The 57,671-nt window shown below is 73.0% G+C and carries 41 protein-coding genes and 3 pseudogenes (1 of these 44 running past the window's edge); 18 read left to right on the top strand and 26 right to left on the bottom strand.

Features of this window, described 5'->3' with window-relative positions; all coding sequences use genetic code 11:
- The 4 genes and pseudogenes from ACWDYJ_RS03550 to ACWDYJ_RS03535 all read left to right on the top strand — a co-directional run.
- A protein-coding gene (locus ACWDYJ_RS03550) for a heavy metal translocating P-type ATPase (protein WP_451563792.1) crosses the window boundary here: on the top strand, window positions 1–657 show its 3' portion. Its footprint begins 1,530 nt before the window's first position; 657 of the gene's 2,187 nt are visible here — the last part of the coding sequence; its start codon lies off the left edge, out of view; its stop codon occupies window positions 655–657.
- A gap of 74 nt (window positions 658–731) precedes the next feature.
- Window positions 732–1,173, top strand: a pseudogene (locus tag ACWDYJ_RS03545) (transposase).
- 432 nt (window positions 1,174–1,605) lie between these two features.
- On the top strand, window positions 1,606–2,112 hold the full coding sequence (locus ACWDYJ_RS03540) for an allene oxide cyclase barrel-like domain-containing protein (protein WP_451563791.1): 507 nt from the start codon (window positions 1,606–1,608) through the stop codon (window positions 2,110–2,112).
- Between the two features lie 117 nt (window positions 2,113–2,229).
- Window positions 2,230–2,619: pseudogene (locus tag ACWDYJ_RS03535) on the top strand (transposase).
- Between the two features lie 35 nt (window positions 2,620–2,654).
- Here ACWDYJ_RS03535 and ACWDYJ_RS03530 read toward each other — a convergent pair.
- A pseudogene (locus tag ACWDYJ_RS03530) lies at window positions 2,655–2,837 on the bottom strand (hypothetical protein); the annotation flags it as partial.
- Window positions 2,838–3,179: 342 nt separating this feature from the next.
- A complete protein-coding gene (locus ACWDYJ_RS03525) occupies window positions 3,180–3,557 on the bottom strand; it encodes a hypothetical protein (protein WP_451563790.1) in 378 nt (125 codons plus the stop codon).
- A gap of 657 nt (window positions 3,558–4,214) precedes the next feature.
- Here ACWDYJ_RS03525 and ACWDYJ_RS03520 point away from each other — a divergent pair.
- Window positions 4,215–5,678, top strand: a complete 1,464-nt coding sequence (locus tag ACWDYJ_RS03520) for an aminopeptidase P family protein (RefSeq protein WP_451563789.1) — start codon at window positions 4,215–4,217, stop codon at window positions 5,676–5,678.
- A gap of 73 nt (window positions 5,679–5,751) precedes the next feature.
- Here the strand turns inward: ACWDYJ_RS03520 and polX are convergent, their stop codons facing one another.
- On the bottom strand, window positions 5,752–7,488 hold the full coding sequence (gene polX, locus ACWDYJ_RS03515) for a DNA polymerase/3'-5' exonuclease PolX (protein WP_451563788.1): 1,737 nt from the start codon (window positions 7,486–7,488) through the stop codon (window positions 5,752–5,754).
- 115 nt (window positions 7,489–7,603) lie between these two features.
- Between polX and ACWDYJ_RS03510 the strand changes: the two genes are divergently transcribed.
- Complete coding sequence (locus ACWDYJ_RS03510) at window positions 7,604–7,870, top strand: UBP-type zinc finger domain-containing protein (protein WP_451563787.1); 267 nt, start codon at window positions 7,604–7,606, stop codon at window positions 7,868–7,870.
- Here ACWDYJ_RS03510 and ACWDYJ_RS03505 read toward each other — a convergent pair.
- Complete coding sequence (locus tag ACWDYJ_RS03505; RefSeq protein ID WP_451563786.1) at window positions 7,867–8,268, bottom strand: hypothetical protein; 402 nt, start codon at window positions 8,266–8,268, stop codon at window positions 7,867–7,869. The two genes, ACWDYJ_RS03510 and ACWDYJ_RS03505, sit on opposite strands and share 4 nt — an antisense overlap.
- Window positions 8,268–9,179 (bottom strand): LysR family transcriptional regulator, encoded by a 912-nt coding sequence (locus tag ACWDYJ_RS03500; protein ID WP_451563785.1) that lies wholly within the window; start codon window positions 9,177–9,179, stop codon window positions 8,268–8,270. Before ACWDYJ_RS03500 ends, ACWDYJ_RS03505 begins: the two co-directional genes overlap by 1 nt.
- Before the next feature lie 107 nt (window positions 9,180–9,286).
- On the opposite strand from ACWDYJ_RS03500, the gene ACWDYJ_RS03495 reads away from it, so the two are divergent.
- From ACWDYJ_RS03495 to ACWDYJ_RS03480, 4 genes are all read left to right on the top strand, one after another.
- On the top strand, window positions 9,287–9,637 hold the full coding sequence (locus tag ACWDYJ_RS03495; RefSeq protein WP_451563784.1) for a DoxX family protein: 351 nt from the start codon (window positions 9,287–9,289) through the stop codon (window positions 9,635–9,637).
- 213 nt (window positions 9,638–9,850) lie between these two features.
- Window positions 9,851–9,997, top strand: coding sequence for a hypothetical protein (locus ACWDYJ_RS03490; RefSeq protein ID WP_451563783.1), 147 nt, complete (start codon window positions 9,851–9,853; stop codon window positions 9,995–9,997).
- Window positions 9,998–10,254: 257 nt separating this feature from the next.
- A complete protein-coding gene (locus ACWDYJ_RS03485) occupies window positions 10,255–12,120 on the top strand; it encodes a serine/threonine-protein kinase (protein WP_451563782.1) in 1,866 nt (621 codons plus the stop codon).
- Between the two features lie 48 nt (window positions 12,121–12,168).
- On the top strand, window positions 12,169–12,630 hold the full coding sequence (locus ACWDYJ_RS03480; RefSeq protein ID WP_451563781.1) for an Orn/Lys/Arg family decarboxylase: 462 nt from the start codon (window positions 12,169–12,171) through the stop codon (window positions 12,628–12,630).
- 3 nt (window positions 12,631–12,633) lie between these two features.
- Here ACWDYJ_RS03480 and ACWDYJ_RS03475 read toward each other — a convergent pair whose 3' ends face one another.
- The 4 genes from ACWDYJ_RS03475 to ACWDYJ_RS03460 form a co-directional block, all read right to left on the bottom strand.
- Window positions 12,634–13,098, bottom strand: coding sequence for a hypothetical protein (locus ACWDYJ_RS03475; protein ID WP_451563780.1), 465 nt, complete (start codon window positions 13,096–13,098; stop codon window positions 12,634–12,636).
- Between the two features lie 37 nt (window positions 13,099–13,135).
- A complete protein-coding gene (locus ACWDYJ_RS03470; protein WP_451563779.1) occupies window positions 13,136–14,167 on the bottom strand; it encodes an SCO0930 family lipoprotein in 1,032 nt (343 codons plus the stop codon).
- Window positions 14,168–14,312: 145 nt separating this feature from the next.
- On the bottom strand, window positions 14,313–15,773 hold the full coding sequence (locus ACWDYJ_RS03465; protein ID WP_451563778.1) for an NADH-ubiquinone oxidoreductase-F iron-sulfur binding region domain-containing protein: 1,461 nt from the start codon (window positions 15,771–15,773) through the stop codon (window positions 14,313–14,315).
- Window positions 15,770–16,696 (bottom strand): hypothetical protein, encoded by a 927-nt coding sequence (locus ACWDYJ_RS03460; protein WP_451563777.1) that lies wholly within the window; start codon window positions 16,694–16,696, stop codon window positions 15,770–15,772. Before ACWDYJ_RS03460 ends, ACWDYJ_RS03465 begins: the two co-directional genes overlap by 4 nt.
- Window positions 16,697–17,151: 455 nt before the next feature.
- On the opposite strand from ACWDYJ_RS03460, the gene ACWDYJ_RS03455 reads away from it, so the two are divergent.
- Window positions 17,152–18,429, top strand: a complete 1,278-nt coding sequence (locus ACWDYJ_RS03455; RefSeq protein WP_451563776.1) for a PucR family transcriptional regulator — start codon at window positions 17,152–17,154, stop codon at window positions 18,427–18,429.
- Between the two features lie 264 nt (window positions 18,430–18,693).
- Here ACWDYJ_RS03455 and ACWDYJ_RS03450 read toward each other — a convergent pair whose 3' ends face one another.
- The 3 genes from ACWDYJ_RS03450 to ACWDYJ_RS03440 all read right to left on the bottom strand — a co-directional run bounded on the left by ACWDYJ_RS03450 (window position 18,694) and on the right by ACWDYJ_RS03440 (window position 21,689).
- A complete protein-coding gene (locus ACWDYJ_RS03450; protein ID WP_451563775.1) occupies window positions 18,694–20,115 on the bottom strand; it encodes a DUF1996 domain-containing protein in 1,422 nt (473 codons plus the stop codon).
- A gap of 9 nt (window positions 20,116–20,124) precedes the next feature.
- Window positions 20,125–20,763, bottom strand: coding sequence for a DUF4142 domain-containing protein (locus ACWDYJ_RS03445; protein WP_451563774.1), 639 nt, complete (start codon window positions 20,761–20,763; stop codon window positions 20,125–20,127).
- 293 nt (window positions 20,764–21,056) lie between these two features.
- Complete coding sequence (locus ACWDYJ_RS03440; RefSeq protein ID WP_451563773.1) at window positions 21,057–21,689, bottom strand: TetR/AcrR family transcriptional regulator; 633 nt, start codon at window positions 21,687–21,689, stop codon at window positions 21,057–21,059.
- 156 nt (window positions 21,690–21,845) lie between these two features.
- On the opposite strand from ACWDYJ_RS03440, the gene ACWDYJ_RS03435 reads away from it, so the two are divergent.
- The 4 genes from ACWDYJ_RS03435 to ACWDYJ_RS03420 all read left to right on the top strand — a co-directional run bounded on the left by ACWDYJ_RS03435 (window position 21,846) and on the right by ACWDYJ_RS03420 (window position 29,044).
- Complete coding sequence (locus tag ACWDYJ_RS03435) at window positions 21,846–23,402, top strand: APC family permease (RefSeq protein WP_451563772.1); 1,557 nt, start codon at window positions 21,846–21,848, stop codon at window positions 23,400–23,402.
- 128 nt (window positions 23,403–23,530) lie between these two features.
- Window positions 23,531–24,628 (top strand): agmatine deiminase family protein, encoded by a 1,098-nt coding sequence (locus tag ACWDYJ_RS03430; protein WP_451563771.1) that lies wholly within the window; start codon window positions 23,531–23,533, stop codon window positions 24,626–24,628.
- Window positions 24,629–24,722: 94 nt separating this feature from the next.
- Window positions 24,723–25,664 carry an NAD-dependent epimerase/dehydratase family protein gene (locus ACWDYJ_RS03425; protein WP_451563770.1) on the top strand — a complete coding sequence of 314 codons (942 nt, stop codon included), beginning with the start codon at window positions 24,723–24,725 and terminating at the stop codon, window positions 25,662–25,664.
- 14 nt (window positions 25,665–25,678) lie between these two features.
- On the top strand, window positions 25,679–29,044 hold the full coding sequence (locus ACWDYJ_RS03420) for an aminotransferase class I/II-fold pyridoxal phosphate-dependent enzyme (protein WP_451563895.1): 3,366 nt from the start codon (window positions 25,679–25,681) through the stop codon (window positions 29,042–29,044).
- A gap of 10 nt (window positions 29,045–29,054) precedes the next feature.
- On the opposite strand, the gene ACWDYJ_RS03415 is transcribed toward ACWDYJ_RS03420, so the two are convergent.
- From ACWDYJ_RS03415 to ACWDYJ_RS03400, 4 genes are all read right to left on the bottom strand, one after another.
- Complete coding sequence (locus tag ACWDYJ_RS03415; protein WP_451563769.1) at window positions 29,055–29,633, bottom strand: ImmA/IrrE family metallo-endopeptidase; 579 nt, start codon at window positions 29,631–29,633, stop codon at window positions 29,055–29,057.
- Window positions 29,630–30,082 (bottom strand): helix-turn-helix domain-containing protein, encoded by a 453-nt coding sequence (locus ACWDYJ_RS03410; RefSeq protein ID WP_451563768.1) that lies wholly within the window; start codon window positions 30,080–30,082, stop codon window positions 29,630–29,632. The genes ACWDYJ_RS03415 and ACWDYJ_RS03410 overlap by 4 nt, the downstream gene beginning before the upstream one ends.
- Window positions 30,083–30,382: 300 nt before the next feature.
- Entirely contained in the window at window positions 30,383–31,537 is a 1,155-nt protein-coding gene (locus ACWDYJ_RS03405; protein ID WP_451563767.1) for an MAB_1171c family putative transporter, read from the bottom strand.
- A gap of 40 nt (window positions 31,538–31,577) precedes the next feature.
- On the bottom strand, window positions 31,578–32,306 hold the full coding sequence (locus ACWDYJ_RS03400; RefSeq protein WP_451563766.1) for a TetR/AcrR family transcriptional regulator: 729 nt from the start codon (window positions 32,304–32,306) through the stop codon (window positions 31,578–31,580).
- A 135-nt stretch (window positions 32,307–32,441) separates the two neighbouring features.
- On the opposite strand from ACWDYJ_RS03400, the gene recQ reads away from it, so the two are divergent.
- Window positions 32,442–34,424 carry a DNA helicase RecQ gene (gene recQ, locus ACWDYJ_RS03395; protein ID WP_451563765.1) on the top strand — a complete coding sequence of 661 codons (1,983 nt, stop codon included), beginning with the start codon at window positions 32,442–32,444 and terminating at the stop codon, window positions 34,422–34,424.
- Window positions 34,425–34,460: 36 nt separating this feature from the next.
- On the opposite strand, the gene ACWDYJ_RS03390 is transcribed toward recQ, so the two are convergent.
- Genes ACWDYJ_RS03390 through ACWDYJ_RS03345 form a run of 10 tightly spaced genes read right to left on the bottom strand, consistent with a single transcriptional unit; the run spans window position 34,461 to window position 54,737 of the window.
- Entirely contained in the window at window positions 34,461–35,513 is a 1,053-nt protein-coding gene (locus tag ACWDYJ_RS03390; RefSeq protein WP_451563764.1) for a TolB family protein, read from the bottom strand.
- A complete protein-coding gene (locus ACWDYJ_RS03385; RefSeq protein WP_451563763.1) occupies window positions 35,510–36,766 on the bottom strand; it encodes an MFS transporter in 1,257 nt (418 codons plus the stop codon). Before ACWDYJ_RS03385 ends, ACWDYJ_RS03390 begins: the two co-directional genes overlap by 4 nt.
- Window positions 36,767–36,799: 33 nt before the next feature.
- The gene (locus ACWDYJ_RS03380) at window positions 36,800–38,023 is read right to left on the bottom strand and encodes an alkaline phosphatase family protein (RefSeq protein ID WP_451563762.1); all 1,224 of its coding nucleotides are present in this window, start codon (window positions 38,021–38,023) and stop codon (window positions 36,800–36,802) included.
- A 25-nt stretch (window positions 38,024–38,048) separates the two neighbouring features.
- The gene (locus tag ACWDYJ_RS03375; RefSeq protein ID WP_451563761.1) at window positions 38,049–38,963 is read right to left on the bottom strand and encodes a galactokinase; all 915 of its coding nucleotides are present in this window, start codon (window positions 38,961–38,963) and stop codon (window positions 38,049–38,051) included.
- Window positions 38,960–40,774: a methyltransferase domain-containing protein gene (locus ACWDYJ_RS03370; RefSeq protein WP_451563760.1), complete on the bottom strand. Its 1,815-nt coding sequence runs from the start codon at window positions 40,772–40,774 to the stop codon at window positions 38,960–38,962. The genes ACWDYJ_RS03375 and ACWDYJ_RS03370 overlap by 4 nt, the downstream gene beginning before the upstream one ends.
- A complete protein-coding gene (locus ACWDYJ_RS03365) occupies window positions 40,771–41,943 on the bottom strand; it encodes a glycosyltransferase (RefSeq protein ID WP_451563759.1) in 1,173 nt (390 codons plus the stop codon). Before ACWDYJ_RS03365 ends, ACWDYJ_RS03370 begins: the two co-directional genes overlap by 4 nt.
- Window positions 41,940–42,773 (bottom strand): alpha/beta fold hydrolase, encoded by an 834-nt coding sequence (locus ACWDYJ_RS03360; protein WP_451563758.1) that lies wholly within the window; start codon window positions 42,771–42,773, stop codon window positions 41,940–41,942. Before ACWDYJ_RS03360 ends, ACWDYJ_RS03365 begins: the two co-directional genes overlap by 4 nt.
- Before the next feature lie 7 nt (window positions 42,774–42,780).
- A complete protein-coding gene (locus ACWDYJ_RS03355) occupies window positions 42,781–43,095 on the bottom strand; it encodes an acyl carrier protein (protein ID WP_451563757.1) in 315 nt (104 codons plus the stop codon).
- A complete protein-coding gene (locus tag ACWDYJ_RS03350) occupies window positions 43,085–47,833 on the bottom strand; it encodes a beta-ketoacyl synthase N-terminal-like domain-containing protein (protein WP_451563756.1) in 4,749 nt (1,582 codons plus the stop codon). The genes ACWDYJ_RS03355 and ACWDYJ_RS03350 overlap by 11 nt, the downstream gene beginning before the upstream one ends.
- Complete coding sequence (locus ACWDYJ_RS03345; protein ID WP_451563755.1) at window positions 47,826–54,737, bottom strand: SDR family NAD(P)-dependent oxidoreductase; 6,912 nt, start codon at window positions 54,735–54,737, stop codon at window positions 47,826–47,828. The genes ACWDYJ_RS03350 and ACWDYJ_RS03345 overlap by 8 nt, the downstream gene beginning before the upstream one ends.
- Before the next feature lie 543 nt (window positions 54,738–55,280).
- On the opposite strand from ACWDYJ_RS03345, the gene ACWDYJ_RS03340 reads away from it, so the two are divergent.
- Entirely contained in the window at window positions 55,281–56,174 is an 894-nt protein-coding gene (locus ACWDYJ_RS03340; protein WP_451563754.1) for a LysR family transcriptional regulator, read from the top strand.
- 120 nt (window positions 56,175–56,294) lie between these two features.
- Complete coding sequence (locus ACWDYJ_RS03335) at window positions 56,295–57,527, top strand: putative Ig domain-containing protein (RefSeq protein WP_451563753.1); 1,233 nt, start codon at window positions 56,295–56,297, stop codon at window positions 57,525–57,527.
- Window positions 57,528–57,671: the final 144 nt, after the last annotated feature.

The following is a 57,671-nucleotide window of genomic DNA, read 5'->3' as shown; positions in this document are numbered from 1 at the left end:
ACCGTCATCTGCCTGGCCCACGACGAGGACCTGATCGGCATGCTCGGTGTGTCCGACGCCGTGCGGGCGGGAGCCGACACCGTCATCCGGCAACTGCGCGACCTCGGGGTGTCCCGCGTGCTGCTGCTCACCGGCGACGCACCCGAGACCGCGCAGGTCGTCGCCGACGCGCTCGGCATCACCGAGGTGCACGCGCACGCGCTGCCCGAGGCCAAGCTCCAGCTCATCCGCGACCTCCAGGCCGAAGGGCACACCGTGGCGATGGTCGGCGACGGCACCAACGACGCCCCCGCCCTCGCACTGGCCGACGTGGGCATCACCATGGGCGAGCACTCCTCGCACGTGGCCCTGGAAACCGCCGACATCGCCCTCGCCGGCAACGACCTGAGGCAGGTCCCCGCCGTCGTCGAACTCAGCCGCCACACCTTGCGCGTCGTCCGGCAGAACTACGGCCTCGCCATCGGCGTCAACCTGCTCGGCCTGCTCGCCGGAGCCGGAGGCTCGATGAACCCCGTCCTGGCGGCCCTGCTGCACAACACCAGCAGCATCGCCGTCGTCGGCAACTCGGCACGCCTGGTCAGCCACACCCCGCATCTGCCGCTCGTGGCCGACGACGTACTGAAGGCGGCCCCGCTGGAGGACCGCCGCGTGCACTAGGGCCGGTGTGATGTCGTGATCAGTTGCTGGGTTCCGCCGCCTTCGTGGGGGTGGAATCCGGTAGAACATTGGTCGTGACGCGCAGGCAACTCACCGATGGTCAGTGGGAGTTCATCGGGCCGTACCTTCCGGTCGGAAGGTACGGCCCGTACCCGGAGCGGCTGCGGGAACAGTTCGAGGGGGTGATCTGGCGGTCCGTCCGGTCCAGCGGCCAGTGGCGGGAGATCCCTGCCGAGTTCGGTCCCTGGGGCCACCGTCTACGGGCGCTTCCGGGTCTGGCGGAACGCCGGCGTCTTCTCCGCCTGCTGGAAGGCCTGCGCGCGAGGCGGTCGGCCCGTCACCCACGACGCCGACCTCTACAAGGAACGGAACACCGTCGAACGCTTGATCAACAAACTGAAGGCCTGGCGAGGAATCGCCACCCGCTACGACAAGTCGCCCGAGAGCTACCTCGCAGGCCTCCACCTCCGCGCCGCAATGATCTGGATCGACGACCTCTTGAAGGTCGCCGGCTGATCACAACATCACACAGGCCCCAGCAGCAGCCCAGTAGTGGGGCGAACAAGCCGGTCAGCAGAGGCTGGGCTGGACGAGGCTGCGCGCGGAGCCCGCAGGCAGCGGACCGGTGGACATGTCTGGTGATCGCCGCCCACGCCCAGCTCCGGCTCGCCCAGCCCTCGTCGAACTACCGCAAACGGACAAACGACAAGGTGAGTGCCTGCTTCCGACCTCAGGGGCGGCACTCGTCCGAGTCAGGAGCCATGCGCTGCACCAGCGTCAACCCGCCCGCGCGACTCGTCCGGTCGGGCGGGCCGTCTCTCGTCCCGGGTTGGTCCGATGGGTTGGATCTGCCGGTGGGTCGCGCCGGGACGTTCCTGGCGGCGGCAGAGCCGGGGTTATGAATGCGTCATCTGACCATCCATGAGCATCAACCTCAGGAGCCACACGATGCGCCCCATCAGAGCAGCCTGTCTCGGCACGGCCACCGCGCTGGTCACCCTTCTCGCCTGCGTCCCTGTCGCGGCCGCCTCGACGGACAACGATTCCGCCGACGCCAAGGGCAAACACCGGGTCATCACACTCATCGGCCGGCTCGCGCAGCAGTCGTTCTTCCCTGTCAACCCCGGCGGCGGCCCCGCCCAGGGCGATCGGACCGTCTTCCGCTCGGTCCTCTTCGACGAGGACGGCAACCAGGTCGGCGACACCGGCGGCACCTGCACCACCACCCGGGTCGACAACGGCGGAGCGGAGGCGTGCTACGTGACCTACACCCTTCCGGGCGGCCAGCTCTCCGTGCAGGGGATGGTCTTCGGCCATCTCAACCCGGGCCCTCCCCCTTCGTTCGACAACGGGATCACCGGCGGCACCGGGGAATTCGACCGGGCTCGCGGCTCGGTCCACGTCGACACGGTCGTTCAGGGCACGAGGCGCTTCACGATCGACCTCTACAGCTGACTGACCCTGGCACCCACCCGGTGAGAAGGCTGGCCCGTCCACGGCACCGCCCACCGGCTCGATTGGTCCCATTGGCGGCGCCGCCACCAGGCTCGATCCCAGGGTAGATCGTCTTCTGTGGCGCAGATGCAACTGACTGACGCAGAACGGGAATTCATCGAGCCGTATTTGCCGATAGGCAGATACGGCTCGTACCCAGAGCGGCTGCGGCACCAGTTCGAGGGAGCGATCTGGCGAATCAGGACAGGCGGGCGGTGGCGGGAGATGCCGCAGGAGTTCGGCCCTTGGCCCGACCGGGCCGTCAACCAGAAGAAGAAGGGCCGCCAAGGCGGCCGGCCACTCAGTCACGACGCCGAGCTCTGCAAGGCAAGGAACACCGTCGAGCGCCTGATCAACAAGCTGAAAGCCTGACGCGGCATCGCCATCCGCTACGACAGGACCCCGAAAGCTGGACTCCACCTCCGCGCCTCCGTGATCCGGATCAGGGACCTCACGCGAGCCACGTGATCACGACTCGATACGCGCCCTAGGGCAGCGCCTACCTAGACGGCCACCACGCAGTCGTCGGAGCTGCGGGTGCCCAGGATGCTGACGATTCCGGCGGTGCCGTCGCCGAAGAACCGGGAGAACAGGCCGGCCGGGCGGCCGCCGAACAACAGCGGGCCGAAGACCGGGGCGACGTCCACGTCGTGCGGTGCGTCCGCGCCGTCGGCGACCAGGTCGACGCCCGGATGAGGGCTTGCGGCCCGAAGGCCGTGAACTCGTCGAAGGAGATACGGGGAAACCGGCAGGCCCCCGAGGCCGTCCCGCTCGGACGCGGGTCGCTCAGCGCTCACAGCCCTGGCCCCTTGTCATGTGTCATTTTTCCAGTGCCGCCATTTCCGGAGCCGGGTCCGCAGCCGCCCTCTTCCCGCGCAGCGCAGGCTGTCCCGCGAGGCTGAGCCCCAGGGCCACCACTCCGCCGCCGACGCCCGCCCACGCCGCCAGCCCGCGGAATTGTCCAGGTCGGCCAGCAGCCCGCCCACGGCCGTGCCCGAGGCGATCCCGAGGGCCCCGCAGCTGGTGAGTCACGAGAACGCCTCCGAGAGGGAGCCCTTCGGGGCCAGGGACTCCAGCAGCGTGCTGCCCGCGATCAGCGCCGGGGAGATCGCGATGCCCGCGACGACGGCGCAGAAGGCCATCACGAGGGAGGAGCCGGCGAAGGCGAGGGGGACCGCGCCGAGCGCGAGCAGACAGGTGGTGATCGAGAGCAACCGGGCTTGCGACAGCCGCCAGTTCACGGCGCCGTAGGTCACTCCGGCGATCAGACTGCCCACGGCTGTCAGCGAGATCAGCACGCCGGCGAGCCCGGGCGTCGACCGTTCCTGGGCGAAGGCGATCATCGTGACGCCGACCGCGCCGAACTGGAAGCCGAGGGCGGCGTAGGCGCGATCATCAGCACCCACACCCCGGGCACCGTGATCGCTCGCCGGGGGATCTGGCCCGGTGTCGGATCGGACGTCGGCTCGGACCGGCGGTGCAGCGACGGCGACGGAGCCGATGGTGGTCAGCGCCGCGCAACCCGCCGCTGGCTGGTGCGGTCGGCAAGCCGCCCGAACACGGGGCTGGCCACCCCTTGCGAGATCATCATCAGACAGGCGATGGACCGCATGGCGATCGGGAACCGGCCGATCACGCCCCATAATGCCAGCGGCGCGGCGCCGGGCCCGCGCAGCAGTCGTACTCAGGACCCGAGTCCGGAATGCGACCCCGAAGTACCCTCGGATACGCGGCCCCCCTCTGTGTAACACGTCGAATTGCCACGTCACGGTGCACTGGAGTGCGTAACCCATCACGTTGTACAGCCTGTTGAGGGCATGGGCTGTGGGGCCCTGAGGTCGTGAGGGCGAACGTAGTGGAGAGTGATCGAGTCGGCCCATGGACTGATGGCGTATACGGCGCGTCGAAGTTCAGACAAACGTCTGATGCGGCAAGGTCCCGTCCCTGTAAGGCAGTTCGCAGTACGCCGGCTGAGATCTTCCCGGCCTGGTACACCCATACGATGGCTGGCGGCCGCATGCGATCCATGAGGCAGGCGTGACGATTCGATTCAGGAGGCAGTCGTGACCGAGCTGACGTCCGAGAGCCCGGAACCGCGGGCCCCGGAGACCATAAAGCAGCGGAAGAACGGTCTGGACCGGGGAGTGAGCGACGAGCTCGCCGAGAACATGAAGCAGGGCTGGGCCGACACCGAGCGCCACGACCTGGAGCCCATCGCGCAGGCCGCGCACACCGCCCGGCGCCGCGCCGATCTCTCCGCCCGGTTCCCCGGCGAGCGCCTGGTGGTACCCGCCGGCAACCTGAAGGTCCGCGCCAACGACACCGACTATCCCTTCCGGCCCTCGTCCGACTACGTCTACCTGACCGGCGACCAGACGGAGGACGGCGTGCTCGTCCTGGAGCCCGGAGCGGACGGCGGTCACCGGGCCACCGCGTACCTGCTGCCCCGCTCCGACCGCGAGAACGGCGAGTTCTGGCTCTCCGGCAGGGGCGAGCTCTGGGACGGCCGGCGCAACAGCCTCACCGAGAACGAAAAGCTCCTCGGCCTGCCCTGCAAGGACATCCGCGACCTGGCCGGCGAGCTCAAGGAGGCCACCGGCCCGGTCCGCCTGCTGCGCGGCCACGACACCGGCATCGAAGCCGCCCTGCACGACAAGGTGACCGCCGAGCGCGACGAGGAGTTCCGCGTCTTCCTCTCCGAAATGCGCCGGCTCAAGGACGACTTCGAGATCGCCGACCTGCGCTTCGCCTGCGAGGCCACCGCCCGCGGCTTCGAGGACGTCGTCCGCTCCCTCGACCAGGCGCGGGCCACCTCTGAGCGCTACATCGAGGGCACCTTCTTCCTGCGCGCCCGCGTCGAGGGCAATACCGTCGGCTACAGCACGATCGCCGCCGCCGGCCCGCACGCCACCACCATCCACTGGGTGCGCAACGACGGCGCCGTGCGCTCCGGCGAGCTGCTGCTGCTCGACGCCGGCGTGGAGACCCGCAACCTCTACACCGCCGACGTCACCCGTACCCTGCCCGTGAGCGGCCGCTTCACCCCGCTCCAGCGCAAGATCTACGACGCGGTCCACGAGGCCCAGTCGGCCGGCATCGCAGCCGTCAAGCCGGGCGCCTCCTACCGCGACTTCCACGAAGCCGCCCAGCGGGTGCTCGCCGAACACCTGGTCGCCTGGGGCCTGCTCGGCGACCTCACGGTGGAAAGGGCCCTCGAACTCGGCCTGCACCGCCGCTGGACCATGCACGGCACCGGCCACATGCTCGGCCTCGACGTCCACGACTGCGCCGCGGCCCGCACGGAGCTGTACGCTGACGGGACGCTGGAGCCCGGCATCGTGCTCACCGTCGAGCCGGGGCTGTACTTCCAGGTCGACGACCTGACCGTGCCCGAGGAGTACCGAGGCATCGGCGTGCGGATCGAGGACGACATCCTCGTCACCGAGGACGGCAACGAGAACCTCTCGGTCGCCCTGCCCCGGCAGGCGGACGAGGTCGAGGCCTGGATGGCCGCCCTGCGGGCCTGACGCCCGGCCGAGGCGCCCGGCGGGTGCCTCGTACGTCGGTCCCGGGCCTCACCGCACGCCGAGGCCCGGACCCTCACGCCTTCTTGCCGCGACCCTCTCCCAGGAACCGGCGCAGCCTCGCCAGCGGCCACGTGTTGATGACGTCGTCCTTGGTCAGCCAGCCGCGCTGCGCCGTCGCCACCCCGTAACGCATGTACGGCAGGTGCGTGATGGCGTGTGCGTCGGAGTTCACGGCGAACTTCACGCCGTACCGTTTCGCGCGCAGGATGTCCTCGTCGCACAGGTCGAGCCGCTCGGGATGCGCGTTGATCTCCAGCGCGGTGCCCGACCGCGCGCAGGCCTTGAAGACTGCGTCGAAGTCGGCGTCGATGCCGGGGCGTTTGCCGATGCGGCGCGTCGTGGGATGGCCGATGACGGCGACGTACGGGTTCTCGCACGCGCGGATGAGGCGGCGGGTGAGTTCGCGGCGGCTCTGGTTGAAGTGCGAGTGGACCGAGGCCACGCAGATGTCGAAATCGGCGAGGAACTCGTCGGGCCAGTCCAGGGCGCCGTCCGGGCCGATGTTGAGTTCCGTGCCGTGCAGCAGCCGCATCTTGTGGTGCGTACCGTCGAGCGCGCGGACCCGCTCGCGCTGGGCGAGGATCTTCTCGCTGGTCATGCGCTGCATGTACAGGTTCGGTGCGTGGTCGGTGACGGCGTAGTACGTGTAACCGAGGCCGGCAGCGGCGGCGATCATGTCCTCCAGCGGGGCCAGCCCGTCGGTGGCGTCGGTGTGGGTGTGCAGATCGCCCCGGATGTCCCGCTCCGTGAGGAGGTCGGGCAGCTCCCCGCGCAGCCCTGCCTCGATCTCGCCCCGGTCCTCGCGCAGCGTCGGCGGTATCCACGGCAGTCCGAGCCGGTCGTAGATCGCCTCCTCCGTCTCGGAGGTGATGCTGTCGCCGCTCTCGGCGTCGAAGAGCCCGTACTCGGACAGCTTGAGGCCCTGACGCACGGCGAGTGCGCGCGTGCGGATGTTGTGCGCCTTGGAGCCGGTGAAGTACTGCAGCCCCGCGCCCCAGGAGGTCGGGGGGAGGACCCGGAGGTCCACCTGGAGGCCCGTGGTGGTCCGTACGGAGGTCTTCTTCTCCCCGTGCGCGATGACCTCGGCGGTGTGCGGCAGGCCGATGAGGGCGTCCATGAACGGTCCCGGCCGGCGGGCCGCGACCAGGAGGTCGACGTCGCCGATGGTCTCCCTCATCCGGCGCAGGGACCCCGCGTACGCGCACCGGACGCAGCCCCGGACGGCCGACAGCTCGGCGACGAGCTGTTCGGCGATGTCCAGGGCGGCGCTGACGAGCATCCGGCCCTCACCGGCCTTCTGCAGCACGGAGATGCCGTGCAGGATGTTCTCCTCGGTCCGCTCCCCGAAGCCCTTCAGGTCGCGCAGCCGTTCCTCGTGGATGGCGTCGAGCAGCTGGTCGACGGAGGCGACGCCCAGCTCCTCGTAGAGGATCATGGCCTTGCGGGGGCCGAGGCCCGGGATCGTGAGCAGTTCGCGCACCCCGGCCGGCACGGACGCCCGGGCCTTCTCGACGACGGTCATGCGGCCCGTGCGGAGGTACTCGAGGATCTTGTCCGCGACGGACTTGCCGACGTTCGGGATCTCGCGCAGCTCCTTGGCGTCGAGCGTCGAGACGTCCCGCGGGTAGCCGCCGACGGCACGGGCGGCCTTTTCGTAGGCGCGCGCCTTGAAGGCCTCCCCGCCCCGGATCGCGATGAGGTCGGCGTACTCCTGGAGCAGCGCCTCGATCTGTTCGTTGGCACCGGCCATACCTCCAGGGTGCCCCCCTTCACCCCGCACGGGCACGCCGGGGGCGGGGCGCGGGGCCACGCGGGCCGGTGGGCGTAGCCGTCTACCCGCACTGGTCACATGTCACACTGCGCGCATGAGTGCTTGTGAGGACCTGGACGACGCTCCTCCGGATGTGGAGCCGATCCCACCCGTCGACGGATGTGCCGAGTGCCTGGCACAGGGCGAGCGCGACTGGGTGCACTTGCGTCTCTGCCTGAGCTGCGGACACATCGGTTGCTGTGACAGTTCACCCGGCAAGCACGCGTCGGCGCATTTCCACCGGACCGGTCACCCGGTGATCCGTTCGTACGAAGCGGACGAGGACTGGCGCTGGTGCTTCGCACACGAGGTCATCGGCTAGAGGTGTCCGCCGATCGCCCGCGTCCTGGCCGCGGCGTCGAAAAGGGCCCAGCCGTCGACCTCTTCGGTCGCGGGGCCGTCCGGACGCCACCCGCGGGCCTGGGCCTCTTCGAGCAGGGCCCGGACGGTGCCGGGTTCGTGCAGGTTCAAGCTGCCGCCCTCGGCCTTGCAGACCTCCCCCGAGTGCATCGGGTAGCCGTCCGGGACGAGTCTGCCGGGGCCCGCTCGGAAGACGGTGCGCAGGGACCCCCGCGCACCGGCCGGGTAGAGGGTGAGGGTCTCGCGGCAGTCCTCGTACCCTCGGCCGGTGCCCAGGGCGCGGTGGGCGTGGCGTACCGACCACATGTAGGTGTTCCCGTCGACCACGAGGCGCCGGGCTGTTCTCGGGTTGCGAGCCATCAGCAGTTCATCCCCGGTCGGTCGGGTCGGGTGTCCAGGCAGCAGCGTACGAAGTCCTGGACCACGGGGTCGGTGTCGTTCGAGGGGGCCCAGGCGACGCCGACCCGGCTGGGGCTGAGTCCGCTGACGGGGCGGTAGGTGATGCCGGGGCGGGCGTAGAAGCGCGCGGAGGACTCGGGGGTGAGGGCGACGCCGTAGCCGTTGGCGATCGCGCTGAGCCAGTCGTCGGGCTGTTCGGTGACGGCCCCGACGCGGACCGGGTGGCCTTCGCGTTCGTCGGTGCCCAGCCAGTACTCCCGCCACGCGCCGGTTTCGGGCGGGGCCGCCACGAACGGCTCGTCCCACAGGTCCCGGAAGGAGATCCGCTCGCGCGCGGCGAGCGGGTGGGCGGCCGGCAGGGCGACCCAGCGGGGCTCGGTGAACAGCACCTCCACGCGCAGGGCGTCCTGGCCGGGGAAGGGCAGCCGCAGGAGGGCGACGTCGACGTCCGCGTCGGCGAGTCCGGCGGTCGGGTCCGACCACGACGCCTGCCGCATCTCGGCCCGCCAGCCCGGCCGGCGGCGGGCGAACGCCGCGATGATGCCCGGGGTGGTCTCGTTGGCGGCGCTCGCGAGGAAGCCGATCCGCAGGACGCGGGCCGCCCGGCCGGCCGCGGTCCTCGTGTCGTGCAGGACCTGATCCCAGTCGGACAGGAGCGCGGGGATCCGCTCCGCCAGGGTGCGGCCCGGGCCGGTGAGGGCCATGCCGGCGCGGGACCGGGTGAACAGCGCCAGCCCGAGCAGGGTTTCCAGCTGCTTGATCTGTTTGGTCAGCGCCGGCTGGGACACGAACAGCCGTTCAGCGGCGCGGGTGAGGTTCCCCTCCTCGGCCACTGCGACGAAGGAGCGCAGCAGTCGGGTGTGGACGTCCATGCCGTCAGGTTATCGATGCAGGTATTGGACGCCAAGAGGGAGCCGGGCGAGGGTTTTCACAGGGGGCGGCGGTCGGCCGACCCCGGTGTGCCGAACGGAGCTTGGCCGTGTTCATCGCCTACTTGTGCGTCACCGTCCTCACGATCCTGGCCAACGCCTGGGAGGCCGTCACCAACTTCGCGAGAGCCCGGTCCGTCCTCGCCAACGCGACCGAAGTGGGCGTCCCGCACTCCTGGCTCCCGATGCTCGGCGCGCTGAAGGGGGCCGGAGCCGTGGGGCTCGTGCTCGGGCTCCTCGGCTTCCGGTCCATCGGGATCGCCGCAGCGACCGGGCTCGTGCTCTTCATGATCTGCGCCGTCGCCGTCCACGTCCGGGCCCGTGTCCTCTACAACATCGCCTTTCCCGGCGCCTTCCTGGGTCTGGCCGGCGCGGCCCTCGTCCTCGCCGTCGTGCGGTGAACGGCCGGGCGCCCAGGGGTGGCCGTCACCGCTGCGCTCCAGACTGGGATCGTCCTCGGGGGAGGGCTGCCGGGGGCCCGGCAGGAACTTCGCGGACTTCGTCCGGAGTTGTCGGGCGAGGTAGTCGGCGGCGTCGTCGGGGCGCATCCGCGCGAGAGCCACGAGGCAGGTGATGACGGTGTCGGCGACTTCCGCGTGGACGTCCGTCCAGCCGTGGCTGAAACCCTTGCGGGGGTTCGTGCCACGGGCGCCGATGACGGCCTGGGCCGCCTCGCCGAACTCCTCGCCGATCTTGAGGACCTGCAGGGTCCACTGCTCTTGGACCGACAGCCCTCGCTCGTCGTCCTGCCGGGCGAATGATCGGGCGAGCGTCTCGATGGTGGGCCATACGTCTCGCACGGGGTTCCTCCTCTGCTCGGGCTCCGGTGGCGGGGGCCTCGGAGCGGCCGCCGCGCCGTGTTCACTCAGAGCCCGCTCGTGAACGGCCGGCAGAGGCTGGGGGTCACGGGGTGCGGAGCATGCCCGGCGTCGAGGAGCAAGTCGGCGTTCACCTCGCCGTGTTGCTGATCATCGGGTAGATTTTCTAGAAACTGATTCCAATTTCTGGCGGAGCTGACGTGTTAGAGCTGAGGGGGAGCGGAGCCGAGCCGCTGGAGGCGGAGGATCCGCGCCGGATCGGGTCGATTCCGCTGGCGGGCCGGCTCGGGGCCGGCGGTATGGGGCGGGTGTACCTCGGGGTCCAAGAGGGCCGGTACGTCGCCGTCAAGCAACTGCTGTCCTCCGTGGTCGGCGAGGACGAGGACTTCCTGCGCCGTTTCGGGCACGAACTGGACAACCTCTCCCGGCTGCCCGCGCAGGCCACCGCGCCGCTGGTCGCCAGTGACCGCACCGCGAGGCCTCCCTGGTTCGCCACCGCGTACATCCCCGGGCTCACCCTGAGGGAAGCCGTCGAGCTGAACGGCAGCCCCCTGCCCGAGCACGCGCTGTGGCTGGTGCTGCGAGAGGCGGCCGCGGGCCTGGCGTCCGTGCACGCGCTGGACATGGTGCACCGGGACCTCAAGCCGTCCAACGTCATGCTGACCCTCGACGGTCTCACCCTCATCGACTTCGGCGTCGCCCGGGCCGCCGAACAGAGTCAGCTGACCCGGACCGGCATGGTCGTGGGTACGCCCGCCTACATGGCGCCCGAACAGGCCTCCGGCAAGCGGCGGTTGAGTGGCGCCACCGACGTGTTCGCGCTCGGCTCGGTACTCGCGTACGCGGCGTGCGGCCGACCGCCCTTCGGCGACGAGTCGGGGCACGGCGTGCTGTACCGCATCGTCCACGAAGAGCCTGACCTGGAGCCGTTGCGGGAGCTGGCGCCGGACCTCGCCGAGGTCGTCGAGGCCTGTCTCGACAAGGACCCCGAGGGCCGCCCCACCGCCGCCGAACTCCTCGAAAGCGCGACCCGGCACGGCCCGTTCACCGCCCCGCTGTGGCCGACGGCCATCACCGAGCGCCTGTCCGAGCGGGCCGCCTTCGCCGCGAACGTGCAGGAGATCGACGTACCGACGTTCCCGCTCGCGGGCGGAAAGCGGGAACCGGAGAAGGACCCGGAGCCCAAGCCCGCGGACGAGCCCCCTCCGGAACGGGCCGAACAGCCCGAACGACCCGAACGCCGCCGCCGTACCCGCGTCCTCCTCGCCGTCGTCCCCGTCGTCGTGGTCGCGGGCGGTACGACGCTCGCCATCCAGAACCTGCCGCACACGTCCTCGCCGCGGGCCGAGGCACCGGCCACGCCGCTCGCCTCCGCCCCGGCCTCGGCGCCGGCCGGCCAGACGCCGTCGCCGGTGGGCGCGAGCCCGTCGGGTCCGGCGTCACCGGCGCAGTCGCCGGCCACGGGCCAGGTGGAGGGGGGCGCCCAGGGCCAGGGGCAGGGAGGGCCAGGCGGGCCCCAGATGCCGCCCGCCGGGGGCGGCCCCCACGCCACCGGCACACAGAACGGCTCGGGCGGCTCCGCCGGCTCCGGCCCCTCCAGCCCGTCCAACCCCTCCAGCCCCGCGGGCGGATCGGGCCCCTCGGGCGGCTCCGGCAGCGCGGGCCCCTCCAGCGGCGGTACGTCCACGGCCACCACACCCCCCGCCTCCTCCACCCACCGCTACCGCAACGGCGACAACGGCAGGTGCGTCACCCAGGTCTACGGCTCTTCGGACCATGGCGACTGCTCGGACTCGACCGCCTGGTGGACCGTGCAGAGCGGGTCCGACGGCAGCTTCAAGCTCGTCAACAAGCAGACGGGTCAGTGCCTGTACGCCAACATGCTCGGCCAGGCCGTCTTCGTCGGCGCCTGCTCCCAGGACACCAGCCGGCTGTGGCGTACGGGTTCGAACGGCAACCTCCGCAATGACTACAGCGGCGGCTGCCTCGACCTGGGCATGAGCAGCGGCCTGGTGACGAGCACGTGCGCCGGTGAGGCGTCGCAGCGCTGGACGAGACAGACCTGAGGGCCGGGCCCGGCCTCGGTACGCAACGCGGCGCCACCCCGCTGCGGCGTGTCCTGCCGAAGCTGGTCGAGCGGTAACCCGCAGCGCTACGGCCACACCACGTTGCGCGGCCTGTGCCAGGACATGCACGAACACCTCACGCGCGCCGGACTGATCAACGCCCTGGACACCGCCTTCCGGCAACTTCCCGAACCGGTCCACCCGCCGCAGCACTGCTACCAGCGGCTGATCAGGGGCGGCACCGAACGTATCCGCCTCGCGGAGGCATCGGGGCGGGTCGCCGCCGCCATGGTCACCGTCACGCCGCCCGGCATCCCCGTCCTGATCCCCGGAGAAGCACTCGGCGCGCCCGACGGCCCGGTCCTGCGCTACCTCGGCGCCCTGGAGGCATTCGACCGGGCCTTCCCCGGATTCCACAGCGAGGCGCACGGCGTCACCATCGACCCGGACACCGGCGACTACCTCATCGAATGCGTACGCCAGGACGGTTCGTCCACCGGCGGCGGGTGAGGCTCAGTGGCCGTCGGGGGTGTGGTGCCCGGTGTGGGTGTCCCCGTTCTCGAGGGAGCCGCCGAGCCGGCCGCGCAGTGCGGTCAGCGCGTCCGCCGATGGGGTCGTGACGACCCACCGGTCACCGACCAGGTAGGTACCGCCGTAGTTCCGGGCCTCCGTCAGCCACGCGCGCAGACCCGGCTCGGCGGCGAAGGTGACCATACGGTAGGCGCCCTGCCCGGATTCGCAGCCCCCTTCGCGCAATTCTTCGGCCTGGACGTTCACTTCGGCCGTGCACCCGATGGCGGTGGCGATCTCCTCGATCGAGACGGATCGTGTTCCGCTCTGCCGGTCGTCGTGCGTCCCCGCCGGGGCGTGCGGCGCCGAGGGGCCCGCGCAGCCGCCGCACAACAGGGCGGCGCACACCGCCGTGACCGCCGAAAGCGCCGGGCGGAAGGACTGGATTCGGCGGTCGGTCGACAGCATGGCAACCTCACGGACGGGAACGGGTCGGGATGGGAAACTAGCCGGTCGCCTTCGCCTTCGCCTTCTCGCCCTTGTCGGTGACGGCGAACCAGAGGCCCTGCTTGGCGTGCCCGCTGATGTCACCGGGCTCCGTGTCACCGGTGAACCAGTAGACCGGCCAGCAGTCGATCGTCATCTGCTCCGTCCCGTCGGGCCGTTTCACCGAGCCGACGAGTTCCGGGGCAATTCCCGACACCTTGTCCTTGGCGACGGCCTTTGCGGGCTTCCAGGTGTCGAGGCAGGCGCCGAGGCAGCCCAATTTCATCGGCCAGGCGCTGTCCTTGTCGAAACGATAGAGTGTCCGCCCTTCCCCATCGGCGAGGATGTTGCCGAGCCGTGCGTTCTTGTCGACGGAAAGGCCGACGTCCTCCTTCGCGCCTTCCGCCCCCGCCGCTTCCCGGGCCGCCTTCTTCCCGGCGACGGCCGGCTTTCCATCCGCCCCCAGCACGTGCCACGTGCCGCCGACGCCCTCACCGAGCGTGTCTCCCGCCTTGGTGTCCTTCGCGTAGCGGTACACGGGCCATCCCGCGAGGGTGAGCTGCCGCGTCCCGTCGGCCCGCTCGACCGAGCCGAGAAGGGTGGAGTCGACTCCCTCGCCGGCCGACGCGGCGTCCGCCGCCACCGGGGGCCAGGCCTTGGCGCAGTCCCCGTCGCAGGTGGACATGGGGGGCCGGGCCGTGTCCTTGTCGAACCGGTAGAGGGTGAAGCCCTCCCCGTCCGTGACCGTCCCGCCCAGCTCGGGGACCTCCCGTACCGTCAGCTGCCCGGCCGGACTCGCGGCTCCGCCCGCCGGGGCGCCGGCCGGGTCGCCTCCGGCCGCGTCGTCCCCGTAGGGCGAGCCCGACCCGGGCGCCGCGCCCGACCCGTACGCGCCGCCCGTGTCGTGTGCGGGCCCGAGTTGTTTGCTGCCGCTCACCGGCTGCACCGCTGTTCTGTCTTCGGACGATTTCTCCGCGATTCCACATCCGGCCGTCAGTATCAATACGGCGACCGCCGACCCGGCGAACATCTCACGACGCCTCTTGTCCATGATCTCTCCTTCGGACTTCGGGTTTCTGTGTTTTCGTTCCCGCACTCATTGATACGGGTCGCAGGCCGACCGGAGTTCATAACTCCCGGAATTTGTCACAGCGCGCCAAGAATGAACTCGTGGGGGGCGGCGGCCGTTCACGGACTCAGTCCTGAATGCGCAGCGCGAGGGCCGGGCAGCGCCGTACCGCGCGCAGCGCCTTCGGCCGCAGTCGTCCCGGCACCGGCATGGAGCCCTCAGCCGGGAAGCCGTCCTCGTCGAGCCGAACGACGTCGGGGACGATGTCCGCGCACAGCCCGTGCCCCTTGCACAGGGTCCAGTTGACGATCAGCCGCTCCGGGCCCTCATCCTGCGGCAGCGCCTCCGGCAATGGCAGTGCCCCCAGCACCGGTCGGCCGCACCCGCTCCCGAGGGCGTGGCCCCTGAACTCGTCGGGGAACGCGGCGAGCGCCGACGCCACGAAGTGCGACGTACCGTCGGGGTGGCTGCACGCCCCGCGGCCCCGGACCGCTCTCAGCCGTGACTCCACCGCTTCGAGGGCTGCCCGGCCGCCTCCCCGCACGGCCTGCTCCAGTACGTCGGCGAGCCCCGGCAGGCCCCGGACGCACGGCCCGCACTGCCCGGCCGACTCCTTCGCCATCCAGCGGGTCACCCGCGCCACCTCACCGGCCGGACAGGTGTCCTCCGGCAGCGGCAGGACCGCGCCCGCGCCCAGTACCGCGCCGAACGTGGCCAGGGACAGCCGGGACACCTGCGAGGCACGGGCGGAGCCGGGATCCAGCCATCTGCCGTGATAGCCGCCGACGAGCACGCCTTGGCCGGGGTCCGTGCCGCACAGGTCCAGGACGTACGCCAGGGACGTCCCCGTCGGCGTCTCCACGACGGTGGACCCGGCGACCGTCAGCAGGACGGTGCCCGGCTCCCCGGACAGACCGGCCGTACGGTACGCCGGCGCGCCCAGCCGTGCGGCGACCGCGAGTTGGGCGAACGTCTCGGTGTTCGACAGCAGGGTGGGCACTGCGTTCAGGCCGCGCTCGCTGGTGCGGACCTTGCGTCCCGACGGCAGCGCCGGACCACCGTTCAAACCGCTGACGAGGGCGGTTCCCTCCCCGGTCACGAAGCGCTCGGGGAGCCGTACCACGCGCACCCGACGGCCGGCCGGGCCGCGTTCCGCGACGGCTTCACGTACGGACTGCTCCACGTCCCCCCTGGTCACGGCCAGCACGACGTCCTCGGCGGCCAGCGCGGCCGCGGCCAGCAGAGCGCCGTCGAGTACCAGATGCGGGGCGTGCAGCAGCAGCGCGGTGTCCTTGAGGCAGCCCGGCTCGCCTTCGCTGCCGTTGACGACGACGGCGGTACGCCCGTCCCGTCCCCGGGCCGAGCGGATGACGGCACGCAGCTTGCGGGCGAAGGGGAAGGCCGCCCCGCCCCGGCCCCGCAGGTCGATGTCGTCCGCGAGGTGGACCAGTTCGTCCGGGTGGTACCGGGGCAGGGCGCCGTGCGTGTCCAGATGCGCTTCGCCGTCCAGTCGTGGGACCCGGTCGAGTCCGGCCAGCAGCCGGGGGGCGCCCACGCAGGCGAGCCCGGGGCGCGGATCGCGGGTCACATCGCCCGCTCTCGGGACCCCAGTTGATCGCCGGGGCGGTCCGGGCTTCCGGCGGCCCGGCCCGGCACGTACCCGGTGAGCGGTTCCAGGGGCGGCGGCCGGCGCACGAAGGACCGCTGGACGCCGGGGCGTTGCGGGGGACGCTCCGGGTCGGCCGCCACGGGCTGCCGGTCCGCCCGCCGGGACGGCACGCCGCGCATCCTGGCTCTCAGACGGAGCGCGAGGACACCGGCGACCCCGATCAGGCACAGCGCGTAGGCCGCCGTCACTCCCGCGCCGCCGGGGCGGCCCGCCTTCAGGCCGTGCACCAGCGACGCGCCCCAGGCGGGGTACGCGCCGAAGTGCAGGGCCCGCCACCACAGGGAGCGGCTCTCGGTGGCGAAGGCGCTGCGCACGGCGCCGGACACCGCCACCGTCACGAAGAGGTATCCCGCCAGCGTGCCGAGGCCTATGAGCACGGGCCGGTCGCTGTCCGCGAACGGCAGGACCACCGAAGCGGCGCTGGTCTGCCGCTCCGCGACCTTGACCCATATGTGGAGGGCCAGGAATCCCAGCCCGGACACCGCCAAGCCCCGGTGCACGCCCTGGGCGAGCAGCCGGTGGCCCGACCACAGCAGCACCCGGTCCGTGGCCAGCAGCCCCCACAGGACGGTGGCCGTGAGCGAGACGAGCGAGAGCACTCCCGCTCCGAAGTCCAGAAAGTCCCAGACGTGGGTGAGGGCACCCGCGCGGGCCGCCACGGTGACGGCCACGAGGGCCGCGGCGCCGGCGCAGACCGGGCCGGACCGCGGTCTTCCGGCGACGGGCAGGAGGGAGGGCCGCCGGACGGCACGCCGCCCGGCGGCCGGAGCCACCGCTGCCGCATGACGGCTCCTGCGGCGGGCTCTGTGCGAACGGGGCATATGAGGCTGGGACAGGGGCATCCAGTTCTCCTGTGCGCCTGGGCCCCGAGCGGTCCACCTGGCGCTCGGCACCCGGGGATCGTGGTCGGCAGTCCTTGGCGGCGCAGTACAACTCCTGCGCCGACCGAAGCAGTTGGGGGCCGGAGTGCAGCAGCATCGTGGAGCCGCACAGCACCTCCACAGGTTTTATCGAAACGTGATAATTTCTCGCACCCCGTCTCCGGCACATCGAACAACACCGGAAGATTCCCCTCCAGCGGGGGTTGCGACAGGCCACCGCGCCGCCCGCCACCTACGCGTCCCCGACGGCAAAGATGAGGCAAAACTGCCGGACCGTAAGGGGTAGGACCCCTCAAGGAGGGAGTAGGAGGGTCTCAACTCGCCTGGCGAACAAGGTCGTTGATGAGACGGCTGACCTCGGCGGGCCTGTCGCTCTCCCATCGGACAGGCCTCACCCCGGCATGAACGAGGAAACGATGTGCGAACTTCTGAACCGCATCTGGTCCCGCCCCCGCGGCGAGTGGACCCGCGTCCTGCGCAGGGAACTTCCCGCGTTGGCCGACGAGATAGTGGAGGAGCTTCTGCATGGAATTCCGGGATTTTCCGCGCTTATCGATGACAACGATGCCATCGATGACGAATTGCTCAGGCGCACAGTAGAAAGGGCACTTCTCACCGCCCTCGGCTATCGGAATCCGGACGAACGGGAGGCGCGCGGCGACCACTCAGGCCCCGGCAAGGAGCATGAGCGGCGCCCGGAACAGGCATCGGACGAGGAGGACAACGAGGTCAGGCACGACGGCAGGCGCGAGGACAGCCGCCAGGACATCCGCGGATGCGTCCGCGAGGTCGAACGGGAGGACGGCCCCGGAGCCGGACACGGCGGTGGACACGGCGGTGGACACGGCGGTGGACACGGCGGCGTTGCCGGCTACCGGCAGGAGTGCCCCGCACCACCCGACCGGACGCGTCAGGACCTGTTCCAGGCGCTCACCGACGACAGGACCGCCTCGGAGGGCTCGCTCACCGAGCTGGCCGAGGCGGCCGGCTGGCCCCTCCCGCCCGCCGTACGGGCCGTCGTACTGGCCACCCCCGGCGAGACGCAACAGTTGGCGGCCGTACTGGACGACGCCCTCGCCGGCATGTTCGCGGGCCGGCCCTGCCTGCTGGTCCCGAGCGCCGACCCGGACGCCCGGACCCCTCTGGAACTCCCGCTGCGCGGTCGCCTCGCAGCCGTCGGCCACGCGGTCCCCTTGAGGGACACCGCGTCCTCCCTGCGCTGGGCACTGCGCCTGCTCGCCCTCACCCCCAGCCGCCAAGGCCTGGAGGCCCGGCCGGTCTTCGTCGACGACCACCTCTCCACCCTGCTGCTCCTCCAGGACGAGCCCCTCGCCCACGCGCTGGCCGCCCGATGGCTGCGCCCGCTGGCGGACCTGACCCCGCGCCAGAGCGAGCGGCTGGAGGTGACCCTGCTCGCCTGGCTCGAAGGCGGTGGCGCCCCGGAGGCGGCGAAGGCCTTGAGCGTGCATCCGCAGACCGTGCGCTACCGCATGCGGCAACTGGAGAAGCTGTTCGGACCCGGGCTGCGTGACCCCCGTACCCGGTTCGAGCTGGAGATGGCCTTGCGCAGCCGCCGGCTGATGGCGCAGGTACGGCTTCAGCACTCGCGGCTGGGACGCAGGACGGCGCGCGTCGTCACGGCGGACTTCACGCCGCTGGTCGTGGGGAGGATGGCCCGCGTCAACGGCCTCTGACCGCCGGCAGTAGCGCCCGGCCCGGCCCCGCACCCGCGGGACCGGGCCGGGCTCGTTCGTCCGTACGGAAACCGGAGAGGCCGCCCGTGCTCGGCGTGATGCCCAGCAGCATGGCGGCCTCGTGCGGCGGTATGCGGTGTTGGCCCGAAGTCGGCTTCGGGCCAACACCTTCCCGGGCCGGGCGCGGTGCGAGGGGGAGGGGGCGCCCGGACCGGGAGCAGGGGGTGATCCGTCACCGTGCCGGCACCGGCACCGGGGCCGGGGTCAGCGGCAGGCGCGCCCGCCGTTGATGCAGCCCACGGCCTTGGCCATCAGGCCCGTCGACATCACGTTGATGAAGTCGTCGTGGTCGGTGACCGGCTTGTGCAGCTGTTCGGGGAAACTGTCGACGGCGAACCGGGCACCGGGCGAGATGCCGTACGTGAGCCGCTGGACCAGCTGCGGAATGGCGGTGAAGCCCTTCGGGCAACGGCCGTCCCTGTCCGGGAAGGCGACGTGGGTGCGGTGGTTGGCGCTGTCGGTGTTCCGGCCGTCCCAGCAGCTCTGGAAGGTGAAGGTGCGGACCACGTCGCTGCCCTTCGGGCAGATCGGGTACTTGTCCTTCAGCTGGCGGTTCTCGAAGCCGGTGCAGCTCCACGAGGCGTTGGCATTGGCGTTGCCGTTGGTGAGGGCCTTCGCGTCGCCGGTGATGATGCGCAGGAAGCGCGGCATGGCCTTCACCTGGCCGACCGGGCTCCCCTTGAAGGTGATCGTCACCTGCTTCGGTCGCAGGATGGTGCCGACGTTGGCGTCCTGGCCGCCGCCGGGCGCCTGGGCGTCCCGTTCCGCCTTGCCGTCGCGCAGTCGCAGCACCGGCCAGTAGTAGCTGGACTGGTCGCCGTTGGTGCAGGTGGTGCCCGCGGCGGCGAGGCTGTCGTTGGTGGAGAAGGCGTCGGTGGACTTGTTGCCCACGTAGTCGTGCATGTGGTGGGCGCCGTTGGAGACACCCGGCGCGACGATGACGTTGTCCGGGTTGAAGTGGCCGTTCTCGTTGCGGCCGCACGCGGAGCTGAAGGATCCCGAGGAGGCTCCGGCCGAGGGCGCGGGGGTGCGTACGTTCGGCCGGACCCTGGTGATGTCGGCGAAGTCGCTGCGGGCCGGACCGCCCTTCTGCCCGGTGGCGTTGACGGCGCCGGCGTCGCCGGAACGCTCGGCGGCCAGGCTGTTCACGTCGCCGTCCGCGCTCTCGCCGTCGGCGTTCTCGTCGTCCGCGGCGGGCGCCTCCTTCATCGCGCAGCCGCTCAAGGCCTCCAGTCCTTGCGGCCGGGCCCCGGCTTTCGTCAGAGCATCGGACACGTCGGCGATGGTCTTGGCGCGCTGGTCCTTGAGTCCGGGGAGGAGTACGTCCCCCTTCACCTCGTCGGCGGCGAGCCGCCGGTAGGCGTCGGCCACTTGGACGTCCAGCTGGGCGAGCTTCTCGTCGACCTCCGCCCTGGCCTGGTCGGGGACGGCGGTGAGCGCGTCACCCACGTCGGGGCAGTCGATGGTGGCCGTCAGCTGCGCCGCGGGCGCCGCGCGGTCGCCGTCCTGACCGGCGGACGCGTTGCCGGCGACGACGGCCACCCCGCCGCCGCCCAGCAGCAGAGCGCAGGCCGTGGCCAGGAGCACTTTCGGCAACCGGGGTCGTGTGTGGCCCTGTTGACTCATGAGATCACTTCACTTCGTCGATCGGACATTTGAGGGGACACGGTCCAGCGGTCGGACCGGGGGGACGGAGGCGGGAGCCGGGGTCGGGTCGGCGAGAGCGTCGAAGTCGACCAGCCCGCTCTCCTCCAGGACCGAGATGTGGTCCAGGACCGTGGAGTTGGCGGAGGTGGCGAGAGCGCGGACCATGGAATTGCGGGTCTGTGCCCGCACTTGCGCCACCAGGGCGAACACCTTTCCGTGTGCTCGGCGCAGCAGCTGGATGAACAGCCGCTCGTAGTCGGCTCCCTGGGCGCGGCTCAATTGGCCCAGCCAGTCCTGCTGCTCCGGGGTCGGCTGGTTGGGCAGGTCGATGCCGAGGGCCTGGCCGACCTGTATGACCTGCTGGTCCAGGTCGGTGTGGCCCTCGACGAGGTGCTCGCCGGCGGTACGCACCGAGGCACGTGTCCCGCGTTGTTGGGCCTGCCGCCCGGCGGGGAGCTCCCAGAGCCCGGCGAGCCGTACCTTCCGTACGAAGTCCCGGTCCGTGGGAGTCAGCGACCCGTACGCCGTACTCATGATCCCGGCGCTGTCGTCGCCGGCCGCCGGGCCGGCGACCGCGGCCGAGGGCCGGCCGCCGAACTTCTCCACGGGGATCAGCAGAGCGATCAACGTGACGGCAAGGGCGGCGATGACGAAACCGCTCCCGAGCGTGTATCTCGTGGCAACCGACAAGCCGCTGACAGGTCGCCGCCGGAATGACAGCACAGTGCCTCCTAGCTCCATGGGCCGGGAGGGGCGTGCGGGCCGAGGGCCCGTACGTACCGTGCGGTGCGCACCCGCATTCCCGGGGTGCCACGGGACGCTAGTGCCCCCTGTGGTACCGCCACCGCAGGACCATCACCATCGGACAAACATCCGGGTGGATCCCCGAAAGGCTGGTACCTTCTCGCGCCCGCCGGCGGCTAAGGCTTCGGGGGTGTGGCGAGGACACGCAGGACGAGGCGGACGCCGAGGTCGAATCCGCGGGTGTCCAGCTCGGCCAGGCCGCCGGGCCGGGTGTCGGCCGCGTGCAGGGAGGCGGCGAGGTCCGGATAACGGGGGAGGTAGTCGGCGGGGGCGCGGGTGAAGCCGGCCGTGAACGTCTCCAGAGCGGAGCCGAGGACGAGGTTGTCGAGGGCGGCGGCGGCCTCGGCCGCCCCGGCCGGGGTGCAGCCGGACCGGGTCAGGGCGCGGAGCAGGGCGTCGTAGCCGCGCAGGGCCTTGTCGGAGGAGACCCGGTGGCGGGCCACGAGCGGGATCATGTGCGGGTACCGCAGGTAGACCCGGCGGTAGCCGTGGGCGTAGGCGGCGATGCCCTCCGCCCCGCCCGGGTCCGTCAGTGGACCCAGGTCGATCTCGTCGTTGATCAGCTCCGCGACCGCGTCGAGCAGGTCTTCCTTGGACGCGACGTGGTGGTACAGCGACGCCCCGCGCACCCCGAGCCGGTCGGCGATCGTCCGCATCTTCAGGGCTTCCACGCCCTGCTCGTCCAAGAGCTCCAGAGCCGCGCGGGCGATGATCGCACGGCTGAGAAGGCTCTGGCTCGGCCGTGCCATGTCGACTCCCTCGTCCTCGGATCTGCAGATTACCTGTCAGGAACGCTTCACAAGCCCCCGGGTCCACCGCTACATTCACGCCACCTCGTTTACCTAACGCGGTTAGATTTAGCGCGTCGGGGCCGGTGACGGCCGCGCGCGCCTGGTGAGGTGATCATGAAGGACACGCCGAACGGCCCCACGACAGCCGTTCCCCTGCCCCCACAACCCCCAGCCGACGCGGACGCCGCGCGGCTGAGCGACCTCGGCTATCGCCAGGAGCTGCGCCGCAGCCTGGGCATCCTCGGCAACATTTCGATGGGCTTCGCGGTGGTCTCGCCCGTCGTGGCCCTGTACGCCGTCTCCATGGTGGGGACCACCGTCGCCGGACCGCTGTGGGTATGGGCCCTGCCGCTGGTGCTCGCGGGCCAGTGCCTGGTGGTCAACGTCTACGCGGAGCTGACCTCGCAGTGGCCGCTGGCCGGCGGCCCGTACCAGTGGGGCAGGCGGCTGCTGGGGCCGGCCTTCGGCTGGCTGAGCGGGTGGGTGTGGCAGTTCGCCGTGATGTTCGGGAACACCACGGTCGCCTACCTCGCGGCACCCTGGGCGTACGCGCTCGTCGGGGCCACGCCCACCCCGGGCGGACTGGTCGCGGTGGCCGTCGGCATCCTGCTCGCCTGCATGCTGGTGAACGCGTACGGCATCACCATCCTGCGGTGGTTCGTCTCGCTGGGCATCGCCGCCGAGGCGATCGCGTCCGTGCTGGTGGGCCTGGTCCTGCTGCTGTTCTTCCGGGAGCACGGCTTCCCGCTCTTCACCGAGACGCTCGGCGCCGAGGCCCTGTCCGGCGGCTCGACCGTCCTGGGCTTCCTCGCCGCGGTCGCCGTCGCGGGCTGGGCCTTCATCGGCTTCGACGCCTGCGTCTCCACCGCCGAGGAGACCAAGGACGCCGGCCGCCAGGTGCCCCGCGCCATGTGGTGGGCCCTGCTCAGCGTCGGCCTCGTCGTCCTCCTCAACGCGATGGCGGTGGCGCTGGCGCACCCGCAGCCCGAGTCCGTCGTGGCCGGCCAGGACATCGACCCGGTCACCACGGCGGTCGTGCACGCCTTCGGCGACTGGTCGGACAAGCCCTTCGTCGTGGTCGTGCTGATCGGCTTCCTGGCCTGCGCGATGGCCTCCCAGGGCGGCGCCGCCCGCGGCCTGTTCTCGCTGGCCCGCGACGGCGTCTTCCCCTTCTCCCGGCAGGTCAGGAAGGTCAACCGGCGCCAGGCCCCCATCGGCGGACTGGTCGCCTCCACCCTGATCAGCGGCAGCGCGCTCGCCCTCGGGCTGAACGCCACCGCCATCGGCAGCCTGATCGCCTTCGGCACCGCGGCCACCTACCTGCCCTTCTTCCTCGTCTCGCTCGCCGCGCTCATCGCCCGGCTGCGCGGCACCTGGGTGCCCGCCGGGCACATCCGGCTGGGTCGCAAGGGCACCTTCCTCAACGTCCTCGCCGTGGCCTGGACCGCCTTCGAGGTGGTGAACGTCTGCTGGCCGCGCGCGATCCTCGCGCCGCCCGGCGCCCCCTGGTACCAGGTGTGGGCCGCCCTGCTGGGCACCGCCGTGGTCCTCGGCACCGGACTGGTCTACCTGATCGTCCGGCGTCCGCACGACAAGCTGCGCGACGCCGCCCCGGCCGCGGCACCCGCCGCTCCGCAGGCGTCCGCGACTCCCGCCCACGATCACTCCTGAGCCCGGGGCCGGTGCCGCCACCCGCGGTGCCGGCCCGGGCCCCGCCGCATCCCGACCCCCTCAGCCAGAAGAAGTGCCAAGCGACTCGGAGGTACACCCCAATGCGCCGGCCCCACACCACTCGCCGCATGTTCTGTACGACCGCATTGACCGCTGCCGCGACCGTTCTCCTCACCTCCCGGACCACCCGCCCGGCCACCGCCGCCCCCACGACGACCACCGCCATGACCGTCCCCGCCGAGTGGGAGGCCCACTCCGGGTGCGTCATGGCCTGGCCCTGGGACCGCAACGTCGGATGGGGCGGGCTGCTCAGGCCGGTACAGGACGAGATCGCCGCCATCGCGAGGAGCATCGCCCGCTTCGAGAACGTCACGATGGTCGCTGAACCCGGTACGGCCGCCGACGCCCGCCAGCAGTGCGGCCCCACCGTCACCGTCATCGAGTACCCCGTCAACGACTGCTGGACCCGGGACACGGGGCCGGTCTTCGCACTGAGCCAGGACCGCACCCGACTCACCGGCCTGGACTTCCGCTTCAACGGCTGGGGCAACAAGTACCCGTACGACAAGGACGACCTCCTGCCCGTCGGCGTCTGCTCCCACCTGTCCGTACCACGCGAGCCGGTGGACCTCGTCCTCGAAGGCGGCGCCGTGATCACCGACGGCCAGGGCACCCTCATCACCACCGAGGAGTGCCTGCTCAACCCGAACCGCAACCCCGGCATGACCCGCGCCCAGATCGAGGCGGCGCTGCTCGCCGCGTACGGGGCCGCCAAGGTGATCTGGCTCCCGTACGGCCTGAACAACGACACCGTCACGGACGGGCACGTCGATCTCGTCGCCGCCTACCTCGGCCCGGCGCGCGTCCTGCTGCACACCCAGCCCGACACGGGCAGCCCCAACCACGCCCGGATGGCCGCCAACCAGGCGGTGCTCCGGGCCGCCACCGACGCCCGCGGGCGCCCCTTCCAGATCGTCGAACTCCACGAGCAGCCGCACTTCCGCGTGAACGGCGCGCTGGTGGAGACCTTCAGCTACACCAACTACTACCTGACCAGCGGCAGCGTCATCGTCCCCTTGGCCCAAGAGCCGGAAGACGCCCGCGTGCTGAGCCGGTTCGCCGGCCTCTTCCCGGGGCTGGAGGTCGTCGGCATCCCCATCCGCACGCTGGCCTGGGGCGGAGGCGGTGTCCACTGCGTCACCCAGCACGTACCCGCCCGGTCCTGACCGGATCGCCGGGATCGGGCCATGTGCCGTTCCCGGTGGCGGACTTGGGTCCGGCACCGGGAACGGGGCGCACCGCTCGCGCTAGTGTGCCCACGTGAACTTTCATGTCGTCATAGGTTTTGGTCCCGCCGGCGCCGCCACTGCTCGGCTGCTGGCCGAACAGGGCCATTCAGTACGGGTTGTCACCACGTCGGGCCGGAGCCCGGAACCCGGAATCGAGCATGTCGCGTTCGACGCGACGGACAGCAAACGGCTGATCGAAGCCGCGCGGGGTGCGGCCGCGATCTACAACTGTGCCGCCCCGCCCTACCACCGCTGGGCGAGTCAATGGCCGCCGCTCGCCGCGTCGGTCTGTGCCGCGGCCGAGGCGACCGGGGCCGTACTGGTCATGCTGGGGAACCTCTACGGCTACGGTCCGGTGGACGGTCCCCTGACCGAGGAGCTGCCGCTCGCGGCGACCGGCCCCAAGGGGCGGATCCGCGCCGCGGTGTGGGAGCAGGCGCGGACACTGCACGAGCAGGGTCGTATCAAAGCGGTCGAGGTACGGGCCTCGGACTTCTTCGGACCCGGCGTGACCGATGGCGGCCACCTGGCCGCGCGGGTCATGCCACCGCTGCTGCGCGGCAAGCCGGTCTCCACACTCGGGAACCCGGACGCCCCGCACAGCTGGACGTATCTCCCCGATGTGGCCCGAGCCCTCGTCGAGGTCGCGAGCGAGGAGCGGGCGTGGGGACGGCCCTGGCACATCCCGACGGAGCGCGCGCTGTCCGTCCGGGAGATGGTCGACCGCCTTGCCGCCCAGTCGGGAACCGGGCCGGTCGCGGTGCGCGGGCTCCCGTCGGCCGTGGTGGCCGTGGCGTCGCTCTTCTCGCCCCTGATCCGCGAGCTGAAGGAGATCCGCTACCAGTTCGACCGTCCGTTCGTCATCGATTCGAGCGCGTACGAGGCGGCGTTCGCGGTACGGGCCACCCCCGTCGACGAGCAGATCAAGACGACCGTGGACTGGTGGCGCGAACGACTGGCAAGCACCGGATGACATCTGTGACAGGGATGGACCCCCTCGTGGACCCAAGGGGAGCGCGGCGTGACGACATCGCCGTCGTAGGGATGGCGTGCCGGTTCCCGGGAGCGCGCGATGTGAACCAGTACTGGCGGCTCCTGACGGCCCCGCAGGCACAGTTCTCCAGAATTCCGGACTCGCGGTGGCGCACCGCCACCTTCCTCAGCGACAACTTCCGCGACACCTCGTCGGCCTACACGGACACCATGGCGCTGCTGCCGGACGTGGACCACTTCGACGCGGCGCACTACGGCATCCCGCCGCGGCGGGCCAGGGCCATGGATCCGCAGCACCGGCTGCTGATCGACCTCGCCCGTGAGGCGATCCAGGACGCGGGATGGGAAGCCGACGGCTTCGACCGCGAGGAGACCTCGGTGATCACGGCACTCACCGAGAGCGGCTACCGCGAGCTCAGCACCCTGCAGATCCGGATGCGTCAGCTGGCCGGTGGCGAGTTCGGGGCGCGGGCGGGCGACCCCCGGTGGCTGGAGACGGTCCGCGCGGTCGACGGGCTGCACGGCTCGTCCGTGGCCGGGCTCCTGCTCAACATGGGGCCGAACACCATCAGCTCGGTCTTCGATCTGCACGGTGAGAGTTATGCGCTGGACTCGGCCTGTTCCGGTGGACTCATGGCCGTGGCCAACGCCGTGCACGCACTGCGCGCGGGCCGGTCCCGCATCGCACTCGCCGGTGGCGCCCAGCTGATACTCGCTCCCGACCTGCTGGTGGGGCTGTGCCGGATCGGCGCCGTCTCGCGCAGCGGCAGGTGCCTGCCGTTCGGCGCGCAGGCCGACGGCTTCGTCCTGGGAGAGGGCGCCGGGGTCCTGGTGTTGCGGCCCCTGGCCGACGCGCTGGCGGCCGGCGATCGGGTCTACGCGGTGATCCGGGGTGTGGGAACGGCCAATGACGGCACCGTGCAGGGCGGTATGCACCCCCAGGCGGCCGGTCAGCTCCGCGCCCTGCGCCGGGCCTACCGGGATGCCGGGCTGTCCCCGGACGATGTCGGCTATCTGGAGGCGCACGGCACCGGGACCGCGGTCGGCGACCCCGTCGAGCTCGCCGTCCTGCGCGAACTGCGCGGTGAGCGGGCCGCACCCGCCTTCCTCGGCGCGGTGAAGGCGGTGGTCGGGCACTCGCTCAACTCCGCGGGGATGGCCGGGCTCATCAAGTCGGTCCTGGCCGTGCAGCGGGGAGTGATACCGCCGCAGCCGGAGTTCGACCTGGCCGATCGTTCGGTGCTGGACGCCGCGGCGCTGACCGTCCCGACCTCGCCGATCCGATGGCCGGAGAACGGCAAGCCGCGGCGGGCGGGCGTGAGCGCGTTCGGCTTCGGCGGTACCGGTGTCCACATGGTGGTGGAGGAGCACGTCACGCCACCGGCCGACCGGGCATCCGCCGAGGGACCTCACCTCCTGGTCCTCAGCGCTCGCGACCGGGCCGGGCTGGCCCGTTACGCCCGGGACCTGGCGCGGACCATCGCCGAGGACCAGCCCGCGCTGGCCGGCGTGGCGGACACCCTGGCTCGCCGGGCTCCCCTCACGGAACGCCTCGCCCTGGTGGCGCGGGACGCCGCTGACGCCGCCGCGCAGCTGACCGCGGTGGCCGCGGCCGTGGCGGCGGGCCGTACCGGAGAGCTCGGTCCGGGGCAGGCGGTCGGCACGGTGCCCCCCGGCGCACCGGCGGAGGCCGCCGTACCCGTGCCGCAGCGCCTGCCCCCCTGCACCCTGCCGCCGAGTCCGCTCGCCCCGCGCCGTCACTGGGTCGTGGACGAGTCGGCGCGCGAGGTGGCGGAGCGGCCCGGACCGGTGGAGCCGCCCGAGGCTTCGCCGGCGGCGTCGCCCGCAGCGTCGCGGTCCGATGGCGCGTCCGCCGCATCCGTCGTGCTCGAAGAGGTGTCGCGGACCGGTGTCTTCCCTCTCGCCGACCTGAGCGAGCGGATGACGCTGGTGACCGATCTCGGTTTCGACTCCCTGATGTTGCTGGAGCTGGAAGTCAACATCGGCAAGCGGATACCGGGCTTCCGCAACGAGGAGTTGTTCTCGTCCGCACTCACCATCGGCCGGCTGATCACGCTGGTCGATCCGGACCACACCGGGCCGACGGCCCCCGCTGAACCGCTGCCGCGGGAGACAGGGCCGCAGTGGAGTGCCGAGACGGCGAGCGTCGACGACTTCCCTGAGGTGGACCAGTTCGAGCAGCGCTTGAGCTCGATCGCCGGCAGCGGGGTGGCCTTCCCGTACTTCCGGGTCCACGAGGGCAACATCCGCGACACCACAGTGATCGGGGGTCGTGCGTACCTGTCCTTCGGAAGCTACAACTACCTGGGCATCTCCGGGCATCCGGCGGTCAACGAGGCCGTGCACCTGGCGGTGGACCGGTACGGAACCTCGGTCTCCGCGAGCCGGGTTCTCTCGGGCGAACGGGACCTGACGGTCCGGCTGGAGCGCGCGCTGACGGACTTCCTCGGCGTCGGGGACTGCCTGACGCTGGTGAGCGGCCATGCCACCAATGTCACCGCGATAGGGCACCTCGTCGGCGCGGGGGACCTCGTGCTGCACGACGCGCTCGCGCACGACAGCATCCTCCAGGGCTGCGCCTTGTCCGGGGCGGCGCGACGCCCGTTCGCACACAACGACACCGGTCAGCTGGAACACATGCTGCGGCTCAATCGGTCGCGGTTCCGGCGGGTACTGATCGCCGTCGAGGGCGCCTACAGCATGGACGGCGACCTCGTCGACCTGCCCGCCGTGATCGAGTTGAAGAAACGTTACGGCGCGCTGCTGATGGTGGATGAGGCGCACAGCATCGGCACCGTGGGCGAACACGGCCGGGGCGTGGGCGAGTTCTTCGGAGTCGACCGGTCCGACGTGGATCTGTGGATGGGAACACTCTCCAAGGCCTTCGCCAGCTGCGGCGGTTACCTCGCCGGCTCGGCCCGGATGGTGCGCTGGCTGCGTCACACGCTCCCGGGATTCGTCTACAGCGTCGGTCTGACTCCGGCCAACGCGGCCGCGGCGCTGGCCGCCACCGAGCTGATCACCGCGGAACCGCACCGGGTTCGCGCCCTGAGGCGGAATTCCGAGCTCTTCCTGGGCCTGGCGGCATCGGCCGGTCTGGCCACGGGCTCCAGCGCCGACAGCCCGATCGTGCCGTGCGTCCTCGGCGACTCGGCGAGGACCCTGCGCGTCGCGGGCGGTCTGTTCGACCGGGGTGTCATCGCCGATCCGATCTTCCACCCCGCCGTGGAGGAGGGACTGTCGAGACTGCGGTTCTTCGTCACCAGCGAACACCGCGAGGACGACATCCGACGAGCTGTCTCGATCCTGGCCGAGGAGGTGGCATCCGCCGCGCGATGAGCGACCCACCTCAGATCAGGGTGCGTTCGATCCGGCTGAGCAAGGCGCTCTTTCCGGGATTGCCGTCTTGTCCCGCCTCCGCGGCGGGGGGCACGCCGTGCCGTTGATCGGCGTTCCCCATGCGCTGGGAGAGCAGGTAGGCGATGATCTCCGCCTCCTGCTCCTGAACGTCGTCGTAGGTCGCGCGCAGGAGCATGTCGCGTACGAGGTCGGGGTCGAGGTCGGGGAAGAGGAGGCGGGCGGCCGCCTCGTCCAGCCCGCCTGCCCCGCGATGGCAGCAGATGATGTGGCCCAGCTCGTGCAAGATGATGTGCTCCTGATGCGCGCTGGTGGTGTTGGCGTCGTAGAAGATCAGGTCCTCGTCGCGTGCGGCGACCCACATGCCGCAGGGATGCGACGAGGGCATCTGCATCGGGACCAGCGTGATCGGACGGTCGCGCACCTCACCGAGGTGCCGGCACAGTTCGGCCACATCGGTCACCTTCGGGAGGTCGAGTTCGGCGATCCGCCGGGCGCCGGCCTTCCGGAGCTTCTTGAGCTGACTGCGACGGTCGTGATCGGCCGACCGCTCCTTCCAGGCGCCCCTCACTCGGGGCCGGAGGAGTCGGAGACGGGCGGAAGGCCCTGCATCTGCCGGTACTGGTCCATGATGGCCGTGATGGCCTGGAGGTTCTCCTTCTTCATCCCGGCCGCCCGCATCGCCACGGCGCGGACCCCGGACTGCCGCAGCGCCTCGATGGCGGCGACCTGGCTGAGCACCGACTCGGCGACCTTGTCGTCGAAGAAGTAGGCGACCGAAACGCCGAAGAAGCGAGCCAGGGCGGTCAGGAGGTCAGGTGAGGGGTTGGAGCGCTTCCCCGTCCGCAACTGCGACAGGTACACACCCCCGACCTTGAGTTCGGGGTTGGCCCGCTTCAGCTCGTCCGCCACCTCGGCATTGGTCCAGTGCCTGCCCTTGGGGCGAACTGTCTTGAACAGGTCGTCGAGGCGCACTGCGAGCAGAGGCCGGTCGCCGGCCTCGGTTTCAGTCTCGGTCATGGTGAATCTTCCTCCCGTCACCTCCTCGGTATAGCCCTTGGCTATACGTCAGTTTCACAGATTAGCGGTCAGTTGACAATTGGCCTGGATTCCGCCAACGTTGGGTCTCGCCGATAGCTGCCAGCTAACTCGACTTACGGGGGTTGCCGAGTTGACCGGCGGTGATATCGGACTGGCCCGGCCCTCGGGGGATGGGCCGGGCCAGTCCGGGCGGGAGCCACCCGTCCGGCCCGACGTAAGCGGGGGGAAACGGGGGATGCCCGCCCGGTTTGACGGGGGATGCAAACCGGGCGGGAGCTCTCAACTCGCGGTGCCGAGTTTACTGTAGGCGGCCGCGACTTGGGTGAGCCAGGCGACTTCCGCCGTGAAGTTGTCCGTGTCGCGGTCGTCGAAGTCGCCGGCGTCCTTGCTGTCGTGGGGGACGGTGCCGTTCCGCTTCGCGAGCAGGGCCTGCTTGATCTGCGCCGCTTCCGTGAACGCCTGCCGGGATTCCTCGCTCGCCTCCAGGCCCGGTCCGCCGACGCCGTTGGTGGTGCGGTCGATGTACGGGCGCAAGTCCCGCCATCCGTCACGTATTTCGACGACCCGCCGGTGGAGGCGGTAGCCGAGGTCCGAGACCGAGGCGCCGGGCGGCTCCAGGGCGATGTCCGGGGAGGACTCGTACAGGTCCCGCCAGAGCGGGTAGAGCGCCCGGTAGGACCGGTAGGTGCGGGCCCACTCCAGGAGCCTGGCGGCCGACGGGGCCCAGGCGGACATGGTCAGGCTGAGCGAGAGGATCACGATCCCCGTCGCGCTGAAGACGTTGGAGGCGAGCTTCCAGACGCCGATGTCGATCCCGGCCGCCGCGGTCAGGATGTTGACCGTCCGTGCCAGGCAGTAGAAGAAGAGGACCACCGCGGCGACGGAGAGCATCCGCAGCGCTTGGCGCAGCGAGGCGTTGTCCGTCATCCGGGCGTAGGGGCCGCACTGGCGGAAGATCGTGACGCAGGGAACCGCCTGCGACACGATGAACGCCAGGAGGTACGTGAGCACCAGCGGCCGGCCGCTGCCGGTGTCGAAGTCCGAAGCGGGCCGGCCGGGACCGTCGGCGAGGAGGAACAGGGCCGTCAGGAGCACGTTGAGGGTGATACCGGTGATCAGCCAGTAACGCGTCTTGCGGACCGTTTCCTCATCGGCGGCCGCCCACCGCAGCAGGATGATCTGCGCGCTCACGCAGAAGGCGACCGCCGACAGGTGCATGACGAGGATGGCGAGGTTGGGGACGCCCAGGAAGCTCATGCCCCCCATGGCGACGGCGCCCATCGTGAAGGTGAGGCACTGGAGCAGCAGAGTGGCGATCAGCGCGCGGTAGGCGCTGTCCTTCCAACTGCGCGGTGCCTGGCACAGCCGGTAGACGAGCGCCGCGTACGACGACAGGGCTGCTATGAGGAAGCAGAGGGTTCTGGTGGTGTTCACGTCCTGGTTTTCTGCAGGTGCCGCGCATGCGGCTGACGGTTCAGTCGGTGTTGTCGCCCAAGGGGACCACGAGTCCGATGCTCTCGGCCGCCACGGCGATGGCGTAGTCGAAGAACGCGGCCTCGTCCCTGACACTGTCGTGCGTACGGCTGAAGACCTGGAACACCAGGAGGCCGATCAGATTGCTCCACAGGACGATGCCGCGCTCGATGATGTCCGAGAACGGAGCCTCGGGCACACCGCCGAAGGCCTCCACGGCCGCCGGCAGGAGCAGGGGCGGGCCGGGCACCGTCCGCCGGGGCGGGGTCAGTTCACCGCCCGCGAGCGCCGACCGCACGATGCCGGCGAGTACCGCGGGCGTGCGCGAGGCGGGCGGGACCGTGTCCTGCGGAGCGTGGTAGCCGGGAACGGGCGAGCCGTAGATCAGCGTGAACTCGGCGGGGTTGTCGAACGACCACTGCCGCAGCGCGCGCGTGACCGCGAGGAGCCGTGCGCCCGCCGACGCGCGGGCGTCCGTGGCGGCCCGGTCGGCCTGCTCCATCGCGGCGCCCGAGGCGTTGTAGGCGTCGATGACCAGTGCGGTCAGCAGGCCGTCCCGGTGCGGGAAGACGGCCTCGACATCGGCGACGGCAAGACCGCTGTCGCGCGCCACGGCATCCAGGGACAACCCTCCGCCGCCCAGCTTCACCAGCTGTTGACGCGCGGTGTCCATGATCACCGCCGACAGCGTCGCGTTGTCGGGGGTCGAACTTGTTGCTGAAACGTCCATGCCGGAACCGTACCCGCCGGCAACAACGGCCGTCAGTCCAGACCCCCGAGCACCCCGGCCATGCGATCCGATCCGGCCACGGGGACGAATGCGGGACGGAGCGGGGGTGTCGGCGGGTGCCGTTAGGCTTCGTGAATGGCCCTTCCGGACGCTTCCCCCGAGATCTCCGATGCCTTGCGGGTGCTGCACCGCGTCTTCGGTTACAGCTCCTTCCGCGGCGAGCAGCAGGAGGTCATCGAGCAGGTCGTCGACGGCGGTGACGCCCTCGTACTGATGCCGACGGGCGGCGGCAAGTCGCTCTGCTACCAGATCCCGGCGCTCGTCCGAGAGGGCACGGGCGTCGTGATCTCGCCGCTCATCGCGCTGATGCAGGACCAGGTGACGGCGCTCACCGCCCTCGGGGTGCGGGCCGCGTTCCTCAACTCGACGCAGGACCCGCACGAGCGGCAGGCTGTCGAGCGGGCTTTCCTCGCCGACGAGCTCGACCTGCTCTACCTGGCTCCCGAACGGCTGCGCACCGAGAGCGCACAGCGGCTGCTCGACCGGGGCAAGGTGGCGCTCTTCGCGATCGACGAGGCGCACTGTGTCGCCCAGTGGGGTCACGACTTCCGGCCCGACTACCTCGCGTTGTCCATGCTGCACGAGCGCTGGCCGAAGGTGCCCCGGATCGCGCTGACCGCGACGGCCACCGAGGCCACCCACGCCGAGATCGTGGCGCGGCTCGGTCTGCGGGACGCCCGGCACTTCGTCGCCAGCTTCGACCGGCCGAACATCCAGTACCGCATCGCCCCGAAGAACAACCCGCTCAGGCAGCTGCTGGAGCTGATCCGGACCGAGCACGACGGGGACGCCGGAGTCGTCTACTGCCTCTCGCGGGCCTCGGTGGAGAAGACCGCGGCCTTCCTGGCGGAGCAGGGCATCGACGCCGTGGCGTACCACGCGGGGATGGACGCCCGCGCGCGTGCGGCCAACCAGGCGCGCTTCCTGCGGGAGGACGGAGTCGTGGTGGTGGCCACGATCGCCTTCGGCATGGGCATCGACAAGCCGGACGTGCGCTTCGTGGCACACCTCGACCTGCCGAAGTCGGTCGAGGGCTACTACCAGGAGACCGGCCGCGCCGGCCGCGACGGCGAGCCGGCCACGGCGTGGCTGGCGTACGGCCTGCAGGACGTGGTCCAGCAGCGCAAGCTCATCGACGGCTCCGAGGGCGACGAGGCGCACCGCCGCTCCCTGTCCATGCACCTGGACGCCATGCTCGCGCTGTGCGAGACGGTCGACTGCCGCCGCGTGGGGCTGCTGGCGTACTTCGGGCAGTCGGGGGAGCCGTGCGGCAACTGCGATACCTGTCTGACGCCGGCCGAGTCCTGGGACGGGACGGTCGCGGCGCAGAAACTGCTGTCCACGGTGTGGCGGCTGGCGAGGGAACGGCGCCAGAAGTTCGGCGCCGGCCAGATCATCGACATCCTGCAGGGCAAGAAGACGGCCAAGGTCATCCAGTTCGACCACGACGCGCTGTCGGTGTTCGGCGTCGGGTCGGATCTGAGCACCGCCGAGTGGCGCGGGGTCGTGCGCCAGCTGCTGGCGCAGCGGCTGCTGACGGTGGAGGGCGACTACGGGACGCTCGTGCTGACGCAGGACAGCGGCGAGGTGTTGGGAGGGCGCCGCAGCGTCCCGATGCGGAAGGAGAAGGCGGCCGTCGGCCCGGCCCGCAAGGAGTCCGGGTCGCGCTCCGGGAAGGGCGCCCGCGTACCCGTCGACCTGCCGGCCGCGGCCGAACCGGTCTTCCTGGCCCTGCGCGCCTGGCGCGCCGCGACGGCGCGCGAGCAGGGCGTACCGGCGTACGTCGTCTTCCACGACGCGACGCTGCGGGAGATCGCGACACGACTCCCCACCACGGTGGAGGAGCTGGCCACCATCGGCGGGGTCGGCGAGGCCAAGCTCACCAAGTATGCCCAGGGCACCCTCGACACCCTGGCCCAGTGCGACGCCACCGAGCCGGCCCCCGCCGCGCCGGCTCCCGCAGCGCCCGTGTCGGAGGCGCGGCCTGCGGCGCCGTACGCCGACGAGCCGCCCTTCGACCCGGACGAGACGGACCCGCCCTGGGACGACTGGCAGTAGCCGATCCCCCTCGGCCCGCGGCCGCCACCGCATGCCTCACCGCGGGCTCGCCGAGGCGTTCCCGACGGGGTGGGGCTGAACCGCCGGGGAGACGGCGGACTTCAGCAGCAGGCGCGGGCTTCCCCCACCCGTTGCGGGCAGCGACCAGAGGTCACCGCCGAAGTCGCCCGGCAGCGCGTAGAGCAGCGTCCGGTCGTCGTACCAGAGGGCCTGGTCGTCGACGCTCCGCTGCTCCGCCAGCGCGGTTTCGGTGCCGGTGCGCAGATCCAGGACGTACAGGCGCCACGGGGCCTCGGCGGGAAGGCCGGCCACGCGCTTCTTGAACGCGATCCGGGCACCGTCGGGGGAGAGGGAGGGGCACTCCGTGTTCGCGCGCAGCACGCGCAGTTCGCGGGCCCGCAGGTCGCCCTCCACCAGGTGGGTCCGGCCTTCCGTGGCCAGCGTCGCGTAGAAGCGGTTGTCGTCCGCGGCGAAGGTCACCCCCCAGAAGTTGTGGTCGGGCGCCTGACGGCGACGGCCCCCGTCGAGCACCGCGAACTCCTCCAGACTCGGTACCAGTTCGCCCGACCGGGTGTCGTAGACAGCGGTGCGGGTGGAGAAGCTGCCGCCCGCGTACGAGTCGCCGCTGACGAACACCGTCCAGGCGAGCAGCCGGCCGCTGGGGGAGACCCGAGCGCGGGTCGGCGTACCCGGGACGGCGAACGAACGGACCGGGCGGAGCGCGGAGTCGAGGACCAGCGCCTCGTACCGGGGGACGACCCCGTCCGCGCGGCGCAGGCAGACGCCCGTGCCCGCGGCCGCGTGGAAGCGCAGGCAGTCCTGGGGCGCGGTGGTACGCGCGTCCGTCGGCGCGGCCAGTGGCACCGAGGCGATCATGTCGCGGGCCGGCCCCCAGGCCAGATTGCGGAACAGCAGCCGGCCGGGCTGTTCCAGGCTCACCGTGCCCAACTGCGCGGGGGCCCCGTCCGGGCGGGCTTGTTCGCGTCTCCCGGCCCGGTCCGCGGCCCGGACCACCGAGACCACGGCCACCGCCGCCAGCAGGGCGCAGAACAGGACCAGGACGAGGGCCTTGCGTACGGTGTGCGTCATCGCAGGGCTCCCTTGCCGAGCACCCCGACCGTCGCCAGTGACAGGGTGAGACCGATGGCAGCGCCGGCCAGCGCGGCGCCGGGACCCGCGTACGTCCAGCCGGCGCCGAAGAGCAGCGCCCCCGCGAAGCGGGCCAGCGCCTGCGCCGTCTGGACCAGGGCCATGCCGCTCGCCCGCAGCCGCACGGGCAGCAGCGGTCCCGCGGCCGCCATCAGCACGCCGTCGGTGGCCGCGTAGAACCCGCCGAGGAGGAAGAGGACGAGTACGGCCGGCGCCGCGCCGCCCAGCGGGGAGAGGAGCAGCAGGTACGCCGCCGCCAGCGCGGCATGGCCCGCCAGGAAGACGCGGCCGCGCCCGACCCGGTCCGCGAGCCGGCCCAACGGGACGGCGAGCAGCAGGAAGCCGGCCGCCGTCGCCACCGGGAGCAGGGGGAAAACGGCGGCGGAGAGATCGAGGCGCCGTTGCAGCAGCAGGTAGACGAAGGAGTCCCCGACCGTGAACACGCCGAGCAGGGCCGCCGCCAGAGCGAGGCGGCGCACGCCGCGGTCGCGGAGCACGGCGTTCAGCCCACGCCCGCCGGACGGCGCCGGAGTGCGGGCCGGCCGGGTGCGGACGTCGCGTACGAACAACGCGAGCAGCAGCACCGCGGAGGCCGCCACGCAGAAGCTCACCGTGAACACGGCGTCGTAGGCGTCGTGCGCCACCCACAGCACTCCGAAGGCCGCGAGCGGGCCCAGCAGCGCGCCCGCCGTGTCCATGGCCCGGTGCACCCCGAAGGCCCGGCCCTGCCCCTCGGGTGTGGCGGACAGGGAGATGAGCGCGTCGCGGGGCGCGGTACGCAGGCCCTTGCCGGTCCGGTCGACGGCCAGGACGGCCCCCACCGCCCACGGCGTGGTGACCGCGAGCAGCGCCAGCTTGCAGGCCGCGGACAGGGCGTACCCCGTACCGGCCACGAGCTTGTGGCGCTCGGTCCGGTCGGCGATCTGGCCGCCGGCCAGCCGCAGGAGGGCGGTCGCACCCTGGTAGAGCCCGTCGAGCGCGCCGAAGGCCAGCGGCGACATGCCGAGGCCCACGACGAGGTAGAGCGGCAGGACCGCCGTGACCATCTCGGCGGAGACATCCGTGACCAGGCTGACCAGGCCGAGCACGAGCACGTTCCCCGCGACGGCCGGGCCGGCCGCCGGGCGGGGTCGGCCCGTAGCAGCATCGCCGGCGTCGCCGGCATCGGCGGCGCGGTTGGCCGACACGTACACGGATGCCTCCTCGCGGTCCCGGCAGAGTCAGGATCAGAACCAGTTGAGGGTGAGTGGGAAGGTGGTGCTTGCCGACTTGCCCGCGGCATCGGTGACCGAGGCGGTGATCTGGAGCGTTCCGGACCCCCACGGCTTTCCGCTGATCCGGCCGGTCGAGGCGTCCATGGTCAGACCCCACGGCAGCCCGGTCGCGGCCCACCGCAGCGGGGCCGCGCCACCGGAGGCCGTCACCTGGATCGTGCAGGACTGGTTGAACTTGCAGGTCTGCGCGCCCGGGTTGACGACGGTCGGACCGCCCGGAGGCGGCTCCTCACCGCCGGCCCCGAAGACCTCCGTGATGGGCTGGGCGCTCGCCGCGTTGCCGGCGTGCCCCGTCCCGAACAGGTCCTCGAAGGTCCGCAGCAGGTTGAAGTGGTTGTACGCGCTGCCGTACCGGCCCTGCTTGACGTGCGCGCCGTAGAAGACCGTGGCGATCTGGTTCGATCCCAGGAAGTTGTCCTCGTCCCACGTGAGCACCAGGAGGCTGTTGTTGGCCTTCGCCCACTGTGCGTACGCGTCGAGATTGTTCTTGACCCACGTGTCGCCCGTGTTCACCGGGCACGAGTGCATGTCGTTGCACTGGTTCGGGACGATGAACGACAGGTGCGGCAGCGCGTTGAAGTCGGTCCGCGGGAACTGCGTCCAGGTCTTGCCGGTGTCGAGCGGCACGTTCTTGAAGGCGAACCAGGGGTTGTGCTTCTGGGCGTACTGTCCGCTGGTGCAGGTCGTGGACCCCTCGCTCGGCAGGTCCTCGTTGTACGTGGCGAACGTCTTGCCGGCCGCGATGAGTTCCTGGCCGAGATTCGGCGCGGTCATCGACTGCGGCGTGTAGCAGCCGTCGCCCGTGATGCCCTGGGTGCCGCCCGAGAAGAGGTTGAAGTAGTTCGGCTGGCTGGGGTGGGTCAGCGCCTTCATCGCCGTGAGGCTCGCGCCGGCGTTGGCCAGCTGGTTGATGTACGGGGCGTTGGCGCTGCCGATGATCTCGCCGTACTGCTTGTTCTCGAAGACGACCACCACCACGTGGTCGTAGCCCGGCAGGGCCGCGGCGGCGGCGGACGCCGGCGCCGAAGGGGCGTCGGCGGCCTCGGAGCTGCCGATGGTCATGGCGGTGACCAGGCCGAGTGCGCAGGCGATGCCGGTCGTAGTGGCCCGCCACCTCCTGCCCCGCCCGCGCCGTGGTGTGACCGGGATGTTCGGTACCGGATGTCTCGTTCGCATGGGCTGTTGCCTCCTGTGTCCTCGGTCATTCCTCCCGCCGGGCCGCTCCGGCCACGGCGATGTTCACGAAGCGCGGCACGGGCCGGCCCCGGCCGCGGAAGTCGTCCGCGACCGCCGCACGTACCGCCGTCAGCCGGTTCCCGGGCAGCAGCATCAGCACGCTGCGGCCCGCCCGGCTGCCCGGCGGCCACGCACTGAGCGCGCCCGCCCGCCGGGCGCACTCCACGGCCCGTGCCAGGCCGGCCCCGCGATCCCGCTCGGAGCCCCGCACGGCCATGAGCACCAGGCGTGTCCCCGAGGCGGGCGGGTCGAAGGGCACACTCCGCTCCACCCGGCCCGACCCGATGCGCAGGGCCGTGCCGGGCCGCGCGAACAGCACGGCGCCGCGCAGGGCGTCGTCGTCCTGCGGAGCCACCTCGCGGATCAGCCCGGCGAGCAGCTCCCGCGCGGGCCGCGGCTCGCCCTCCCCGGTGTGCGCGTCGGTCACGGCGAGCGCGACCGCGCAGTCGAGCGGTTCCGCGAGGCGCAGCCCGGCGGCCTCGGTGAGGGTGCCCTGTACGTGCAGGTCCGTGCCGCCGCGGCCGTATCCGGCCGCGGCGAGGGCCCGCACCAGGGCGTAGGGGCGGGCCGCCCAGGCCGGGGTGTCCGGGTACGGGCCGGTCAGCGCCAGATCGCAGCTCTGCGCGGGATGACTGAGCGAGCTCAGCCGCACCAGGCCGTCCTCGCGCGGGGCCGCGGCGGCCGCGACCGGCCAGCCGGCCGCGGCCACCAGGCCCGGCGAGCCGAGGTGGAAGGCGTGCGGGGCGCTCCACACCGCGGTCGGCGGCCGGCCGTGCGCCGTCTCCAGCGCATGGGCGACCAGGCGCAACAGCGGGTCGGCGGTGGCCCGCAGGGCCAGCGACGGCGGGACACCGGCCCCTCCCGTGCTCCGGGTGCTCACCCCGGCTCCTTGCGGGCCAGCAGCCGGTACGCGTTGCCGCCGTCCGTGCGGCGGGCCACGGCGCTGCGCACGGCGTCCAGCGCGCCGGCCGCCACCAGGCACGGCACGGCGGCCGCCCGTACCGCCTGGCGGGCCGCGCGCCGGGCGGGACGGGATGCGCCCGGATCGGCCCACGGGCTGTGCGGGTCGGGGGCGAGCCGGTTCACGGTGAGGGCGACGGCCCCCACGAAGTCGTTGTGCTGGTGGGCGGGCCCGTGCTCCTCGGCCAGTACGGTGAAGCCGCGCTCGGCCAGCGCCGCGCGGAGGTTGGCCGCCGGGATCAGGTGCTGGTGCTGCGGCTGGAACCACGGCAGCCAGTGCGGGCCCAGCAGGCGCGCCATCCTCGACTGCGGATCGGGCAGTTCGATCAACAGGTGCCCGCCCGGCGCCAGGACCAGCGCGGCCGCGTCGAGCTCCGCGAACGGGTCGCGGGTGTGCTCCAGATAGTGGTACATGCTGACCGCCTCGTACTGGCCGGCGAGCTTGTCGGCGAGTTCGGGGAACTGGCCCTGGTAGCCGGTCGCGACCCAGCCCCGCCGCTCGGCCTCCTGGATCGCGTCGCCCATGTCGAGCCCGTCGAAGCGGGTGTCCGGCCACACCTCCCGGGCGACGTCGCAGAAGTGCCCGTGGCCGGTGCCGACGTCGAGCCAGGACGCGGGGTGGGCGTACGGGGCGAGCATCGCGGCCCGCGCCCGGTAGGAGGCGCCGAGCCGGCCGAAGACCGTCCCGGCGCCCTCGCCGCCCCGGCCGTCGTAGAAGTCGCGGTAGTAGAAGTCCAGCCCCTCCGGCGTCAGCCGGGGATTCTGGAAGACGTGGCCGCAGGAGCGGCACTCCTCCAGGGTGAAACGGCCCGGCTTGCCCTGCAGCAGATCCGGCACGCGTACCCGCACCGCCAGCCGCGCGGAGTCGCACCACGGGCACTGGACGCGCCGCGGTTCGAAGAACCGGTCGGTGCCGCCCGCGAGTTCGGCGGCGTACGCGGCCCTGCGGTCCGGCGCCCCGGCCTCCTGCGGCGACCGCGCTCCGGCGGCCGTACGCAGCGCCGCTCCCAGCGACCGCAGGGGCCGGGCGGCGCTCGCACGGGCCAGGTCCGAGGGGCGCAGCGAGCTGCCGGCGCCCAGCACCAGGGCGGGCTGCAGGCAGTACAGCCCGGCTGCCGCGACACCCCAGCGGCCGTCCCGTACGACTGCCGCCGCCAGCAGCGCGAGACCGGCCAGCTGGGCCGCTGACAGCAGGCCCGGCGGCAGGCCCTGAGCGCGCAGTTCGGCAGCCCGGCTCCCCGGACCGGCGGCGCGGGCGCTGAGGCCGGGGGCGACGGCCAGATCCGTCGACGCGGTGGCGTACTCCTTCAAACGGCGGGTGAGCGCCAGGAGTTCCACCCTGTCCCAGGCGCGGTCCGGATCCACTCCGGCCCGCCGCAGGACGTCCTCGCGGACCAGTACGGCGTACCCCGCACCGCGCCCGGCGGCCAACCGGTCCTGCCGGTACCCGGCCGGGTCGACCAGCCGCAGCAGCCCGAGGGCGTCTTCCGCGGCCAGGTCCGCCGGCAGCAGCTCCAGCACGTCCAGCCCCTCCCGGTCGGCGTGGGCGCACGCGGCCGCGCGGACCGCCTCGTCCACCGCGACGCCCCGAGCGGTGAGCAGCCGCCGGCGCGGCCACGGGGAGGGCTCCCCGCCGGGGCGCAGGACCGGCAGCGCGTGCAGCCGGCGGCGCGCCCGCACCGTCCCCGCGCCGAGTGCCGCGGCGATCGCGGCGGATGTCCATGGGCTCATGGGAGCTTCTCCAACCTGTCGGCCGCGGCGGCGGCGCCGCCCGCGGCGGCGAAGGACGCCTGGATCCGCCGGGCCGCACGGCGGTGCGGGCCGAAGTCGTCCAGTACGGCGGTGAGCGCGTCGCGCAGGTCGGCCGGCCGGGCCCGGCCGAAGCGCACCCGGACCCCGGCGCCGGCGTCGGCGACCTGCTGGGCCACGATCGGCTGGTCGTCGCGGATCGGTGCCACGACCAGCGGCAGGCCGTGGGCGAGCGCCTCGCACACCGTGTTGTGGCCGCCATGGCTGACGACCGCGTCGAGGTGGGGCAGCAGCCGCAGTTGCGGCACGACCTCCTGGAGCAGCGCGTGCGCCGGTACCGGGCCGACCAGGTGCCGTGGGGCGGCCATGACCAACTGGACCCGGTCCGCGAGCTGTTCTCCGGCGGCCAGGACGGCGGCGTAGAACCGGGAGCCCGCCTCCTGGTTGAGGGTGCCGAGCGAGACCAGGACCCGGCGGCGGTCGGGGTCGAGCCGCTGCCACGGGAAGGGTGTGCCCGGCGGGCGGGACCCGAAGGCGGGTCCCACACAGGCGTAGTGGTCGGGGAAGGGCTCGGCGCCCCCGATGAGCTCCGGCGTGGAGAAGACCAGCACCAGCCGGTCCGAGAACCGGGGATCCCAGCCGGGTGGCGCCCCGCACTCGGCGAGCAGTCCGGCCAGCTGGTCCGCAACCCATGCGCCGACCTTGGGGAAGCCGGCGAACGGCCGTGTGAACTCGGCCGACGTGCTGGCCGAGGTGACCCAGGGGATGCCGAGCCGTCGGGCGACCACGGCTCCGGCCAACGCCTGCTGGTCGGCGACCACCACGTCCGGGGCGAAGGCCGCCGCGGCCCGCTCGACGCCCGGCACCATCGCACGGGCCAGCGGCACCAGCGCCTCCGCCCACAGGAACCGCAGGGCGGCGACACCCCGCAGGTCCCGCCACCGCCCGTGCAGCGCGGCGTACCCGCCGGCGCCCGGACCCGCGGCGTCTCCGGAGGGAAACAGCCGGGCGTGCGCGGGCAGCAGCCCGGACAGTACGTCGGAGGGACCGGTCCAGGCGGTCTCGTGCCCGCGGGCGGCCAGTTCGGCGGCGACGGCGACCGTCGGATTGACGTGCCCGGCGAGCGGGGGGACGACGAACAGGACCCTCATGGGATCAGCGCTCCCGCCCCGGCCCGGCGGACGGCCGCGGCGTGGGCCAGCACGGCCCCGCGCAGCACTCCGCCGCTCTCCTTGAGCACGTCGTGGCCGAGACCGGGCAGGATCCGCAGCGTGCAGCGCGGGGCGTGCCGGGCCAGTTCGGCGGCGCCCGGGACCAGTTCGGAGTGCTCCCCGCACACGACCAGGACCGGGCAGCGGATCCCGGCGTAGTCGGCGGGCGTGAAGGTGCGGCCGGCCGCGATGTCGTCGATGAGGGTGGTGCGGTTCAGGAGCGCGTCGGCGATGACCGTCAGCTTCGCCGCCTTGCGGAGCCTCAGCGAGGACAGTTCGGCCGGCACCTGGCTGTCCTCCAGGCTGAGCGCGGCGACCGACAGGGTGTCGACCATGTTCTCCACCCAGGGGCCGCTGAGCGGCGGTTCGAGCAGGGTCAGGCCCGCGACGAGATCGGGGCGGGCGAGGGCGGCGTGCAGGGCGAGCGTGCCGCCGTAGCTGTTGCCGACCAGATGGACCGGCCGGCCGTCGAGCCCGAGGGCGGACAGGAGGGCGACCAGGTCCCGGACGGCGCTGCGGCTGTCGTATCCGGTCGGCGGGCGCTCGCTGAGGCCGTGGCCGCGCAGGTCGTAGAGGACCACCTCGTGCCCGGCACGGGCCAGGGGCACGCCCAGCGGGCAGTAGAAACTGGAGAGGTTGTCGACGACGAGGCCGTGCAGGAAGACGACCGGGGTGTCGCGGACGCCCCGCGTACCGTCGGACGGGGCGACTTCGGCAGCGGGCAGCCGCTGGACGTGGAACCGCAGCGCGTTGGCGCGGATTTCGGCCATGGCGGGCTCAGGCCGCCGAGGCCGGGCGCACGGGCCGGGCGGCAACCGCGACATGGGTGATCCGCGCGATGTGGTCGACCAGCTCGCCGACCGACATGGCCAGGATCGCCTCCATGTCCTTCTCCGCGAGGAAGCCCATGAGGTCGACCCGGGATCCGTAGCGCTCGTGCAGCCGCTCGGCGAGGGCGACGAACTCGATGCTCTCCAGCGCCAGGTCCTCGTTGAACGTGGTCTTCATGGTGACCTCGTCGGCGAGGAGGAACTCGTCGCCGATGATCCGGACGAGCATGCCGGTGATCTCGGCGAGGATGTCAGATGCCATGGCTGTTCTCCGTCGGGGTCGGAAGGGCTGCGGGGGCGGAGGGCGGGGGCGGTGCGGCGCCCGCGGCCGGTGCTCTGCCCGCGGTCGGGACGGTCGGGACGGTCGGGACGGTCGGGACGTGCGGGACGGTCCAGGCGACCTCATGGCCCTCGTACGTCGTCGTGCGGACGCGGTGGGTGCGGCCGGCGGGGGACAGGACCCGCAGTCCGCCGGCGGGGTCTTCGGTCACCTGCCAGCGCACGAGCCGCCCGCCGAGCCCCGTGCCCTCCGCCTTCGCGGCGGCCTCCTTGGCACACCACACGGTGGTGACGGCCGCGGCGAGGCCGGTTGCGTCCCGGGCCGCGAGTCGCTCGGCGAGGCGGTGTTCGTCCGTGGTGAGCGCGATGCGGATCAGGGCGCCGGGATCCTCGGCCACCGGCTCGACGTCGATGCCCACGGGGGCGTCGGGGTGCGCGAAGGCGACGGCGATCCGGTCCTTGTGGGACAGGGTCAGGTGCAGGCCCGCGGCCAGGCCGCCGGGCACCGGGCGGCCCGCTTCGTCGTGGCTGACGGTGACCTCGGCCGGGAAGACCGGACCGGAGCCCCGGTCCCACAGCAGCTGCCGCAGGGCGTCCTTGGCCGCGATCCGGCCCAGCAGCCAGGGGGCGCGGGCGCGCGGGGCGAGCCGCTCGTACACGGCGCGCTCGGCCGCGCCGAGGTAGCGGCGCATGACCAGTTCCTGCGAGGCGGGGTCGCCCCAGCGGCGTGTGGCCACGCACCAGCCGCCGGGCCGCGGTTCGCCGATCCCGGACACCTCCGGGGTGAACTTCATCGGCCACACCCGCTCGTCGGCGGCGAAGCGGCGGTACGTCCAGCCCTCCAGCCGGGCCCAGACCGCGCCGTCGGGCGTACGGAGCTCCACGTCGCCGCGTACGGAGGTGGGCCGCACCTCGCGGATGCGGGCCGTCGCCGCCAGCAGTGTGCCCGCCGGGGGCGGGGCGGCGTACAGGCGGATCCGCTCGAGTACGGCCGGGAACACCAGGCGGTCGGAGTCCAGGCGCAGCTGCATCCAGTGCCCGAGGAGCTGCCCGGCGGCGTCGAGCAGGGCGCCCGGGGCCGGCAGCGCCCGGAGCACTCCGCGGATTCCGTCGTCGGCGACGGCGGTGACTTCGTGGACGCCGGCGAACCGGGGGCCGTGGAACATCCAGCGGTCCCGGTAGAGCGCCTCGGCGGAGACCGGCGCGGGGCGTTCGGCGGTGAGGGGGACGGGGTCGGGTGCGGGAGGTGCGCTGTGGGCGGACCCGAGGCGCACGGTGACCGACGCGCAGTCGCCGACGGCCACCCGGACGCGGCCGTCACCGGCCGGGCGGGTGGTGAACTCGACGTCGACGGCGGGCGCGACGGGGAGCCAGCGCAGGGCCCGCATGTCGTCGAAGCCCGTGACGAGCTGCCCGGGTCGTTCGGTGAGGGCGGCCTCGGCGGCCAACTCCAGCATGGTGGTCATGGGGACGACGGGGAAGCGGTCGGAGTCCTCCGGCCAGCCCTCGGGCTGCAGGTAGACGCAGTGGTCGCGGACGGAGGGAAGGGTGTCGAGGGAGAGTCGGCGGGTGTGCGCGCGCGGCGCCTCTTCGCCGGCGCGGGCCTGGGCAGGGGGGACGGCCGCCAGGGCTTCGGCGGCGGCGGCGGCGGGGGCGCGGGTGGGGGTGGCCGAGGCGCCCGCCTGGGCGCGTGTGCCGGTCGGGGGTTCGGCGGGGGCGGCCGAGGTGCCTGTCCGGGGCGCGGGCGCGCCGGCCAGGGCTGCGGCGGGAGCGGCCGAGGTGCTTGCCCGGGCTGGGCCTGCGGCGGCCAGGGCTTCGGTGACGGCGCGGGCGGCCGCCTGCGTTTCGTCGAGGACGGCGTCCAGGGCTGACAGGAGCACGGGCCGGCCGGAGGCGGCCGGGCGGCTCGGGTCGGCGAGCCGCCCGCGATCCTGGAGGGGCTCGCGCTCCCAGAGCGGCCCGCGCTCCCGGAGGGGTTTGACGGCGCCGTTCAGGCGCACCAGCGGGGAGCCGAGGTCGAGCAGGACCGGGCGACCGGTGGGGTCCGGCGCGGGCCCGCCGGTGAGCCGGTCCCAGCGCGGCTGCAGGCCCTCGGTCCACAGCGCCGCCGCCAGGTGGCGCAGGGCGTCCATGCCCGAGCGGCGCGGGGTGGAGGCGGCGGCGGCCAGATGCCCGGTCCCCCGCAGGGTGTCGTCCACGAAGCCGGTCAGGCTGCCCGGCCCGGCCGAGACGAAGGCCCGTACGCCCGCCTCGTGCAGCCGCAGCGTCAGGGTGCGGAAGTCCACCGGCTCCAGCAGGTGCCTGACCACCAGCTCCCGGATCCCCTCCGGATCGGACGGGTACGGGGCGGCCGTGGTGGCCGACCAGACGGGGAGCTCGGCCGCCTGGAGCGGCAGGCGCTCGAAGGCGGCCCGCACCTGGCCGAGGTACGGCTCCCACATGGGCGTGTGGAAACCGGACCGGAAGGGCAGCTCCTGACCCAGCACGCCCTCGCCCGACAGCCGGCCGAGCACCGACGCGATCTGCTGCGGCGGACCGCAGACCACCGACTGGTGGGGGCAGTTGTCGTGGCTGACAGCCACACCCTCCAGGCCGTGCAGGGCGGCGGCCGCCTGCGGTGCGCCGCAGCCGAGCGCCGCGTACACGAGGTCCGGCACCGCGAGCGAGTCCGGCCGCAGCGAGCCGAGGAAGGTGTCGACCGCCTCCTGCGGGTACATCCCGGCGGCCACCATGGCGGCCCACTCGCCGAGGCTGTGCCCCGCCAACAGGTCCGGGCGGATGCCCAGTTCGGCCAGGACCCGGGCGAAGAAGCGTCCGGCGGAGAGGGCGTCGAGGGCGCGCTCGACGAGCTCCCCGCCGCCGGTGAGCGCGGGGGCAGCGAGGCCCAGGTGGGCGGCCACCCCGTCCAGATCGGGTGCGAACTCCGGCTCCAGCCCCGGGAAGAGGAGGGCGAGCCTGCCGCCGCGCTCGGCGGCGTACGGGCCGAGCAGCGGACGGGGCGTGAACCACACGCCGCCCCGGCCGCGCCAGGGGCGGGCGCGCGCGATGACCTTCGCGGCGAGTGCCCGGCGCTCCGCCGTCGGGGTGACGATCGCCAGCCGACAGGGCCCGCCGCGTTCGGCGTCCACAGTGTCCGCTGCGTCCGCAGAGCCGGCAGTGTCCGGCGCGGCCAGGAGCCGGGCCAGCGCCTCGGGGGACTCGGCCGTGAGGAGGAGTACGGACGCGGGGCCGGCGGACTCCCGCGGGCGGACCGCGCCGCGCGCGATCGGCAGTGGCAGGAAGCGGCGTACCGGAAGGTGCGCCGCGCGGGCGCGGGGGGCCTCCTCGAGGATCGCGTGGGCGTTGATGCCCCCGAATCCGAAGGCGTTCACCCCGGCCCGGCGGGGCGCCGGGCCGGGCTCCCAGGGCTCGGCCGTGCGGACCGGGCGCATCCGGGTCCGGGCGAAGCCAACGCGTGGATCGTCGAGGTGGAGGGTCGGCGGCAGCACCCCCTCGTGGACGGCGAGGGCCGCCTTGATCAGCCCGGCCATGCCGGAGGCCTGCATGGTGTGCCCGAGCATGGACTTGACCGAGCCCAGCGCGATCGGGCCGGCGGCCTCGGGCGGACCGAACACCCTGGCCAGGGTGGAGAGTTCGGCCTCGTCGCCGACCGGGGTCCCGGTTCCGTGGGCCTCCAGGAGGCCGATCGATCCGGAGGCTGCCGGATCGAGGCCCGCCATCGTCCAGGCCCGCTCCAGCGCCTGCACCTGGCCGTCCACCAGCGGGCTCATCAGGCTCGCCGCGCGGCCGTCGCCCGCCACGCCGACCCCGCGGATCACCGCGTACACCCGGTCGCCGTCCCGCTGGGCGTCCGCGAGCCGCTTGAGCAGTACCACGCCCGTTCCCTCGGACAGGAGCGTGCCGTCGGCCCGCCGGTCGAAGGGGCGGATGCGCTCGCTGGGGCTGAGGGCGCCCAGCTGGGTGAACACGCTCCAGAGCGTGGCGATGTGGCAGTGGTGGACCGCTCCCGCGACGACCAGGTCGCAGCGGTCGGCGGCCAGCAGGGCGACCGCCTGGTCCACGGCCAGGAGCGAGGAGGCACACGCCGCGTCCAGGGTGTAGGCGGGACCGCGGAAGTCGAGCCGGTTGGCGGTACGGGCGGCGGTGAAGCTCGGAACCAGGCCGATGGACGCCTCCGGCTGCTCCGGGCCCAGTGCGCCCTGGAAGGCCTGCCGGATCGCGGCGATCCGTTCGGCGCTCAGTTCCGGAGCCAGCTCGCGCAGGGTCGCGCTCAACTGGTGGGCCGTGCGGACCCGTTGATCGAGGCGGGCGGTCGCCACGCCCATGAATCCGCCCCGGCCCAGCACCACGCCGATCCGGGACCGGTCGGCGGGCAGCCGGTCCTCGCCGCCCGCATCGGCGATGGCCTCGGCCGTCGCGTGCAGGGCCAGCAGCTGGTCGGGCTCGGCCCCCGCGACGGCGGCGGGCATGATGCCGAAGCGGGTGGGGTCGAAGGCGGCGAGGTCGTCGACGAAGCCGCCGCGCCGGCAGTAGAAGCGGTCGCTGCCGGGCGGCCCGTCGGGGGCGTAGTAGACCTGCGGATCCCAACGCCCGGGCGGCACGTCGGTGATCGCGTCGACGCCGGTGAACAGGTTGTGCCGGTAGGCGGCGAGGTCCCCGGCGCCGGGGAACACGGCGCCCATGCCGACGATCGCGGCATCGGTCGGACGCGGGTCAGCCATGGTGGGCCTGCCCGTCCGTCGCGTCCGTCTTGCCCGTTGCATCCGCTGCGTCCACTCCTTCGGCCATGAGGACGACCTGCGGATCGGTGCCGTGGGCCAGTTCCGCGAGGAAGGCCTCCGCGCCCGCGTCGGGCTGGATGAGCGCGATGCCGCGTCGCGCGTACGCCCGCTCCAGCTCCGGGGTGACCATGCCGCCGGCCTCCGCCGCCCACGGGCCCCAGTCGACGGCGAGGACCCGCCCGGGTGAGGCCTGCGACCACGTGTGGGCCAGGGTGTCCAGGGCGTCGTTGGCGGCGGCGTAGTCGCTCTGGCCGCGGTTGCCGTACACGCCGGCGACGCTGCCGAAGAGGACCAGGAAGGCCGGGGCGGGCGCCGCTGCCGATCCGTCGTCGGTGACGGCGACCGCGGCGGCGAGGTGGCGGGCACCGTCCACCTTGGTGGCGAAGACGTCGGCGAAGGACCGCGGGTCCTTGTCCCGCAGGAGGGAGTCCCGCAGGAGGCCCGCGCCGTGCACGATTCCGTCGAGCCGGCCGTGGCGGGCCCGGATGCCGACCACGACCGCGCGTACGGCAGCCTCGTCGGTGACGTCGGCGCAGTGGTAGCGGACCGACGCCGCCGTGCCGCCGAGGGCGTGCAGGGTGGCCCGTACCTCCCGGGCGGCCAGGGTCCGGGAGGCGGCCGCCTCGATCTCCGCCGGGGTACGCAGCCCCCGGGCGATCAGTGCGGCGCGCAGGGCGACCCGGTCGTGCGCCGAGGCGAGGGCGGGGTCCTCGGCGGCCTCGGGCGGGGGAGTGCGGCCGGTCAGCTCGATGTGGCAGCCCGTGGCGCGGGCCAGGGCGAGCGCGGCTCGGGCGGTGATGCCGCGGGCTCCGCCGGTGATCAGGACCACGCAGTCGCTGTCCAGCCTCACCCGCGGGGGCGAGGTGTCCGCGAGCGGCGCGGGCACGGTGCGCAGGACGCTGCGGGTGCCGTTGGTGTAACCGACGGCCACCGGCTCGTCCGGGGCGCACAGTTCGGCGAGCAGGTGGGCGGCGACGCGTTCCGGGCGGTCCTTGGGGTCGATGTCCACGCATCGCACGAGGGCTGCCGGATGTTCGAGCGCGGCACTGCGGGCGAACCCGCGCAGCCCGATGCCCGGAACCGGATCGGGAGCGGCCGGGCCGTGTCCGAACGCCCCGCCCGCCGCGGTGGCGACCACCAGCCACCGCACCCCGCCGACCAGTGCCCTCCGCAGCCGCTCGAACGCCTCCGGCAGTACGGGATCCGGCCCGGGGCACAGGGCACTCAGATCGACGAGGCCGTCCACGCCTTCGGCGCCCGCCGACTGATCGGCCGGGACGGTGCGCACCCGTGCGCCGTGGGACTCCAGCAGCGCGGCGAGCGCCGGCCCCACCCCCAGCCCGTCCTCGACCACGGCGAACGTCCGCCCGGCCAGTACCTCCGCGGGGTCGCCCGCGTCGGGCGGCCCGGCGGGGGCCGCCTCGACGCGGAGCCGGACGGGGCGGCGCACGACGGCCCCGCTGGGCTTGGCCTGGGCCGCGGCCGGGGCCTGGGCCACGGCCTGGGCTGGGACAGCGGGCCGGACCGGGTCTTGGACCGAGGTCGGCCCGGACGGGGCCGTGGACGGGGCCGTGGACGGGGCCGTGGACGGGGCCACGGACGGGGCCGTGGACGGGGGAGTGCTCGGCACCGCCGGTTCCCGGGCGGCGATCCAGTTCACGATCCCGCGGAGCGTCTTGATCCGGGACAGCTCCTCCACGGCCGACTCGGCGGCGCCGTCGAGCTGTCGGGGCAGTCCGATGCGGTCGGCGAGGGCGCCGATGATCTCCACGCGCTTGATGGAGTCGATCGAGAGGTCCGCCTCCAGGTCGAGGTCGGGGTCCAGCATGTCCCGCGGGTAGCCGGTGCGCGTGTGGACGATCTCCAGGACCGCGTCCATGACCCCTTCAGGGGTGAGCGGCCCCCGGGTGGCGGGGACCGTCGCGGGCTCCGCCGCCTCGGCGGGCGCCCGCGCCGCTTCCACCGCGGGTGGCTGTGCCGCCGGACGAAGCAGCGCCTCGGGCGCCTCCGTGCCCAGGTAGCCCAGCAGGACCTCGCGTTGGGCGGCCACCAGCTCCCGCGCGCCGCGCAGGTACTCCAGTACCGCCTCCTCGCGGCGGTCCGCCGCATCCACCGGTTGCGGCGGACGGACGCGCCGGGCCGGCCGCAGGCCGCCCGCCACCGGCGAGCCGTCCGCCGTACGCACCAGATGGCCGTCGACCAGCCAACCGGGCCGGCGGGGAGCCCGCTCGGGCAGCAGGGCCGTTCGCCCCTTGAAGAGAGCCTCCGGATCGACCGGCACCCCGGCCGCCGCCAGTTCCGCGAGCGCGGCGAGCAGCCGGGGCAGGCCCGGCTCCCCGGGGACGTCGCAGGCGACGGCCGTGTGCGGGCGGTCGCCCAGGACCCTGCCGACGAGGCCCGTCAGCACCCGGCCGGGCCCCGCCTCGACGAACGTCCGTACCCCGGAGGCGTACATGGCCTCGACCTGGTCCACGAAGCGCACCGGTTCGGCCACTTGGCGGGCGAGCGCCTCGCGCACCTCCGCGGGATCCGCCGGATACGGCCGGGCCGTGGCCGTGGACCAGACCGGGACGGCGGACCCCACGACCGTCGTCCCGGCCAGCGCGGCGGCGAGGCCGTCGACGGCGCCGGCCACGACCTCGCTGTGGAAGGCGCAGGCCACCGCGATGCGCTCCCCCCGCAGCCCGGCGGCGCGCAGGTCGGCCAGCGCGGCCTCGACGGCCGCCGTCGGACCCGAGACGACGCACTGGGACGGCGCGTTGTGGTTGGCGATCACGCACCCCGCCCGCGCCGCGATCTCCCGGACCTGCTCGGGGGCGGCCGTTACCGCGGCCATCGCCCCGGGGTCCTCCCCGGCGGCCTCCAGGATGGCCGCCGCCCGTCGCCCGCTCAGCCGCAGCAGCGCCGCGGTGTCGAAGGAGCCGGCGGCCCACAGCGCGGTCAGCTCCCCGTACGAATGTCCGGCGGTGCAGTCCGGCCGGACGCCGAGCGAGCCGAGCAGCAGGTGCGCGGCCGCGCCCGACAGGCCCAGCGCGGGCTGCGCGACCCGGGTGTCGGTCACCGCGGCCCACTGCCGCGACCGCTCCTGCGGTGTGAAGGCGGCCGGCGGGAACATCGCCGCCACCACCCGCGCCGGAGCCTCGTCCAGCAGGCTCCGCAGCGGCGGGAAGGCGACGTACAGGTCCCCCAGCATTCCCGGGCGCTGGCTGCCCTGTCCGGGGAAGAGGAACGCCACCTGCCCGGGGTCCGCCCCCGGTGCCCGTACGTGCACCCCGTCGCCCGCGGTGAAGCCGCGGGCCCGCTCCAGCTTGGCGGCGAGGTCGTCCAGGCTCTCGGCGATCAACGAGACCCGCACGGGGCCGGATGCCGAGGCGGCCGTCTCGGCGGCCAGGTCGCGCAGCGGCCAGGGCCGTCCCGTGCTGTCGTTCTCCTCCAGCCGGGCCGCGAGCCGGTCCATCGCCCTGGCCGCCGCGCGGTGGTCGGTGCCCCGGAAGCAGAACAGCTCCGCCGGCCAGGCCTCCAGCCCGTGCGCGGGCTCGTCCTCGCAACCCGCCAGCACGGCGTGGTAGTTGGTACCGCCGAAGCCGAAGGCGCTCACGCCGGCGATCCGCTGCGGCGCCGGCGCCGCCCACGGCCGGGCCTCGGTGTCGAAGAAGAACGGGCCCGTCCCCGCCCGCCAGTCGGGATGCGGGCGCTCCAGGTGCAGTGTCGGCGGCCGTACCCCGGCGTGGACCGCCCGAGCGGCCTTGATCAGCCCCGCCAGCCCGGCCGCGCACTTGGTGTGGCCGATCTGGGACTTGACCGAGCCGAGGGCGCACCCGGCATTCCCCGAGGCGCCGAACATCGCGGTCAGCACGGCCAGTTCGGTGCCGTCGCCGACCACGGTGCCGGTACCGTGCGCCTCGACCAGCCCCACGTCGGCGGGTGCGATGCCCGCCCGCTCGTACGCCCGCTCCAGGGCGCGCCGCTGGCCGTCGGGCCGGGGCGCGGTCAGCCCGAGGGAGCGTCCGTCGCTGGAGGCGCCGACGGCCTTGACGACCGCGTACACCCGGTCGCCGTCCCGCTGTGCGTCCTCCAGCCGCTTGAGCACCACCGCGGCGACCCCCTCGCCCAGCGCGATCCCGTCGGCGGCCGCGTCGAAGGGGCGGCACCGGCCGGTGGGGGACAGCGCCCGTACGGAGGCGAACATCAGGTAGTCGTTGATGCCGTTGTGGACGTCGGCGCCTCCGCACAGCACCATGTCGCTGTCGCCGGAGCGGAGTTGGCGGCACGCCAGGTCCAGCGCGGCGAGCGACGACGCGCAGGCCGCGTCGATCGTGCAGTTCGCACCGCCGAGGTCGAGCCGGCTCGCGATCCGGCCCGCGATGACATTGGCCAGCACGCCCGGGAAGGAGTCCTCGGTGAGTCTCGGCAGCGAGGCGTCCAGCTCGGGCGGCAGTTCCCCGAAATAACCGGGGTAGAGGGCGCGGAACCCGTAGGCACCCGCCAGGTCCGTGCCCGCCTCCGCGCCGAAGACCACCGAGGTGCGCGAGCGGTCGTACGTGCGTCCGCCGCCGTAGCCGGCGTCGTCAAGGGCGCGGGCGGCGATCTCCAGGGCGAGCAGCTGTACCGGTTCGATCCCGGACAGCGAGGTCGGCGGGATCCCGTGCGCGAGGGCGTCGAAGGGCACCGGGGGCAGGAAGCCGCCCCACCGCGAAGGCGTGCGCTCCCCGGCCCGGGACGGGTCGGCGTCGAAGTAGAGCGCCGGATCCCACCGATCGGCCGGTACTTCGGTGACGGCGTCCCGGCCCGCGACGATGTTCGCCCAGAAGGTGGCCAGGTCCCCCGCGCCCGGATACGCGCAGGCCATTCCGACGATCGCGATGTCCAGCGGCTCGGCAGGCTCCGCCGCGGGCGGGGCGGCCGGGGCGAGTTCCCGCGCCCGCCGCTCCAGGAAGGCGCTCGCCCCCTCCGTCACCTGCGCGTGCAGGGCGGCGACCGTGGTCGTGGCGGACCGCGCGGTCGCCGCCTGGCCGAGCATGAAGAGGCCGTCGCGCCTCTGCTCCTCCTCGGTCGCGGGCACCGGGCCGGCGCTCCCGTGGCGCAGCCCCTTGCTGGCGATGCGCAGCCGCCCGAGATTGAGCCGCTCCAGTTCTTCCCACACCTCGCGCGGGCTCGCGCCGTCCTGCGCCAGCCGCAGCCGGGCCGCCTCGAAGGTGCCGGCGTACGCGGTCGCCGCGCACCGCGTGGCGTGTCCGGGCGCGGTCCGCAGGAGGACGGTCGCCTCGCAGTCGAGGGCCGCGGCCTGGAAGCCGGGCAGTACGGCCCCGGCGGTGACCGCCTCCGCGGTGAAGAGGTAGGCGGTGCCCATCAGGACACCGATCCGGGCGCCTCGTTCGGCGAGCGGCGCGGCGGCGACGGCGGCCATGGCGGCGGAGCGCTCGTCGTGGATGCCGCCGGCGAAGAGCACGTCCAGCGCCGGGATGTCCTCACAGGCCAGCAACCGGTCGATCTGCTCCTCCCACAGGGTGAAGGAGGACCGCGGGCCGATGTGGCCGCCGCATTCCAGTCCCTCGAAGACGAACCGCCGGGAGCCCTCGGCGAGGTACCGCTCCAGCAGTCCGGGGGAGGGCACGTGCAGATACGTCCGTGTGCCGCCGGCCTCCAACGGAGCCGCCTGGGCGGGCTGCCCGCCCGCGATGATCGCGTACGGGGGGCGGATCCCGGCCACCGCGGCCAGCTGCTCGGCCCGCAGCTCCGGCGGTGCGAAGCCGAGCAGGCCAACGCCCCAGGGCCGGGAGCCCAGGCGCCGTGCGGTCTCGGCGAGCAGGGTGCGGACCTCGTCGCCCGGCATGACGGCCAGCGCCAGGTACGGGACCCCGCCCGCGCCGGCGACGGCCTCGGCGAACGCGGCCTGGTCGCTGACCCGGGTCATCGGGCCCTGGGCCACGGGGAGATGCGGTGCCGAGTCCTGCGGTCGGAGCGGGGCGCTCTCCACGGCCGCGTCCAGATGGGCCGCGACCGCTTCGCGTACGGCTTGCACCACGCCGCCCGTGGTGCGGTGGCGGGCCGCGAGGCGGGCGGCGAAGGCGCCGTCCTGGCCGAGGGGCAGGGCGTGGGTGCGCAGTCCGCGGGCGCCGATCCGGTGGACCGGCTCCGCGGGATCCGGCGGGGCGAGGTCGGGGCGCGTGTAGATCCGGTGGCCCGCGACGATCCGGGTCTCGCTGCCGTCCATCGCGCGCAGGGCGGCGGTAACCTCCCCGGGGAGGGCGGCCTCGCCCTCGGTGGTGAGCGCGAGTTGGGCGTCGAGCACCACCCCGGCGGCGCCGCCCGCGACGGCAGCGGCCGCGGTGTGGGGGCCGATGCCGCCCTGGGCGAGGACGGGGACGGTGACGTCCGGATCCGCCAGCAACCGCTGCAGCAGGACGAACGCCGTCAGTTCGCCGACCCGCCCGCCCGCCTCGTGCCCCTTGGCGACGACCGCGTCCGCCCCGGCGGCCACCGCGGCCGCGGCCTCCTGAGGGCTGGTCACTTCGGCCCAAACCCGGCGGGCACCGCCGGCCGCCCAGGCGGCGGGGTGCGGCTGCTGGGCGGGATCGGCCAGGAGGACGGTGTCCACCTCGGCCGGCAGCTCGTCCGGCCAGACGGGACAGCCGGCGGGAACGCGTACGCCGTAGGGCTGCCGCAGGGTCCGCGCCGCTTCGGCCAGGGCCCGGTGGGCGAGGTCGGCATCTCTGCCGAGATCGAGCAGGCCGAGCGCGCCGGCGCGCTCGGCGGCCACGACGATCCTGGGGTTGGGCTCCTCGAAGGGGCTGACCGCGACGACGAGGTCGCGGACGGCGGAACGGGCCGGCTGAGGGGTCACTGGCGCTCCTGACAGGCCGAACGGGCAGCGTGAACGGGCAGCGTGAACGGGCGGGGCCAACGGGCTGGGGGACGGCAGCGCGAGCAGGCAGAGCAGACTGTGCGCAGGGCGATGGCGATGGCGATGGCGATGGCGGCGGACGGTGCGGCGAGGAACGGGCAGGTCAAGGGGTGGCGCGGGTCCGCTCACGTCGCGCCGGCGGAGCGCCCACCAGGGGTGACCGCCGGTAACGCCGTCATGCCGCGTTGCATCGTGCGGTGGCCGCCTCTGAGTGTCAACGGCCTTGTTGATGGGGCCGTTTGCTTCCGGCCGTTCGGCGATCGCTGCGAAATCCGCAGCCCGCGCCCGCTCCCACCGCCTCCGCCTGCGTTGTTGCACGCACCGGAGCCATTCCTTCCGCACGACAGCGCAGTCTGGCCGTGCGGCCGGGCATGCCGTGTCGGTATGGCTCGCGGCCGACCCGGTATGAGGGCCTCCACAATCGGTCGGTTGTTCACTCGGCTGCCCCTTACACCTGAACGGTCCTGGAGTTACCGTCCGGTCATGACCCCCACACTCGCGCAGCTTCGATATCTCGTCGCCGTCGCGGACTGCCGCTCCATCACCGGCGCGGCGGCTTCGGTGTTCGTCGCCCAGTCCGCCCTCTCCCGGGCCGTTCAGGCCATGGAGCGCGACCTCGGAGTGGAACTGCTCGCCCGACGCGGACGCGGCGTGGACCTCACGCCCGAAGGCACCCGCGTGGTCCGGCTCGCCCGTACGGTGCTCGACGCGGTGGAGGCGATCGACGACGTCGGCGCCCCACACGCCCAGAACACCCGGGCCACCTTGCACGTCGTGGCCACGCCGACTCTGGCGCTCGACCTGGCCGTCGATCTCGTGCCCGCCTTCACCGAGCGCAACCCGGGTATCGACGTACGCCTGCACCAGTACGACAGCCGGGAGGTGCTGGTGCAGGAACTCATCGACGGCACTGCGGAGTTGGGGCTGGTCGACCTGCCGGTGGACAAGGAACTGTCGGCCCACCACATCCAGGAGCGGGAGGTCGTCCTCATCTCGCCGCTCGGCTCCCGGCTGCCCGACCCCCTGCCCTTCCGGATGCTCGACGGTCTGGACATGGTGCTGCCGGCGCCCGGCACGGGCCGCCGTACGGAGTTGGAGGCGATGTTCAGCTGTCTGGGGGTACGGCCCGTGCCCACGGTGGAGGTCAACGAACGGTTGGCCTGGGTGACCGGCGTGACCGACGGCCGGGGCTCGCTCATCTGGTACCGGGACGTCGTCCTACGGGCCTTCGGCCGCCGCGCCGAGGTCCGCTCCTTCACCCCGCCCCTGCTGCGGCCCGTGGGAATCGTGCACGCCAGACGTCCCCTGAGCCGCGCTGCGCGGGCCTTCCTCGCGCACGCCCGGCACAACTCGCCCGTCCGCGAGCCCAGTCGCTGACCTCCCCCGCCACCGATGGGAGGTGCGCCGGGCACGCCATGCCCGCCCGGCATCGATCCATGCCCAACGCGGGAGTCTCTGCCGCTTGGCCACTGCGGCTGCCGACGCCACATTGTGCGCATGTCCCGACTCCTCGCATCCCCCCGGGCCGCGGCTGCCGCCGCCGCGAGCCTCGTCCTGCTGCTGTGGCCGATATCGCAAGCCGCAGCAGCAGCCGCCCCCGCGTCCGCAGCCGCCCCAGCCCCCGCATCCGCAGCCGTGAAGGCCAGGCAGCCCGCGGCGCCCTCGGCCCCCGAGCGCACGTGCACCCTGCCCGCGGGCCTGGCGGAGATCAGCGGGCTCGCCATGAGCACGCGCCACCCCGGCGTCTTCTACGCCGTCAACGACAGCGGCAACAGCAACCAGGTGTTCGCGGTCGACTGCGGCGGACCCACCGGACAGCTCAAGGCCACCCTCACCCTCACCGGCACGTCCAACACGGACTGGGAGGCGCTGGCCGTGGGCAAGGACCCGGCCGGCCGCCCAGCGATCCTCGTCGGCGATATCGGCGACAATTTCAGCGGACGCGCCGAGCTCACCGTCCACAGCTTCCCCGAACCCGTCACCCTCGCGAGCGCCTCCGTCACCCCCGTCACCTACCGCTTCGCCTACTCCGACGGCCGCCACGACGCCGAATCGCTCCTCGCCGACCCGGTGAGCGGGCAGCTGTACGTCGCCAGCAAGCTCATCGGCGCCACCGGCCAGCTCTACAAGGCGCCGCTGCCGCCGCAGCCCGGACAGCTCAACACCCTCACCCCGCTCCGCCCCGGCCCCGTCTTCGCCACCGACGGCGCCTTCTCGCCCACCGGAAAGTCCTACACCCTGCGCAGCGGCGGACCCCTCGGGGCGAACACGGCGTCGGTGTACGACGCGGCCACCGGAGCCAAACTGGCCGACGTCCCGCTGCCGGCCCAGCCCCAGGGCGAGATCGTGACGTACGCCGACTGCGCCACGCTCCTGGTGGGTTCCGAGAACGACAACCAGATGTGGCGTGTGGCGCTGCCCGCGGAGGCCACGCCCGGCTGTGACGGCACCACACCGCCGCCCACCGGGGACTTCAAGATCGCCAATCCCGGCCCGCAGACGTGCAAGTTCAACCAGAGCTGCACGATCCAGCTCAGCGCGACCGGGGGGAAGCCGCCGCTGCGCTACAGCGCGAGCGGGTTGCCCTGGGGGCTGACCCTCGACGCCGCGACGGGCCGGATCAGCGGCAAGCCGTGGAGCTCGGGGACGACCCAGATCACCGCCACGGCCACCGATACGGCCGGAGCCTCCGCAGGCACCGCCTTCCCACTCACCGTCAACTGGTTCTAGGTCGTGTCGTCAAAGTCCCTCCTGGCCGGTGGGGCCTGGCACGCACGCTCATCCCCCAGCCTCCGGCCGGGGGGACCCCCAGGTTGTCGTCGGTCGCCGACGCTCCGCGTCGACTCCCTCCTCCGCCTTGCGATCGCACGCACC

The organism is Streptomyces sp. NPDC003042, from assembly GCF_053591315.1.
Note: the sequence above shows the minus strand (reverse complement) of the source record. Positions and strands in the feature narration are given on the sequence as shown.

Bases quoted from the DNA above. Each gene is read 5' to 3' on its own strand.
- ACWDYJ_RS03430 (WP_451563771.1), top strand. From the start codon at position 23,531: ATGTTCTGTACGACCGCATTGACCGCTGCCGCGACCGTTCTCCTCACC.
- ACWDYJ_RS03500 (WP_451563785.1), bottom strand. From the start codon at position 9,179: ATGGACGTCCACACCCGACTGCTGCGCTCCTTCGTCGCAGTGGCCGAG.
- ACWDYJ_RS03510 (WP_451563787.1), top strand. From the start codon at position 7,604: ATGAGTGCTTGTGAGGACCTGGACGACGCTCCTCCGGATGTGGAGCCG.
- polX (WP_451563788.1), bottom strand. From the start codon at position 7,488: ATGGCCGGTGCCAACGAACAGATCGAGGCGCTGCTCCAGGAGTACGCC.
- recQ (WP_451563765.1), top strand. From the start codon at position 32,442: ATGGCCCTTCCGGACGCTTCCCCCGAGATCTCCGATGCCTTGCGGGTG.
- ACWDYJ_RS03360 (WP_451563758.1), bottom strand. From the start codon at position 42,773: ATGGCCGAAATCCGCGCCAACGCGCTGCGGTTCCACGTCCAGCGGCTG.
- ACWDYJ_RS03365 (WP_451563759.1), bottom strand. From the start codon at position 41,943: ATGAGGGTCCTGTTCGTCGTCCCCCCGCTCGCCGGGCACGTCAATCCG.
- ACWDYJ_RS03350 (WP_451563756.1), bottom strand. From the start codon at position 47,833: ATGGCTGACCCGCGTCCGACCGATGCCGCGATCGTCGGCATGGGCGCC.
- ACWDYJ_RS03390 (WP_451563764.1), bottom strand. From the start codon at position 35,513: ATGACGCACACCGTACGCAAGGCCCTCGTCCTGGTCCTGTTCTGCGCC.
- ACWDYJ_RS03355 (WP_451563757.1), bottom strand. From the start codon at position 43,095: ATGGCATCTGACATCCTCGCCGAGATCACCGGCATGCTCGTCCGGATC.
- ACWDYJ_RS03470 (WP_451563779.1), bottom strand. From the start codon at position 14,167: ATGGACAAGAGGCGTCGTGAGATGTTCGCCGGGTCGGCGGTCGCCGTA.
- ACWDYJ_RS03380 (WP_451563762.1), bottom strand. From the start codon at position 38,023: ATGCGAACGAGACATCCGGTACCGAACATCCCGGTCACACCACGGCGC.
- ACWDYJ_RS03340 (WP_451563754.1), top strand. From the start codon at position 55,281: ATGACCCCCACACTCGCGCAGCTTCGATATCTCGTCGCCGTCGCGGAC.
- ACWDYJ_RS03540 (WP_451563791.1), top strand. From the start codon at position 1,606: ATGCGCCCCATCAGAGCAGCCTGTCTCGGCACGGCCACCGCGCTGGTC.
- ACWDYJ_RS03435 (WP_451563772.1), top strand. From the start codon at position 21,846: ATGAAGGACACGCCGAACGGCCCCACGACAGCCGTTCCCCTGCCCCCA.
- ACWDYJ_RS03370 (WP_451563760.1), bottom strand. From the start codon at position 40,774: ATGAGCCCATGGACATCCGCCGCGATCGCCGCGGCACTCGGCGCGGGG.
- ACWDYJ_RS03400 (WP_451563766.1), bottom strand. From the start codon at position 32,306: ATGGACGTTTCAGCAACAAGTTCGACCCCCGACAACGCGACGCTGTCG.
- ACWDYJ_RS03505 (WP_451563786.1), bottom strand. From the start codon at position 8,268: ATGGCTCGCAACCCGAGAACAGCCCGGCGCCTCGTGGTCGACGGGAAC.
- ACWDYJ_RS03335 (WP_451563753.1), top strand. From the start codon at position 56,295: ATGTCCCGACTCCTCGCATCCCCCCGGGCCGCGGCTGCCGCCGCCGCG.
- ACWDYJ_RS03440 (WP_451563773.1), bottom strand. From the start codon at position 21,689: ATGGCACGGCCGAGCCAGAGCCTTCTCAGCCGTGCGATCATCGCCCGC.
- ACWDYJ_RS03475 (WP_451563780.1), bottom strand. From the start codon at position 13,098: ATGCTGTCGACCGACCGCCGAATCCAGTCCTTCCGCCCGGCGCTTTCG.
- ACWDYJ_RS03450 (WP_451563775.1), bottom strand. From the start codon at position 20,115: ATGAGTCAACAGGGCCACACACGACCCCGGTTGCCGAAAGTGCTCCTG.
- ACWDYJ_RS03460 (WP_451563777.1), bottom strand. From the start codon at position 16,696: ATGCCCCTGTCCCAGCCTCATATGCCCCGTTCGCACAGAGCCCGCCGC.
- ACWDYJ_RS03420 (WP_451563895.1), top strand. From the start codon at position 25,679: ATGGACCCCCTCGTGGACCCAAGGGGAGCGCGGCGTGACGACATCGCC.
- ACWDYJ_RS03410 (WP_451563768.1), bottom strand. From the start codon at position 30,082: ATGACCGAGACTGAAACCGAGGCCGGCGACCGGCCTCTGCTCGCAGTG.
- ACWDYJ_RS03455 (WP_451563776.1), top strand. From the start codon at position 17,152: ATGTGCGAACTTCTGAACCGCATCTGGTCCCGCCCCCGCGGCGAGTGG.